Origin of the sequence: Paenibacillus sp. AK121, from assembly GCF_019042715.1 — a bacterium.
In the GTDB taxonomy this organism is placed as follows: Bacteria; Bacillota; Bacilli; order Paenibacillales; family Paenibacillaceae; genus Paenibacillus; species Paenibacillus polymyxa_C.
In genome coordinates this window covers 576,715-634,385 of record NZ_JAHPJM010000001.1, presented here as the reverse complement: position 1 = coordinate 634,385, position 57,671 = coordinate 576,715, and the positions used below count along the sequence as shown (strand labels likewise).

Sequence of the window (57,671 nt, the reverse complement as noted above, 5' to 3'; positions counted from 1 at the left end):
GGTCGGTAATTAGTGAGAATGACGGCGTACTGTCCACGCGTAGCCCGAATGGTGATGATGCGTTGAGGCGTCCCCGATTATTCGGTTGAATATTACGCCACTCGTAGGACCATACTGCGGATAAGAACACGTCAACGTTTATGTCGCGCACATTGTTCGTCCTCCTTTCCTATTGCTAGTATGCACAAAACGTGCTATATTGGTTTAAAATATCAATTCACGTTCTGTGTATTTTCATCCTAATACACGATTCGTGAAGAGTCAAGGAGATTTTTCAAATGAGTTATGAAGAAATCGTCGCTAGAAATGTTAGAAAGCTAATTGAGCAAAACAAAGTGGAGCAGAAAGAATTAGCAAAAGCACTAGGCACTACTCCACAAAGTCTCAACAATTACCTCTCTGGTACGCGTAAATTCCCAATCGGCCTGATCCCGCCGGTAGCCGACTACTTCAAAGTCTCTATAGACTTCTTATATGGCCGAGAGGACTAAAACCCACTCGCTCCCGCAAATTGCTCCGTCTGGGTTGAAGCCTCGATCTCTTGGACGATACCGTAGTTCGGCAGGTAGACGAGCTCAACACGTGCATCTTCTCCACCATTACGTCCCTTGCCTAGCTCGATAACCCCGCGACCTTCTGCAGCAAGGGTATCAATACCGAAAACGTTGGCTGCATCCTCTAATATTGCTTTTGACTTTTTAAGCTCGGCCCTTTTCGGCGGTCGCATTTCCCGCACGCCGTCATTTCCTTTCTCAGACGCATCTTCCTCGGCTTGAGTGACTAAGTGGATAACAGCTCTAGTCTGTCCCGCCAGCCGTTTGAGCTTTACCGAAGTAGCCGCAACGTCACCACCCGCAACTCGGGATGTGTTCGCCTCGAAGTCCATTAGGTAAATAGGATCAACAACGACGACATCCGCATCAATCTCACGTATATCCGCCTCTAGTTGCGCAATTGAACGCGACATAAACCCCTCGCTATCCGACGCACGTAGTACGATGCGCCCTGGAATAATCTCGTTCAACATAGAAATGAACTGTTCTAGTCCTCGCTCGAACCCGTCGTCCAAGCGTCCCATCAACAACGCGCGATTATCAAACCCTACCGTATAGTCTACGCCCTCAATCCGTTGGGTGGAATCACTCACTCGGGCACTAATCGACGAGTAGGCGCGGGCCATCCACTCGTACTCACTCATCTCAAGGCTCCATATGAGAACGACAGCGCCCTGAAAAGCCGACTCGATTGCGTCCTCCATAACCATTACGGATTTACCTCGTCCAGACCGCGCGAACCACGCATAAGTATTGCCGCTGAAATACCCGCCTACCTGCGTGTTTATAGTCGGAAACTTGCTACGCCAGATACGGAACGATTGTCCTGATTTCCGTGATCGAAACTCCGCAAGAAATCTATCACCCGAAGTGGTAATATCAGTCATCGACGGAACACCCGTTCGCACTTCCAGTTTAATCCGTTCGACCCGTTTCGTCAACCATTCCGTCAGTTCTGCAAAGGGAAGAGTTCCGAATTTATCCGTTAGTTCATCATTAATCATTTTCGCGAACTCTCGGTTACCTACGTCTTCCTTCATCTGCCGCGCCAAATAATCGAAGCTATCCGTTATACCCGGTATATACTCAATGTCCGGACAATTCGCAACAAATGTCGCGTAAGACGGTGTTTTACCCTCGTTCTCAGACGAAAATTTAACGATGAAGTCAAACGCACGTTGTTCGCTCGACGTCGGAAAGTCTGTGCGCTTTACGTTGTATTTCGCGATAGCTAGCGAATTTCCCGAGTCAATTAACTTCGATAGAAACTGTTGACTAATTATTGCCATTTACTACACCTCCTGTTTTACAATACATTTACAATCTATGCCAAAGTCGATTTAGGACGATTTTACTAGGTTTCTAGTTCGACAAAACAGTAATATTACGTAAATAATTGGACACTTTTAGGAAATAAGATACAAATTACGTCGCGTTATATCCGCGCTTTTTGTCGAATAATGGCGGGTATGATTATATAAACTCGTTATTACGCCGTTATTCTCACGTTTACGCTTTCTTATAACGTATGGGAGCTTGGTTTTACGAGCTATCCCCATTAATCCCATAATTAACCTCCGCAATAGTATCACGTAAATAAGTTTGTGTAAAGCACAATATATAGTTTTATCAACACTTAAAATTCAATATTTAGCGGAATATCGCTATTCTGATATTTCAGAACAACGTATTTCCGCATTTTTCTACGCAGGACGACGAATCCCCCGTTTACTCCCGCCCACAAACGGAACCACTGCGCACATATCTCGAACACGATCCGCTAACCTTGCGTCAAACACCATATTCAAATCTCTGATCGCGACGTTAGACGTATACACCGTCGGTAATCCGTTCGCCGTGCGGTAATTGACGATGCTGTGCAAATCCGCGCGGAACGCATCGGTTGCCGACCGTACGCCTATATCGTCCAAGACTACGAATGGCGTCACTTTGGCGCGTGATTCCATTGCGTAATACTCGGCGGCATGGCGTTCGGCTGTCTCGGCCGGGACATGACTACGGTTGAACCCGAGGAATAACGTTTGCCAAGCGTTAACATCGAGAAAGTATGCGCACCTTTCCAGCGGCTGCCTGTCCCGCTGGAGTGAACCGATATAATGACGCACGATGTACTCGTGTAGTATTGCGCTCGCCGACGTCGTCTTGCCAGTGCCGGGCGACTCCGAGTAGAGGTATAGCGACTTTATACGCTCCGCTGCATCATCGAATTGCCGCTTGAACGTACTAACGTACGCGTCGATAACCTTATAAGCCTCCGTTTGATCCTCTCTTGCTGGAGAGTTTTGGAGCGTCACGCCTGCGTACTCTTTCGGGACACCTGCCGCTGCAAGTCGCCCGCCTTCTCCGTTGAATCCGTGAATTGCGATCCAGGACGAACATAGATTATTACAGCTTGGCCCGCCAGCTTGCGCACAGTGTGGCGAAAGTATGCATTTGTCTGCGTTAGACATTGCGTTCCTCCTTACATATTTAGTCTAGCAGATTTTTGAAAATATGAAACAAAAATAGACATGGTGTGTAAATTTCTTGACACAGTCGTCAATATGTGTTATAGCCAGTCCGCAAGCTCATCCGCAGCCATCCCGCCATTAACTACAGCCACCTCCGCTTTTTCCTTGCGCTGCCTGTCCGCAAGGATACGGGGAATTACCGTGTTTAAACGGTAGCTAATCGCGAACCCTGCCGTAAGTATCGGATAGTCAGGTGTAGGCTTATATTCACGGAAAATCTGCGTGAAAGCTTCGTGCAAAACGTTTGCTCCGTGCTCCGCCAAAGCACGTTTAATTACGCCCTGCTCAAAACCCCAGTTACGCATCGGTAGGTACGTTTCGACTCCGAAGTGCTCACGGTTCAAATCGGCAAACATTGCGTGAACGGTTCGTACGTTCCATTGATCGTGCGGTAATGTGCGCCAGGCTGTACGGTCGATTTTCGGCCTCTTTACTTTAGTAACCACCATAGCACCTCCTTTGCTATCTTGTATAATTAGGAAAACTAAGCAAGTGGTAGAATACGCGACCTTAGGGGAGAACCCTCTAGGGGAGCGTCTCCATAAATGAACTAATTACACATTTTTCTTCACACCGCTCGTACATTATAACTTGAGGATGCGAGTCAGACACAAACCGCAAAATCAGGGATTTTCCGTTTAACCAACTGGGACAATATGCCAATAGTTAAATTAAGTTTTGTGTACACTATTTAAGTGTTTGTACATACTCAGATTAGATTTGTATACAAAAAGTTAGAAATTTGACCATTAGAGAAGCTGTACACGAAAAGTCACACTAACGATGCAAGGTGTTTATGTTGCTTTGTATACAGACTTAAATTAAATTCCTCATGGAATTATATGGGGATATTTTTCCTAACTCTCTAATGCTTTAGTTTTCTTACATTTTCATTTCGGGTAAATATCAAGTATTTTCACTCCCCCCTCCTTGCTGTAACACGGCGACTTTTTTCGTTTAATCGTTGTTAGATGTTGTCCTTTATTTACACAACTTATAAATGAGTTCATAGACCTACTTGTCTTGAACAGGAAATAGTATTGGTTGAAGATCCTTCACTAACCTTCGGGCATAAACGCGATCCTGAAAAACCGGAAGCCCAACGCATTGCCCTCCGTCCCATCTTGCGAGGTCATTTCGTGCTTTTTGGAACACGTTCATCAATCGATCACGTAATTCCGCGTTCTCCCTTTCTGCCGTGATCGCCCTGCGAATTGCTTCCGGCCAGCCTTCTCGCGCTTCTGCGATAAGATGAGCGTCTGCTATACGGCCACTCTCCGCTACCATCGTAAGAACTCCACCAATCGAAGCGTATACGTACCCTCTCCCTAATCCCGCGTCATGTAGGCCCCACGGTCCAACTGTAGCCGCTTCGCACACCGCCAAGTCTGCGTTTAAATCTCGCATTCGTTACCGCCTCCGTATTATAAATTGATAGGGGAATTACGGTAAAACCTCAAATTCGGCGATTAGGTTAAAATAAAGTTAAATTAAGTTCCTAACTTAATTGAATACAATTAAATGTCATATTTGAATGATTTAATTCATATATGAACATTAAGATTCATATACGACACAAAAAATCAGTTTATTGCAACCACTTCCGCTTTTGAAATTAATTTAATTGGTTTTAAAAATTAGTTTAATTGGTACTGATATCTCCGCCATGCTCCCTTTTTCTTACGATTTCATTTTTCGTATACATCTATTACTTTTCTCCCTATCCGAATACGCTCATTCCCGTTAACCTCTCGCATCAAATCCCGCCTATTCCGCCGTATCTGTCCCACGGATGGAAACACGCCTAGCTCCGTTAAAATCGCAGGCAAATAACGGTTTTCCGTGCGTAGAGTACGACAACACTCCGGAGCGTCAACGCCGCCTATTATCACGGTAAAGTGACGGTAGAAATCGGTCTTCATGCGGACACATCCGAGAGGGCAAATCCCACGAATAATGCGCCTACCGATACGAGTACGCTATTTTCGCTCCCTACAACTACACAGACGAATATCGATAGTATAGATGCCGTTGTTAGCACCCTACCTGCGGTGTGTATTCGAATCACTCAGCGTTCACCCCGCTAACAGCTACACCGAGGGTGGTCAACGTGTAGTTAATTCCCGACGCAAATTCGGTTCCAAGTAGCTCGAAGTACGCCTCCCTAAGAATATCGTGTTTACGTTGCTCCTCCGTCAACTCACGTTCATAACCGTTGACTAAAGCGGCCATCAACGTATCATAAGAAATTGAGATCAACGCTGTGTAGTACGGGTTACCGATCCGCTCGCTACGCAATAGAATGCCACGATTACCCACGCCCTCCCCACGAAGCTCCTCAATCGCATCCGCAGTAGCTACAGGTATTACCGGCTTATTGACGTTTGACATTTATGTCGACCCCTTCCGTGTTTTTATTGTCTCGATACCATTCGAGGATATCGTCGACCGTTTCGAGCTTTCCGTTATTCATGTTTCGTTCAGCCTTTCGTTATAAATATCATAGCAAATAGCGTGCTGGAAATGGGTGGATAATTTGCGGGAAAAATGCGGGACAAATGCTGCCTAAATGATGAATTTGCTTCGATCCATACCAGCACTCCCTACGTAATGTCAAGCGCATGAACGTTCTCAAACACGTAAGCCTCCGAACCGTATTTACGTTGCGCCCACTCACCCGCTTGATTTCGTGACTTGGCGTAAACGACCTCCTTGATCTCGGTCCCTACGTAAACTACGAATGTATTTTGTGCCATCGGTTTGCCCACTCGTATCATTTCCCCGTCTCCTTTGCGTTAAATTAGCGCCTTTACTCGTTATCCTACCGAATACCCTCGCCTAACCGTTACGCGCCTAATTTGACGGTAAAATCAAGCGTTAATCCTGCGTTAATTGCCTCGGTAAGTTCCTGCGTAGTCTGCCGTAGAAGTTCGCCGATTTCCGCAAGGCAGGACGCATCTGATGCCGCGACTGTACGCATCCGGACCGAGTCGAGCAGCGCTGTCAGACCGCCCGATGTAAGCGGGTAGTACCCAGCGTCGTCCCAACGTTCGCGGAGTTCCGGAGCCGGCGCGCCTTCGGCCGCTTTATAGCCGGGCGCCTTCGTAGGGTCGACAATCTTGCGTTGACTAACGATAAACTGCGTACCGTCCGAGCGTAGTGCGTAATTAGCGGTTAGTTGTACGTTCATTTAGCGAAACACCTCCGATTGATTTGTGAGGAAACGTGTACGCGTCGAGTACACACGCCACGAGACCGAAGAAAGATAACGTTATGGATGCGAGTAATACTGCGGTTATTTTCATACGCGATTACCTCCGTTTATAAATGCGTAATGATATAAGCTCGCGATTCACTTCGTTCATCCTCGCCGTCGACTGTCGTCTCCGACTTATTTTCATACGCGTATAGATATTAATAAGGTCTGATACGTCGCTAGGAATGAGGAACGAATGACGACGCGTAATGTTTTATCTAGTTATAAAGATGGTTCTAGTTAATAACTGGTTCTACTTAGTGTGATGTCTAATCCGTGTTAGCTCAGACCCATGTGGGCTTAACGTCACCTGGCTCACTTATCGAAAATACGCAGGCCGCTGATCGGCAATATCTTGTACGTTGTGTTCTCCCATATCTTGCTTTCCGGATGTCGTTTTCGCTCGCGCAGAATTAACGGTTGCCCCTTCCAGCGGTATTCCGCGAGTGCTGCGACACGCCTGCCCGCAGTCTCGCGCTTAATCCCGAGACTATTCGCAATTTGCCATTGCGTGGGGTAGCAGGTACCATCAGCGCCCATATACGACGCAAGTACGATTAGTGTCTGAAGGCGCTCAGGGCCTAAGTCCGCGATCATCCCAGAACGTACTGCCTCAACGTAAAATTTAACAAAGATGCGCGTTTCGGTTGCACCGGATGTGACGGAGTATTCCGTTTGTGATTCGACGCTGACGAGCCGTTGTGTATCGGTCATGCTGCGTCCTCCTGTACGATTGTTTTACGGTTGTTAAACGATGTTTCTGAAGAATCCTGCACGTTGCCTTCGTTTAGGCGTTTGCCTGTTACGCCTAATTCCGCAAGTCGTTGCGTGAGTATTTCTTCGATTCGGTCGAATTCCGTGTGCTTGATACGGATGAGCGGGATACCGTTGGCGCGGCAGTAGTCCGTTTTGATACGGTCACGCCGCCTACGTTCCTTAAGCCCGAGTGCCCCTCCGAAAAACTCAATTGAAGTTGAGTGCTGTACCCCGTCAAACTCAATTAGCGCACCGATGCTCGGTAGCCAGAAATCAAAAGGGAGTGGGTTCTTATCCCTACAGCCCTGATAACGGTACTGCTCAACGTAGTCAACGCCTAAGCTTATGAGTAACTCTTTTACCCTCCTTTCTCCGCGAGATTTGCGACAGGAGGGACATCGGCTTCCGTTGGCTACGCTTCGCACGGTCGCCTGCCAAGGTTCCCCACAACCATCTTCTCCTGCGCAAAGCCACCAGAATTTTTTACTGGACTTAGGCAGTACGTCAGACGGGCTTGTAGCGCCATTAAGCGTAGGGTGCCAAAGAGTAGCAGTAGCCGGGTCAACTTCCGCTAAATTGTAACCCAAAGCGGCTTCTTTGCTCCTTCTTTCTTTTTGGCTTATGAGACCCATACAGGACCCACATATATCGCCCTCCGCTCTGCGACACCCAAGTGCACGCCAGTATCTAACCCATTTAGTGTGCTTACCGCAGATATCACAAACTTTTGTTACGGTCGCCTTACTTTTGGGGTGTAAGTCACTCAAAGCAACTTCTATACGCGCCTTCCTGCTTATACCGCCGTTTTCCGATCTGGGTATGGTGTACCCCCGTGCCTCATAGTAGTCCGCATTTGCCCAATTCGGAGTTTCGATTGCACTACTCTCAAGTATGGACATCTCTCCGTCTCCTTTCCGCTTTGCTTCGTACACCTTATATAAGGACACGAAATTGCGGATTTGGGACATCGACGCAAAAAAAAAATAACGCCCACCTCCGAAGAGATGAGCGTTATGCACATACGTTTTAAATTTTCGTATTTCGTTTTGCCTTCGTACTTTTAACTAACCGATCGACCGGACTGGCCTTCTCGTGTTCCGCTTTTAAATCGCTGTTTACAAGCGCCACGTAGCGTCGTGTCATTTCCATTGTAGCGTGACCTAAAGCCCGCTGCGTAGCGAAGGCGTTCGCCCCGTTACGAAGGAACTCTAACGCGAATACATGCCGTAAATCATACGGTCGAATATGCGTCCCAATCTTTTTGCAGTATATCTCCATTCGGTCGCCCCACGTATGGCGGTTGAGCGGCCGCCCCTCATACGAGCAGAATATCGGAACGTCATCGCCCCATTCAGGCGCACGCACCGATAACAATTTCCGCAGTGCCTTCGTCGTAGTCTCCGATATAGGAAGCGTCCGCGCAACACGACCTTTCGCCACCTTCGCCGGCACGTAAATCTCCCGTAAAGAAGCGTTAAAATCCTGCGGTATTAGCTTCGTACCCTCCGAAGGACGGATGCCTGTATCTAGCGTTAAAAGAATGAGCGTATAGTCGCGTAGACCAACAAATGTGTTCTGGTTAGGCGCGGCCAACAACGCATTAAGTACGTCTACCTCGACCGCGACAGCTCGGTTTTCTGACTTGCGTTTCTTTACACTTGCGAGCGGATTCGTGGATAGCTCGCCTTCTCTTATACAGTAGTTAAAGAATGTGCGTAAGTAAACGAGTCGATTGTTAAACGTAGGCGGCGCGATGTCTTCCGCCAGATGCTCCATTACCGCGTCCCTTAGCGCTTGCTCCGTTTCCCATGCGTTGGGGAACCGTTTGAATAGGAGCTTAACGGTCCGATCGTAGTCGTGCAACGTATACTGACCGACTCCGTCCTCTAGCTTCTTATACGCCAGGAACTCTGTGAGAAGCTGACGCCAGTCCGTCCGGTTGCCCGCCGTAGGTTTTATACTTCGTAATCTTGCCAAAACAAAAACGCCTCCTCCGCATACTAACGGTAAGGCGCTTCGTTGGTCCTGTGTACCTGCGGATTGCTCCGTTACAGCTACACAGGACCTCGCGTTATTTTCGTCCATTTAACGCTGATGTGATCGGGGTAAAACGTTGATATGCCGAGGACCGGGATCGAACCGGTACGGTAGTCACCTACCGCAGGATTTTAAGTCCTGTGCGTCTGCCAATTCCGCCACCCCGGCAAGCATTTAGGAACGCTATTTTACACTTACTTGTTCTTATCTTACAAGTATCTGAGAAGCATGCTTATTGAAATGTTCTCGCTATGTAAATGTCGTTCAACCGGGCACCAACTTATAATACGACAATTTTATCAAAATGTAAAGTGTTTTTTAAAAAAATAATAAAAAATCTCTTTTTGTATAACTTGTGCACATTTGAACTACACTAATAAATGTCTTTCCAAACCACCAGAAGGGGTGTTACGAATGCGTGAAGGTATGATTCCAACTGTTCTTGGGACGGTAGTATCGGCTTCAGGCGCTGTGTTGCTGAGCAGTAAGTACAAACTTGCAGCTACAGGCATTCTCGGTTTCGGACTGGCTCATGTTGTTCTGGGAGCGATTGATTTGATTGAGCATCGCTAGTTGTTTGGAAAGTACCGGGCGGGATTTATCCTTCCCGGTTTATTTTATAAGCGTTTAATATGGAGCATAAGCGTTTATGTAAAGTGTAGAACTGAATCATGCCTAAGAAGGAGCGTGTAATGTGCTATGAAAAAACATAACTCCGAAAAAAAGAGTCTTACTGACGATCAAATCGAATATAAACAATCTCTGGATAAGCGTGAACCAGGATTTGATCGGATTCCTGACCCTGATGCCGATTCACCTGCAGCTACCGATATGATTGATGAAGCCGTGGACCGTGGAATAGATAAGCTACGTAATGACTTTACCAAATAAAGCATGAATTATAGGTCACAGGTTATTAAGTATCACTTGAAGATAAGCATGATCCAGCCAATAATCGAGATCCACAATACAATGCTGATGAAGAGTCCACACAAGAGACCAAAAGAGAAATTACCTTCACTCTTCGGCATAGCACTGCCAAATTTCAATCTAAGCTTCATTTGATTCCAGTTCATAGAACCCCCTCCTTAAGTTCTATTTCGGAATATGAAGCTTATTTTTGTAGACCTATAGTCATGTTTTTGAAAATAAAAAAGGGGTTTTTGTCCTATCACCCTGAGCGCGGCAACAGAATTACAGCTATACCTACCAAACAAATCAATCCACCAATGAAATCGTACAAGTCAGGTGTCTTTTTATCAATCCACCAGCCCCATGCAATGGAAAGAACAATAAAGACACCTCCGTACGCTGCATATACACGCCCAAAAGAGGAGAAAACCTGAAAGGTAGCAATGACTCCATAGACAGCTAAAATCACTCCGCCGCAAAGTCCGACATACCATGTCTTGCCTTCTCGCAGCCATTGCCAGATCAGATATCCACCTCCGATTTCAGCGATGCCTGCCAAAATAAAAAGTAAAGCTGCCTTTAACAACGTATCACGTCCTAAACTTTCTTACTTTTCAGTCATCTCATTATAGTAATCGACCTATAATAATAATTAATGCAATTACGCCAACCAGAATAAGCAGATTACTGACCTGACGCCAAAGGCTTGAAGCTCCCTCAGAGTGAAGCTTCCGCTGATTGGCATCAAAGTTTGCTTTGGTTCCCTCAGCATCTACCGGACTAGAAAATGGTCTGTGTTCTTCATTCATATGAAGGCCTCCTTTGCAATCCACTTTAATCATACCAAACTTTTCCGTCGATTTCGCGTTGCAATTATGCCTATAATTCAATGCAACTTCCGAATGAAGCTTCATATGTATGTAGTGTGCAAACCAACATGTCGATATTTCACTGAATATAAAGTATGATGACGAATTAAGGAAGAGTGGGTATTTAGACGCCTTTCATTGCAGGACGGTAGTTATGGTATAATTTAGTCAACTTGTTCAGGATCGTATCAGGGCGCAACTGGTTACTCCATTTATAATGAAACTTACATCCAAGAATCCACATCCGCTTAAAACCTGCATATTCTGTTTGTAGATCTAGGAGGAGGAAACGGATGTCCCCTATTTTTATAGCTAGTTTAATGATAATGGGTATATTTTTATTTCAGGCAGCCCTTATTCTAGGCATCATACATTGGGTTTCTAAACGTACCAAGCGTCCAGCACAAACCAAAATGTACCTTACAGTGGGTTTGCTTGTCTTTATATCAGGCTTACTTGTGTGGGACAACCGGATACACTTGCAGGAACTCAATGGGTGGACCATGATTAGTCTAGTAGTGATCATGATTAGCGCCTACATACAGCTTAGAAAACAAAAAAGAAAAATACTAACCCCATTACCAGCATCAAAGGAGGAGCGCCATGAAATCTCACTCAACACGCTTTTGGTTACAGAGGGTGCTACTGCTAATGCTTGTTTTACTCTTTAGCGGCTCTCAACAATCGTTCATTGTTGCTGATGCCGCCCCGCCAATTAATGCTCATGCCTCTGCCAAAGCCAGGCAATTACTTGCCTACCTAACTAATGTGCCGGATGATATGCTAATTTCCGGACAGCACGATTACTTAGAGGCACCGGATGAACAAAATAACAAGCTGCAACAAATCAGCGGACAATACGCGGGACTTCACGGCTATGAGTTTGGAGGGTTGGCTAATCAATCCCGTACTGCCTTACGAGAGCAACGTCAGCGTGTTGTGAATAGCGCTATTCAATGGAGTCGGGACGGCGGAATCGTAGCTATCACCTTTCATCAGGCGTTACCGGGCAAACCAAAAACGTGGAAAAACGTACAAGCAAAAATTACTGAAGCTGAATTTAATCGTTACGTCACGCCGGGTACCCCACAATATAAGCAACTCATCGCTGATTTGGACGAGGCGGCTCTGTCCCTTAAGACCTTACGGGATGCGGATGTGCCAGTTTTATGGAGACCTTATCATGAAATGAATGGTAACTGGTTTTGGTGGGGGAACAAACAAAATTACGCTAAGCTGTGGGATTTAATGTATGATCGGTTCGTACATGTCCATCATTTAGATAACCTGTTGTGGGTCTGGAGTCCCAATGCTCCGAACGCTTATAGCACTCCCTATAGTCTGTCTTTTCCAGGCATTAACCGGGTAGATGTGCTTGCAGCCGATATCTATAATAATGATTACAGGTCCTCCTACTACACTGAATTGCTAAAGCTTGCGCAGGGCAAGCCTATGGGAATCGGAGAAAGTGATATTCTGCCGAGTGCGAAGGTGCTACAGAATCAGCCAGCCTGGGCCTATGCCATGACATGGGGAAAGGAACTGTCGGCAACCAATTCGCAGGCAGCCATCAGACATTTTATGAACCAAAATAATATTATCACACGCGATCTTCTCCATGAGTCCCTCCGCTGAAAGAAAAAAGCTTGCACTTTGCTCCTAGAGCGAAGTGCAAGCTTTTTTATACCCAATCCAAATGAAACTCCCTAACTATTTCTAATTACCTCTTCAAGATCAAGATCGGCATATGCCTCTTCACCAAGATGTACAGATACAATGGTGTAGATCCGCTTGGTTAATCTAGACATCAGCCGATCACCTGGTGCCACGGAATATTCTTCCCGAAAATCCCCGATCTTGTGAAAACCGCTGGACATATGGATGTACAAGTTGCCCCTACGCGTTTTACCATGTACCAACATCAAATCTCCTCCTGCTGTGTGACCAACCTATTTTCCCTGTTACATCTATATCGGTCAGAACAAGATAGGATATAAGTCCCTGATCCCCTTCTTTTCTTTCACAAGATCGTGCACGTAAACGAAACGGGTCTGTCAGTGATATGACAGACCCGTCTTTGTAAATCCATTTTTCTAGCTAGAAAGAAACTATTCTTGATAGGATTCTGCAATCGCATTTGCTGCGATGATTGCGTTATACACATCATCAGGACTAACTGGGAACGGCATGTTGACCATTGTATCATTTGCTGCACAAGCATCTTCAGCCACCTGACGCCATTCAGCCTCAACAAATTCCTCTACACCCAGATCACGAAGCGTTAATGGAAGACCTACATCCTTAACCAGCTTAATCACGGTCTCTAGCTCTTCTTTTGGTGCGTTTTCCAGCACCAGCTGAGTTAACAAGCCGAATGTAACTTTCTCACCATGCTGTGCTTTGTGAAGTGAAGGAACGGCCGTCATGCCATTATGAATAGCATGTGCTGCTGCCAATCCGCCTGATTCTGCTCCGACACCGCTCAGATAAATGGTCGCTTCAATCGTATCCTCAACTGCACGAGTATATACTTTACGATCCACTGCACGCTTTGCCTTCACGGCATTTTCCAGCAATGTATCATAGCAAAGGCGAGCAAGTCCCAGACCTGTAGTGGAAGGCTTGTTCAGCACCAGATTGTCCCCATTGGCCTGATAGCAGGCACGAGCTTCAAAATAAGTTGCCAGTGCATCACCAATACCAGCTGCAAAGAAACGTGCAGGCGCCGCTGCCAAAATACCTGTATCTGCAAGTACTACATCTGGATTCGTAGGCAGGAACAAATATTCATCAAAGGAGCCATCCTTCTTGTAAATAACCGCAAGCGCGGTACAAGGAGCATCTGTAGAAGCAATGGTTGGAAAAATAGCGACAGGCAGCTTTTCATAATAGGCTGTTGCCTTGGCGGTATCCAGCGTTTTTCCCCCGCCAATCCCTATAATGATGTTCGAACCATGTTTGCGTACTAATTCACGGTTACGATCAATCTCTTCTTTTGTACATTCATATTGGAATTTCTCGAAGACCACCTGGTTACCAGCTGCTTCAATCGAAGCACCTGCCTCCTTTTGGGCTCTTTCAAGGATAAACTCATCGCAAATAACATAGGCCTTATCGCCATAATCCTTAATGTAGTCATTTAACGACGAGAGCAGATTTTGTCCAGAAATAAATTTCTTGGGTGAAGTAACGGACCTTACAACGTTTGCCATGTAAATTCCTCCTCAGCTTTGACTCATACTCAAATTAATAATGATTTGGGCATGTGACCCTTTAACTATAAACCTCTTTTCACATTATTAAAAGGCTTATTATGGAATATATTATGAACAAATTGTGTATCTATTACATTTAAAGAGACGAGCTCCATTCAGAGTACAAAATGCCCATCATGATGCGATCATAGCTGTTGCCATCACGGAGAACAGCGGAACGAACTCTCCCCTCAAGTTGGAACCCTGCCTTCTCATAGGTACGGATCGCTTGTGTATTGTACTCAATCACATCCAAGCCGACCCGATTTAAATTCAGCTCATAAAACGCATAACGAAGAATGAGACGTATAGCTTCCGCTCCAAAACCCTTGCCACGGTAGTCCGTATTACCTATACCTACTGCCAGCTGCCCGCAGCGATTATTCCACTCAATCCCATGAATAGCAACAAATCCGATCAGGACATCGTCTGCCAATGTTCTTAAGCGAAAATAGACCTCGTTAGAGCTAGGAGATCCTTCTGATTCCATCTGTTTCAACGTGTAGGGGAGTGCCAGATCCGTATCTACATTGCGCAAATACTTCGCATCCTCACCCCATTTGAACATCAGTTCAGCATCTTCTTCCCTAACTGCGGCCAGTTTTATTCGTTCCCCGTAAAATAAATTTTCGATTTTAATGACTCTTCAGCTCCTATTATGAATTGTGTACGATGTTTTCGTCATCTTTGTCAATGTTATCCAACGTCCGCAATATAAGCTCTCCCTAATGAATTCATTGTTTAAATTTTACAAAATAATCATACCTAACACAACCAAATCATTACAAATATCATGGTGGGATATACAAAAAGGCCTTGCAGCTGCAAGGTCTTCGTATTCCTAATATTTAAACAACATAACAACCAGTTGATATCCAGCTCCAATCGTCCAAAATAGCACATAATCGCCGCGCCGGATACGACCCGATTCGATACCTTCATATAGAGCAATGAACGGGCTGCTGGTACCTGTATAACCATAACGATCACCCACATAAATCATTTGGTCATCCTCTAGCTCCAAATGATCCTGGATCTTCAACACATTGGCCAATGAAAACTGCGACAGACAATAAGCCCGTACATCCTGAGGTGTAAGCCCATTCTTTTTTATAATGCGTTCAAGCAGTTCAAATGTTGGAGGCAAGGCCATATTGGCGTCGAACGGAAGCCACTGAATAAATTTGCCGGGTGCGTTCCTTTGGAGGGTCGCCGCTAACCCCCGGTCCGGGTACAATATTTTATCTATATTGATGGGGTCCGTATAATACAGGGAATCTATAAATCCAGTGTCCTCTTCTGTACGCTCCAAAATAGCTGCACATGCAGCATCGCCATAGTTCGCATACGTAATCTCATCCGCGGGATCGGAAATGAGCGAATTATAATCTGAGCCGATAATAAGCGCTGTCCGCACATCGGGATTAGACATCATCGACCGACTGGCTTGATCGACAGCTACTGTCATCCCTGCGCAATTTGCATTGGAATCCATCACTGCCACATCATGTCTGGCCCCAATCGCCTGGTGTACAAACAAGGCATTCATCGGAAACAGCGACTCAGGAACTTGAGTGGAGAACACGATCATATCCACATCACGACCTGTCATACCGGCTTGCTCCAGAGCTTTTTGCGCAGCTGCTATTCCCATGGTTAGACCGTTTTCGTTCGGATCATCAATGATATAACGCTGTTTTCTACCCATATGCTCCATGAAGCGTCGAATATCCTTTCCCCGCTCGTCAAAATGGCGAACATAATATTCGTTATCCAACGAATGGGACGGATGGTGCACTCCCAGTGCTTTTATTCTGATATGGCTCATCAGGTTTCCCCCTTACACATACGTCAGCGCATTATTGTACTACAATATCTACGTTGTTTAATCCTGCTTCACGTGCTACACGACCAAGCTGCATTTTAATAATCGTTTGCTGGAGGCTGATGACAAAAATTATTTTGGCAAATCCAGTTTCTTTATAACGTGCAAAAGAACCCTTCAGTTTCTCTACTTCACCTGGTCCCAAAAGTGCCATTTGGGTGCAATCTACCCTGAGTGTAAAGTTCGATGCCTGAATAGATGAAGTTTTGGCTATATAATCCTTTACAAAGCTGTCATACTCCTCTTGGCTAAAAACTCCATTCACTGCCATATGTACCGTTTTAATGACTTGATCCACTTCGATGGTATAAGGATGTTGACTCATTTTAGAAAGACTCCTTTGATTTCATTTTTTGTCTATTAAGAGTATCGGAATAATAGGTAGAATTTTTAATATGAAACGAGATACATCATCCCTAACATATTACAAGTTTGTGAATACACAAAAAACCGTCACCGCTTCTAGAAGAAGCTACTGACGGCTGAAAAAAATACAAATGCTCATATGGAATTAATTCGTAAATGTATGACGACCAAGCGAAATGACTGCCGGACGGCTTTTACTCCATTTGGCTGTGGCAATGGCTGGGTTGTAATAAAACAAAGACCCATTGGTCGGGTCAGCACCATTAAGTGCCTGTCTGGCTGCTCGATACGCAGTCTTGTTGGGTTTCAAGCGGTATTGACCATCCTGTACAGCGGTGAATTGACCCGGCTGTAAAATAACGTCCGGAATCGAGCTTGGAAACTCGCCGGACTGTACACGGTTTAATACGACAGCGCCGACAGCTACTTGTCCTTCAAACGATTCTCCGCGCGCCTCGGAATAAATGATCCGTGCCAGTTGATCCAACGCGGTTACGCGGACCTTTCCGAACGAATCGAGCTTGGCCTGTGTTGCCGCTCCGGCAATACCGTCAGGCGTCAGACCGTGATCCCTCTGAAAACGAGCCACCGCTTTGCTGGTCAAAGAGCCATAGTATCCCGTAAAACCAGCTTTGAAGTAACCGAGTGAATGAAGCTGCTGTTGAAGCTCCAGCACTCGTTCGCTTTGAATCCCTTTCTTTAAAGCTGACGATTGTGCCTGTGCTTGTCCTGGTGCGACTGATAATACAGTACCTAACATGCATGCGCAGGACAGGATTAAAATAGATAATTTTTTCATATTCCAGACAACCTCCTCTTTCATGTTCTGTCCGGTGCAACCATTCCGGCCTGTACAACTCAGGGACGTTTATCCGATGATGCTTCTTGTGCCATAACTTATGACTAGCTGCGGAAATGACGCGTGGCTACATATGGAATCGGACATTGATGCGTTCACACGTCCGTTGCAGTATACCACAAGCCGCATTTACGTATCATCCGGCTCTGGTCCTAAGAATACCCAAATCAATAAAACACTATCCAGCAAGGGATGACGTGTATGAGAAGCAATAGATCACATTTTGACTACACTTGAATACGTGACTTTTTTCGCTATTTTTCGATTCAATCTACCCAGGACCTGAACCTGACATCTGCTTTTTTAAACCACATTTTTGTGCACATATATATGGGCGAATGCATAGAGTAGCGTACGATCATTCATTTCGAGTAACAGAAAGGCAGGAAAGAACACGTGAATTCATATATGGATTACACCTCTCCCACTGTACAGTTCACCTATGATTTAAGCGACAATATTTTGTTTCAGAAAGATCCTCAGAACTCAATCAACGAGCTGTCGATCCAGCAGCTGAATACATTAGCAAATGTATCGCTACTGGATATCCGTCTCAGCACTGCTAATGTTGTAGAGCCTCACTACCATCAAAATGCCACAGAACTAATATACTGTATCTCTGGAGCAGTGACCGTGTCACTGATTAATCCTTTTACCCGCGAGTTACGACATTTTCCGATTACACCTGGACAGGTGGCTAACGTCCCTCAGGGATGGTGGCACTATCTAGTCGCCACGGTGGACAACACTCACTTGTTGGCGATTTTTAACGCTCCAGTTCCTGAATTCATTTTGGGCTCCGATGTTTTGCGGCTCACGCCAAGTAACATTATGGCTCATACTTACTGTCTGGATGAGAAAAAGGTCCAGGAAGCGCTCGCCCCTATAAAAAAACCTACCATCATCGGTCCTTCCAATGACTGCAAACAGCAGCCACCTCGAAAACCAGGGATTCACGTAAGGCTAACCGATACTTCATCACATCGTCAGGTCGCCCCCCAAAGAGGCTACACCTATACCCATGGATATCCTGGCTTTTCCTTTAATCCCTATCAAGAGTAAGATTAACCCTAGTCAGACCTTAAGTACGACGGAATCCCCCTTCCCTGTATGTTCGCCGTTACCATAAGGCTTTCTCTCTCATAAAATGCCAATGTGTATAAGAGGGGGTGATTGAATGGACGCTTACTACAACTGTTTGAACTGTATGAATAAAAGGGTGCGTATTCTCACCATTGATGGAAAACAGTACGAAGGAACCATTACAGATGTGGATCGTAATAATGTGTACTTAAAAACTGAACGGAATGGACGTGTACAAACGTCTGCCTTTTATCCTTACGGGTACGGTAATCAAATCTTAACTTTAAGCCTGTTCACCCTGTTGGCGATTGCTTTAATTTAGTCCCCAATCCATTGCCCGTTCCTGTCTATAGATGCCAAAGCACCTCATGTGACAGCTGCCCAGCCCGGCACAGTTTGTGCAGGGCCTGTACGCTGTTATTTGGGGTGTTTTATCATACGATCCATTCTCTAAAACACTTAACCCCCCATCGGTTATATCCCAATGGGGGGTTAAGCTAACTCAATTCAATTTAGACCCACAAAGACTTTGTAATGATAACGAGCAGAATGAACAGCACCAGAATAGCTCCTGTCGATGTCCAAACGCCTGGGTAGCCCCCTACTGAACCGCCACCGCAACCTCTTTCACATTCACTCATGGATCATTGCCTCCTTCAATTCAAGGTACAACATAGCTTATGTATTGAGCTTTCCTATGGACCGGGCTTTTTGGCAATGTTATGAATATTCTCGCTGATGGGCATTAGCCTACACCTTTTCTAGGCAGGAGCATAGGATATCACAACTAATCCTGAAGGAGTGAAGCAATTGAATTCAAATCAAATGTTCAATTATAACGTTAACCAACCTTTTCCTCACCATCCTACCTCCCACCATGTCGTGGTACACCCCGTAGATCCGTATGTCGTAGAAACATTAAAATCGATGATCGGCAAGTACGTTGTACTTGAAACAACACGTGGCAGAATTGATGGATGTGTAGTAGATAGTAAGCCTGACCATGTCATCTTGGATGTATACGGTAAAAAATTCTTTGTTCGAATCAGCGAAATCGTATGGATCATGCCTGGCTAACCAAATCAGACATTAAAAATCCTCGCAGATCCTAATTCGGATTCGCGAGGATTAATCATGACATGAACCTGCTAATCAAGCGAGCCTGCCAATGAAGCACGAAGTTCATCTATCGTTCCATTGTACTCATCTAGATCGACTTGGCCGCTAATACCTGGAACACTGCCTGTACTACTGTACTGCCAAGCCCACCAGCTATTCCAAGCTGGAACTGCGGTCGGCTTTTGCGTAGTGCTGTATCGCGCTACCCACAATTTATACATAGAAAACGTAGGATCAAACTTGGAAGCAAAGACGTTTCCCGTGTATACGATCGGCTCACGCCCGGTAAGCTTCTCCATTTCATCCAAAAATGCATGAGCCACTTCACTGATCTGTGCGGAAGTAAGACCTTTGGGATTATTTTCATAATCCATCACAGGGGGCAGATCTAGCCTTCCTCCTGCTGAATCTATAGCCCTAGCAAAATTAGCTGCTTCCTGGCGAGCTCCATCCACGGTAGTTGCGTTCAAAAAGTGGTAAGCGCCAACCAGGATGTTAGCATCTCTGGCCCCCTGAACATTTGCTAAAAATTGATTATCTTGATACTTGGTGCCCTCTGTAGCTTTAATAAAAGCAAATGTCTTGCCTGCCGCCGCCACTTGCTGCCAATCAATATTGCCATTATGGTGCGAGACGTCAATCCCCTGCGCATGTCCGTCAGAAGACATCGTAGGCTCAACAGGTATAGTAGATATAACAGTATCGGTAGATGCTGACTCCTCCGTTGCCTGATCCAACGCTACGATCACTTTACCATCATCTGCATTAATAAGATGAAAGGGTGTGCTGTGATCAAGATCAACTACAATACGTACCGAGGCTGGGTTTGTACTAAACATGGAGTATCTTACCTTGGAAACATCTAGATCTTCTGTGACTGGAAAGCTTCCTTGTCCACCATTGTTAAATGATTGTGAGGCTGGAAATTCCTCACCAAACTTCGAATCAGGTATATCTACAACAATACGATCTGGTTGAGTTAACTTGGTGACTTTGGGGCTTACTTTTCCATCCACCGTTATCGTCAATTGGTGATTGTTGAAGCGAATTTGGTTTACAGCCGTACGCTCACTCTCTATAGCATCGCTTGCAGCTTGAGTAGCAGAGTGATCACGGGTGGTCACGCTATTTCCGCTTGAAGCAGGCGGAGTCGTCAAGAATACGGTTTTAAGTTCGTTGTTCCAGACCACTTCCACTCCTGTCTGTTCAGATACAAAGCGAAGCGGAACATAAGTCGTTCCCCCGTTAAGCAAAGGAGCTACAGCCAACCCCATCGGTTGATCATTGACCGAGGCAATGGGATTGTTGACCTGAAGGCTCAGGTTAAGATTTTCTTTATGTATAGTTATAGTCCCTGTCTTGGACTCCCAATTCACACTATAACCCAATTCTTCTACAATAAGACGGAGTGGAACCAGCACATTGCCCTTTACTTCCTGGATCTGCACCCCCTTGCTGACACTTATATCTTTACCATCCAGCTGAATATGTGAGTTTGAAGACGCAGCGTGACTTTCTCTTGGAAATGCTAATAGAAACAGAAACAAAAAAGCAAATAAACAAATTTTCTTCATATGTACCCTACCAATCTCTAATTTTTCACTATGTAAATTTTACATTCTATGCCCCTCTAAAGCCTCCATTTTGATAGACGCGACTCCTATGTAAAAAGTTACGATTCATTCATTATATATTTCAGCCTTATAATACGAAAGCACTAAAAAACTCTGCCAGCTATACGCAAGCAGAGCTTTTTCCAGTTATTCATACGGTTACAAATGTTAGTCCTACAAGAATGATCGAAGTAACAGATAGTACCAGTAAGGGCAGCATTGCTTTCTCTCGCAAAGTCTTAAAGCTCACATTTAGCCCCATGCCTACCATAGCCATCGTTAACATAAAGGTAGTAAGCTGAGAAAGTTCGTTCATTAGACTAGGTGAAACTACAATATATTTTCCAAAAACATAACTTCCCAAAATACTTGCCGCAATAAAGCCCATGAGGAACCAGGGGAACTCTACTTTAGTACCTGTACGAATCTTTCCGGTTCGTTTCATCCAATACATTAAAATAAAGCTAAGCGGTATGAGTAAGAAGACACGCCCCAATTTGGCTAATAAACCCATGGCAAGAGCATCCTGTCCAGCAGGTGCTGCCGCTAAGGCCACATGTGCAATTTCATGTAAACTGATGCCTGACCAGATTCCATACTGTATATCTGTCAGAGGAAGCCAAGGCCGAAGCACTGTAAACAAAATGGCAAATACCGTGCCAACCAAGGCAATGAGTCCGACACCTATAGCTGTATCCTCATCGTCGGACTTCAATATAGGAGAAACAGCTGCAATAGCTGCTGCACCACAAACTCCGGTTCCAATCCCGAGAAGAAGCGAAAGCGAAGCATCTGCCTTAAATCGTTTGGCGAGCCAAACCGTAAACAAAATGGCAAATACCACAGTGCCTACATCGCGCATAAGCAAACCCAGCCCATGATGAATAACATCATCCATATTTAGCTTCAATCCATATAATACAATAGCTCCGCGCAGTATTTTCTTGGCTGAAAATTCAATTCCTGAGCGTACAGCTTCAGGGTACCCCCACAACTGTCGGTATAGTATAGCGAGAAACATTGCACATGCCAATGGACCTACATAATGAAAGCCCGGCACTTCGTTCAGGACGTATCCTGCCAGTGCAAAGATCATCGTTAGCACAATGCCAAATAAAAACTGAAATAATCGACCCCTGTTCAATAAAAATTTGACGTGTTGAATATGACTCTTCATGCTGATTCCCTCCAATTCTACATGCATACAGCTTAATATGTATTTTGTCATAAGAAAAATAAATCATTATAATAATTATGATAAGTAAATATGCATGATAAATTTGGAGGAATAGACTTTGGATCAATCTTTAATCGTCTTTGTTAGGGTTGCGGAGAAACAAAACTTCACACGAGCTGCTGAGGCACTACATATGACCCAGCCTGCGGTAAGTCAATATATTCAAACACTGGAACGCAGTGTAGGAACCCGGCTCCTGGAGCGAAGTAATAAATATGTGCGCTTAACTAAAGCAGGTGAAATTGTGTATCATCATGCCCAGGAGATTATCCGACTCCATACACGTATGCAGTACTTGGTGGACGAACTAATGCATACGGCAAAGGGTAACCTGTCTATTGGTGCAAGCTACACGTATGGTGAATATGTACTACCCCATGTAATTGCGCAAATGAGAATCCAGTACCCGCTCATTCAGCCCTCTATTACCATCGGCAATACATTGGAAATTGAAAAGCTCGTAATTCATAATCAACTGGATGTGGGCATTATCGAAGGAGAATTTCAGCATGACCATTTACACATTGAATCCTTCGCCGATGATGAAATGGTTATTGTCGTTCCGCAAAATCATCGTTTGGCCGGTACATCTCAAGTGGATATAAATGAGCTGCATGATGACATCTGGATTCTGCGGGAAGAAGGCTCTGGAACCCGGGAGGCGGCTGAAAAGATGTTTGCACAGCTTCGATTTTATCCTTCTCATATGATGAATTTTGGCAGTACACAGATCATCAAAGAGTCTGTAGAAGCAGGCTTGGGGATTTCTTTGCTGTCCCAATGGGTAATTCAAAAGGAACTTGCTTTAGGAACATTAGAAGTATTGGATATTCTCAATCTCCCGTTCATTCGGAAATTCTCCTTTCTGACCCCTTCTGCGGTATTTGAGACGAAAGCAACCACTGCTTTTTTGGAGATTTTGCGAGATTATAATGTAAAAAGGTAACCTGTAAAAGAAAAAAGCACCGATTAAGGTGCTTGCAATATAGTCAGTATTATATTTTTTATGAGGAGAGGTGGTCCTTACCATAGTATAAGAAATGGGAAAAGTCAGCGTAGCTCCCTTGGAATTGTTGCATATCATGAGCAGCAATACCTACAAAATTCCCTGTAAATCCTCCCGACAAAAAGCTGATATCCTGTATTTCAAAAAGTCGCTTCCAGGAAGGCTCATCTCCGACTCCATAATAAAATTGTGCATAGGAGGCATGGACCTCTACAGCCAAATGTACAGGAAGATCATTCTGAAGTGCAATCACTTGCGGAACTAACGTAAATGAATTAGCTTCACAGCGCATCATGCGCAGCACTTTTCCCACTCCCTCTTCATAGCTGACATACGTATACAAATAGTCCTCTTCATTGAGATACAGCAAAAGTCCCGCCATTTGCAAATAGCTTGTTGGCTGATACTCCAGTGCTGTTTCTACCCGAAAATGATGATCCGTTTGCCGAATGGCAAGCACGTGGTGCTTGAATAGACTTTGTATGGATTCTCCAGCATGAATTCGAAGGTAGCCTGGGCGCTGACTTAATGAACACCAGCTATCGTCCGCCAGGATACGCAATGTGTTCCACGATTTATCAATTGTGGGGCCCTCGAAAAAGTCTTCGAAAATATACTCCTGCTGCTCTTGCTTAATCGAAACTGTCCCTTGAGGCGCAGGCACCTCCAATTGAGGTGTATGGCCCCCGGCGGTTAATCGCAGCCAGCCTTCATCATTCCAATAGACTTGTTGCAACGCTGTCTCGCGCCCTAAAATGGCGTATTTCCCCTCCACTGGACGTGTGCATAAATGGGCCATATACCATTCTCCGTCAGGTGTTTGCACAAGACTGCCATGTCCTGCGCATTGTAACGGGAAATTCAGCTGATCACGAGATGTAAGCATCGGATTATGCGGGTCCACTTCATACGGGCCGGATATTTGCTTGGAGCGTGCTACGGTAACTGCATGCCCCGTACCTGTTCCACCTTCCGCTGTAATAAGATAGTAATAACCGTTCTGCCTGTAGATGTGAGGCGCTTCTGTCTTCTTCAATGGAGTGCAATCAAAAATTTTAACAGGCTCGCCAACAAGCCGCTGTTGACTGCTGTCATACTCCTGCATGACGATACCTGAAGACTTATTGCTTTCCAACATGCGGTAATCCCATAAGGCGTTCAATAGCCATTTGCGTCCATCCTCATCATGAAATAAAGACGGATCAAATCCACTACTATTCAGATAAACGGGTTCCGACCACGGCCCGTGAATCGTAGGCGCTGTTATCACAAAATTATGAACGTCCTTGAACGGACGCTTGGTGCTTTTCACATCCGTATAGAGTAGATAAAATAGGTTATCCGCGTAGCTCAATTGCGGTGCCCAAATGCTGCAATTTTTTGGGTTCCCCCTCAAGTCAACCTGATCAGTCAAAATATCCGTGCAGTGCTCCCAATGAGCCAAATCTTTGGACTGGTACACCCGTACTCCAGGCAGCCACTCAAACGATGACACTACAATATAGTAAGTATCCTCGACTCGCGTAATACACGGATCGGGATTAAAGCCTTTTAATATAGGGTTTTGGATCATCATGAGACATCACTTCTCCTTGCTTTCCAAAATGCGACTCCCTCAAAAACCTGTTCCTTGCTCCATGCTTCTGTCCTCGCTTCAAAACAATCCGCCCACGGAACACGCTGCTGACGTAATGAAGCTATTTCATCAGATCCGCCATATTCCTGATAGCATACGGTTTTCTCGTTCGCTACATTGTCCCAATTGTCCCAGCCACGCGGATCGATATGGTCGCCCATTTTACAATTGACAAATACGGTTTTGGCATATTCCCGCCATGGACGACCCAAAAAAACAGGGGTAATATCAGGCTCTGCGGTTAAATAGCAATGATCAAATACATAGCCGTACGTTTGTCCTTGCGGTGTAGAAGCGGCTGTAACGTAGCTTGTATGGTTCTTATGATGACGCAAACTACGAATCTCGCAATCTTCAAAGTAAGCGGTAGCCCCGCCAAAAATGAAGTCTATCGTACCCTCGATGTAACAATGCTGATAGAGCTGGCGATAGTATGCGTGATGTTCTTTCAAAGGAATTCCACCAAACTTTAATCGTTCTTTGGGTGCAGGAGGCAGAGGGCCTGTAAATAACGTGTCCTGGTACCCTTTAAAGGTGCAGTTTCTAAAGATGGTTTGATCACAATGAGCGTATACCGCAACGGCCTGCCCAATGTGTTCTCCCTGTCCGGCCGTGTTGGAAATGATGAGATTTTCCAAGATCAAATGGCTGCCGCCTACAAATAAAGTGGGTGTCGCAAAGGTTCCTATTTCCTCACCTGCTTCATTCCGCTCCCTGGCGTACCGATTCATTCGAATTTCTACCTGTCCGATGCCTATGATATGTAGATTTGAACGGTAAATCCGCACCTCTTCCTCATAGGTACCCGATAAAATAGTTAGCGTTTCCATTTCGTTGGAAGGCGATTGCTCCAATACATTAATCGCCTCCTGAATGGTGTGGAAATCACAAAAGGATTCTTTTCCGACTAGCATGGTTACCCCAATCCTTTCATTTGATTTACAAGTGTTCAGCTAAAAATGACTGCCAAGCCGTTCGCATTTCCAATGTCTCCATATGACCACCGCTCGCAATCACAGGCTGCCAATGCTCAGGGTGACCTGCTTTCTGATAAGCTTCCAACAACCCGTTTGCCAAATGCTCGACTCCTTCTATAGGACACATGCGATCATTTTGACCTGTTATACTCATCCGTGGGCGAGGTACGATCCGCTTTTGAATATCCAACGTGGTGAAATGCTTCAACAAGCCGGGAACATAGGAATAGAACCCATGATGATCCAATCCCCTTTTGGCGATCAGCGTATGGGCATCTACCTGTCCGCAGATATCAACCGTGACCTGTATTCGTTCATCTAAAGCAGCCATCCACCATGCCATAAGTCCACCCATCGACATGCCGATCGATGCGATGCGGGAAGCATCAATGTCCTCACGCTGGCACATATAATCTACCAAACGACGGTTATCATACAGCATCATGCCCCACAGCACCTGGCCCTGCCAGAGCATTTCTTTTACCAGTTCGCTCTCGGTTTTGCCCCCACGTTCATTGAAGCACCACATGTCGATACAGCACACGCAATATCCCATATCTGTCAGAACTGTAGCAAACGAGGGCTGCTGTAGGTAAGGACTGCTATGGAGCAACTCCTTACGTCCATTCGTATAGTTGCCCCCGTGCGAATGGTTAAAAACGACCAATGGGAACGGGCCGTTCCCTTGTAAGGGTGTAGCTACATAAGCGGGCACAGACTCGATTCCGTTCAAGTCCAATAGGAGACACTCCAGTCGATATCCCTCCCGCTCTTCTTGATTCAGCAGAGTTGCCGTTATAGGGCGATCTGCCGGAAGGTCGCCCAGCAATGCTTGCAACTTATCCACGTTTTATTCTCCTTTCATCCCTCCTAGTTCAGCACATTCTGTTCAGAAGGTTGTACCGTTACTTGTTCTATCAGCTTTTCAGGCTGAGCTGTATTCTTCGAATGGCAACGATTGATTTCAACGTTTTCCCCATTTTCAATATAAAAGGCAGGACCTTCATGATTCTCAATCGTAACCTGTTGAAAACGAATATCCTTCACGTTACCCAGATAAAAACCACGGTTATTCATATCTTCAATCCCTGTCATCATGGCCGGACGACCGGGAATCGCATTTTTAGCCATAGAAATATCAATATTGGAAAATGTGATTTCAGCGATATATTGCTCTGCAAGTCCGTACAAGAAGCCAGCCGCCGCATGAACCTGTCTTGCCGTAATATCAGAAAAATGGATTCTTCTAAAGCACGGAGTTTCATCAGTAATCGGATAGGGATTTTTATCCCAAACATATTTGTCTTTGCCCCGAGGTCCGCAGAAATAATACAGGTTTAGAATAAATGGACAAATGACCTCCTCCATCACAATGTTGCTGATGCGAATATCCTCGATGATTCCACCGCGTCCCCGTCTTGATTTCAGACGTATACCCCGATCCGTTTGCTTGAACACGCAATTGCTAATCGTAACATTACGAATATCTCCGCTCATTTCGCTTCCCAGCACGACAGCACCATGACCATGTACCATTGTACAGTTGGTAATCGTAATATTTTCACAAGGAATCCGTTCTTGCGTATCTTCGGTTCCTGCTTTGATCGCAATACAATCATCGCCTACATCTATATTGCAGTTGCTAATACGAACATTGGAACAGGATTCGGGATTAATACCATCCGTATTGGGAGAGTCCGCCGGGTTAAGAATGGACAAATTATCAATCGTAACGTTATAGCAAGCAATGGGGTTTACAGTCCAACTGGGGGAATTTTTTAACATAACATCTTTAATGGTAACCCGCTGACAACGGTCAAAGCTGATTAATTTGGGTCTCGGATACTGTAACTCCTCTGGATGATTCCGATGCTTTTCCCACCACGGCTGACCATTTCCATCCAGCGTTCCGCTGCCTGTAATCGAAATATTCTCAAGGTTCTCTCCATAAATACACGATGCATGTACTTCCCGCTGAACGCCCTCCCATCTGGATTCTACTACAGGGTAATCAGCCAGTTCCGTACTGAAGGAAAGAATAGCGCCAGGGCTTACATGCAGCTCAATGTTGCTTTTCAGAAAAATAGCGCCCGTTAGGTACGTTCCAGCCGGAACAAAAACGGTGCCTCCACCAGCATTACTTGCCGCTTCAATAGCAGCCGCAATCGCCTCTGTTGCCATCTTCGTACCATCCTGAACTGCTCCATAATCTACAATGTTGTACAATTGCATTTCGTTCTCTCCTGTCTTTATTTTTTGTGAATACGAAAATGATTTATAGACTGGGCTGGAAAACACACTGGAAAACGGAGTAGGCGGAATGGTGCTGGACAAGTGTCAGCAATGATAAGCACCCATCCGCCTGCGTAGTGACAATTCATGTACACTAATATTCAACCTATATCTTTATTTTTTCGATTTCTTATACGCTTCTTCATACTCAGTGGTAATTCGTGCTCCGCCTGACTTTTTCCAATTTTCTACAGCTGCCTTAAATCCGGCTTCATCAATTTCACCCATAATAAATTTGAAGGAGGCGTCGGTAATGATTTTCTCCAGCTCTGTCCCTTGTTCATTAGCGGTAGCTGAATCCAGTGGCACTGTCGGGTCTAGAACAGCAAATTTATTATTTTCTCGCACTAATTCGTTAGCCAGTTCCTTTTCCGGATTGGCATCCTTTAAGTTATAAGTCACTTCACTTGGTCTGGAGCTTGAAAACGGCTGAACATCTGCTTGCCACAAATCTGTATTCGTAATTTTGAAGGAACCATCCTTTTCAATTTTATAATGAGTACCTTCAAGACCACCGGTCATATACATGTATACATCTTTGTCAATTAAGTCATCTACAAATTGCAGCAGTCTCTTCAACTCAGCTTCTGTCTTTACTTCAGATTTCGGAAATGCCAGCAAGCCTCCTACCCCGCTTCCCTCAGACCATACGTGGTATTGTCCATCTCCATTCGAAATCTTGTTGACAGGTACCAGCTTTAGCCCTTTTTGTAAGCCTTGAGACAAGGTTCTGAGGTTAGAAATATCGATCATGCCTGTATAAATCCCTGCTTTACCTTGTGCAAATTGTTGTTGCTGGTCCGTTTTAGCGGTTACAGCAAAGTCTTTGGAGAGATACCCGTTTTTGTATAATTTATTGGAATACTTTAAGGTCTCCAAATATTGAGGAGTATCAAATTCCGGCGTAAACTTTCCGTTTTCATCTACTTTCCAGCCATTAGGTGTACCAAAATAGGAACTTAACGTTTTGAAACTGCTGTAGCGCAGATCCGATCTGTCAACAAACCCAGTCGTATCATTTTTTCCATTGCCATCCGGATCATCTTCTGTAAACGCTCTCGCAACTTCATACAACTCATCCAGTGTGGTCGGCACCTTCAGTCCTAAGCGATCGAGCCAATCCTGACGAATGACCAAACCCGCCCGAGCCAGATTCTTCTGGAACGGAACACCATATAGCACCCCTTCAATAGAAGCGGCTTCTCGCACTTCAGGTGGGATCTTTTTCAAATTTTCGTAATCATCCAAGTATTTGCCTACATCCCAGAATAGTCCTGATTTCAATGAACTACGTACTGAGGAATTTGTCATCATCGTCAAAGTCACCATATCTGCCAATTCACCAGAAGCCAGTGCGGTGGTAATTCTCTCTTCCTTGGAAGCATCCGGTACCCAGTTAAACGTAATTTTGGAATTGGTGTATTCTTCGATTTTACTTTTAATCGTTTCTGTAGGCGGAGAGGCTGTATGCAATACGTTTAGCCAAGTAAATTCCAGTTTGGATTTAGGATCATAGGTTTGACTGCCTTGATCTTCAGTTCCCTTGTCACCACAAGCAGCTAGAAAAACACTCATGACCATAAGTGCGGCAAGAAGACCTGACACTCCCTTTTTCATCTTGATTCCTTTTTTCATCGTGTTTGCTCCTTTTTGGTTTGTATATTCATACCATATCTTCCTCTTTCACCAGAACCTCTCGCTCTATTTTGCTGAATACCTGATGCGTCATCCACATCACGAGATAACCGATGATGCTCGCTCCGGCAAAAGTTAGAATTCCTGGGTACAAGCCTAGAATCAATGCATAAAGCACGACAATGGCTACAAAAAGAACAAGTGTATATTGTAAATACGAAAAACCAATCACGATCGACATCTTGATCTTCAGCTTGATGCCTTTCCAATCATAGTGAGCCAGCAACGGAAAAATGTATGCCAAAGAGATAAGATACAAAAAGGCACCCATCAGCGTCACCACACGAATATACCAGGATGAGACGTTGACGATATCCACGTAGAGCACGTAACCCACAAGGCTGTATAGCCCGCCAATGATGGCTGCTTCTTTAAAGCTTTCTTTAAAGTAACGTACAAACGTCGAGAAAATGGCGACTTCCTCATTGCCCCGAATCCACTGCCTAAAAATGCTAAGCATAGCAACGGTTGCAGGCCCAACACCTATAAAACCCAAGCCCAGGATCGTCGCAATCGTCCACAGCAAGTTAAGGTAGACCAGGCGTAGCAGGCGCATGCACCATTTGTTCATGTTTTCTACAAACCGTACCATTTTGCATCCTTCCCGTCGTCATTAGTAAACGCCGTCTTCACCAAATTTCTTAGCGAGTCGATTGGAGAGCATAATCAGAATTAAACCTACTACACCTTTAAAAAGTCCTACTGTCGTACTGAAACTTAATTGTCCATTCTTTAAACCCGCAGTATAAATATAGGTGTCAAAGATTTCAGCAACCTCGCGGTTTAATGAATTCAATAGCAGATACATATGCTCAAAGCCCAAATCCAGCGTGCTACCAATTTTCAAAATTAACAATGTAATAATAACCGGGCGGATCGCTGGCAACGTCACGTGCCATGTCTTTCGCAAACGTCCAGCGCCGTCCATTTCTGCTGCCTCATACAATTGCGTATCCACCACTGTAATTGCAGATAAATAAATGATGGTAGACCAGCCGAGTTCCTTCCAAATCACTTGCCCGATATATACCGTTCGCAGCCACTGCGGAGATGTTAAGAAGCTGATCTTCTCACCGCCCAGCGCGGCAATCATTTCATTCAGTACACCGCCGTCCACTGTCAGGAAAACATAAGAAATCGAAACAATGATAACCCATGACATAAAGTGCGGAATGTAGATAATGGTTTGAATAATGTTTTTGAAAAACATCTTCCTAACCTCATTCAGCATGAGCGCCAATATGATGGGCAACGGAAAAAAGATTACAATATTCAGTGCAAATAAAATCAGCGTATTGCGAAGCAGCATAAAAAACGTAGGCTCAGTAAACAAACGAATAAAATGCTTCATTCCTACCCATGGACTGCCTGTGATTCCCTGAAATGCTTGATAATCCTGAAATGCAATTACCAATCCCCCCATAGGGAAGTACTTGAAGATAATGAAGTACACCAATCCGGGTAAAACCATCAGATAGAGCAGCTTGTGTTTCTGCATTCGTAAAAGGCTTTCCGTCGTTCTTTTGTTCTTCTTCATTTTCATCTTCATGTTTGGTGCGGGGACACTTGAAACTTTCATTAGTTCGACCTCCTTCAAACGTTCCTGTATACGCTTTCAAGAGTACGTTATTTTCGGCATTCCGCATATAATCATCAAATGATAGCGTTTACAAAAGTAGGCCAACAGCCTACTTTATAGCCTCTTCACCTTAGCTAATGATTACTACACAACTTAATGATCATCCTCTTTATTCCACGCTTAGAGAACACCTCAAGATTTGATTATATACGGAATTCTTTCCTCTTGATAAGGTTTACATGTAAACGATTACAAGGAGGTCAACCACATTGGAACAACCATTACTCAAACCAAAATTACGAAAAAAAGAATCACTGGGCAGTCGTATTTTCAACATTGTAAACAGCACACTTTTGATTCTCATTGCCCTCACTTGTCTCTTGCCTTTTTTGAATATCATCGCCAGCTCATTTGCCTCAACTGAGGAAGTAGTGGCCAAGAAGTTTATTTTATTCCCTGTTACTTTTTCTCTGGATGCTTATCGCTATATCCTATCCACTCCAACGATTTTTAGAGGACTTGGGGTTTCGGTCGGAGTAACGATCGTGGGTACAGTTGTAAGTATGATTTTTACCGCTTTTATGGCTTATGGATTATCCCGGAAATATCTGCTTGGCCGCAATACGATTAACTTCATTGTCGTGTTCTCTATGTTGTTTAGCGGGGGGATGATTCCGACATTCCTCGTTGTCAAAAGCATGGGGCTGATCAATTCGTATTGGTCCTTGATTTTGCCCGTAGCCATTAATGCATTTAACCTGATTATCATGCGTAACTTTTTTCAGGCGTTGCCGGATGATTTGGAGGAATCGGCCAAGATGGACGGGTGCAACGATTTTGGTATCTTCTTTAAAATTATGTTGCCATTAGCCCTGCCTTCTATTGCAACTATTTCTTTATTCTACGCTGTTGCCTACTGGAATACGTATATGCACGCTATTCTCTATATCAATGACTCTGCCAAATGGCCAATTCAAGTCTTACTTCGCCAAATTGTTATCGTCTCCAGTGGTATGCAGGCAGAAGGAACCGCGGTAGATGTCATCCCGCCTGCGCAGACGATTAAGATGGCGGTCATTGTTATAGCGACCGTTCCAATGTTAATCGTGTATCCATTTGTGCAAAAGCACTTTGTCAAAGGAGCTTTGCTGGGGGCGGTTAAAGGTTAATTGGCTTGCTTCATCTTTCGATAAGCCCCTGGTGTAACCTGTTCTTTTTTCCGAAAAGAGCGGATGAAGTTTTGCGAATTATGATATTGCAGTCGCTCGGCGATTTCTTTAATCGTCATATCTGTCTCAACGAGCCACTTCTTGCTCATTTGCAGGCGATAGCCCATCAGATATTCGCTAAACGTTGTACCGTATTCTTTTTTGAAAATACTGCTTAAATAATTCGGATTGTAATGCAGTCGATCTCCAATGAGTTCTAATGATAATTCCTGGTCATATTCAGCACGGATAATCGCGGCAATTTTCTCTGAGAGACAGCGGAATTGCTGGTTGGTCTTCTCCTTCATGCTTTTTACCATGGGGAAAATAACCTGTTCTAACAGCATGCGTTCTATCTCCTCCGGGTTACGGATATCCAGCAAACGGTGATACAAGGCATGATTGTCTTGCGTCAGTAGCACTTCAATCCCTAATAGCTGCTCTAATTGGATGAGGTTATTTACAAATCGTACCAATAGCACTTCGAAGTTCATGGAATAATTGTTCTTTGTCATCATTTCTGCCAATAAAGAGTGCACGGTATGATATACCTGCTCTTCATCCCCTATGCGAATGGCATCAAACAGTTTCGATTCCAATTCCGCAGGATAATGAAGCAGTACCGGACCTGAAATGACCATGGAAATATCCTCATAAAAAATAATCGACTCTTTACCTAGATTTAAACGGTGATGTAATGCTTGCTTGCTCATCTCACAAGCTTCTTTGCTTTCTAACAAGTTATCATACGCTGTGCTAATACCGATGCTGATGGATACATTCAAATACTCTTTTACATGCTGAATCAAAAGGGTCGCATGATCCAGCACTTGCTTTCTCATTTCCTGTGCACTCTTACCTGCCAAAATTAAAATGGTAGCCTGAGTGTTATCGTTCAAAATGATCGGAAGCATACGCAGCTGCTCTGGAATCGTTTCTTCTACGATTTTGTTAATAGCCAGCAGTAAAATATCTTTATCCGAAGGTTCTCGATCTCCCAGATTATCCAGTTGAACTAACAAGGTAATATACATTTGATTCTCGATCTGCGGGTAGCCCAGACGTGGCATTTTTCGTGCCAATTCCTCTGCGGAAACACGTTTGCGAAACAGGTTGAGAATCAATTGCGTTTCCAACTGTGGCATTTCGGACTGAATGAGACTTTCCAAGCTTTCCTTCTCAGTTACAATGTTGTCGATGGAATTAATAATCCACTCAATTTCATTTTTAGAAGGTTCATTTTTGAATGCGAAATTAGGATTTTTCGGCAAGCTGCGTTTTATTTGCTGAAATGGCTTGGTAAAGTAAATGGCAATGATGTAGGCCACCACCACTATTAAAAGCGTTAATACAAGGCCCATCATGATAATCCCAAATTTGGTCGTTTGAAACGCGTTTGCAATCTCTTTTTTATCTAATACCGTTAAGTAAGTCCAATTGTTGTAAGCAGATTTAGCATAAATGATTTGCCGTGCTGGCTGATGCTCCGTTTTCTCCAACGTTAGCATGCCTGTGTTGTCTGATTTAGCAGTTACTTCTGAAATGTGCTGAAGCTGCTGAGTAGACAATAAGGGAGTAGCAGGCTCCGTTTCGTACATTAAGTCGCCTTTGTTATTCAAAATAATCACAGGCATATGATCCTCTGTTTGAATGGTACGACTTAACGTCTGCGACGAAATATCAGACAGCGCAATGGCCTGCTTCTTTTTGGAAAACACAGGCAAGGTATTCACAAAACGGATTCCTTTATCTGTTTTAATCCAGAATAGTCCCTTATCCTGGTGGTCTATATAGGTGCTAATCAGCTGTTCTCGTTCCGTTTTCGTCAAATAAGACAGGCTTCCATTGGAGATTCTCCAATTCTGATTTAGGCTGATCAGTGAATACTCGGTTCCTTCTAATCCCATCGTAGCAATATAATTGAGCTGGGTATTCACATTCCGATATGCTACAAAATCTTTTTCTGTAATGGGATTTTTGACAACTTCATTAAAGGAACTGGTCGTGCTATACGTATTAAAAGCGTATTCAATCGTTTGAATTTTCTGCTCCAGGCTATTTCTAATCTGCGCCATGTAGCTTTGCTTGGTATTGGAAACTCTCTCCACAACGGAGCTAATTGTTGTAAAATAGATGTAGCTGCCGAAGCTGGCCACCAATCCTATTCCCAAAACCAGAATCGTAATAAAAATAGTGTAGAACATTCTTCCTTTTTTCATTGCGCTCCCCCTTTGGTTCTTGGTATCACACCAAATTATAGCGCTTTCATAACAAGGTTTAAATCATTTTTTTCACGTGTGCATTATTTTTTACATCCGTATCATTCCAATTTAAGTTGATTTAGTTTGGTTTGCGGCAGATAAAAAGAAATTTGGAGGTCTCTTATGTTACATGTCGTTAGTTCTAAAGAACAGATTGTAAAAGAAGAATTTCCGTTAGACACTTCCTTTCTCTCCCTCTATCCTGTAGCGGTCCGTGAAGCTCGTCCTTTTGTATTGGTGTTACCTGGCGGTGGCTACGAGCATTTGGCTTCACATGAAGGAGAGCCGATCGCCCGATGGTTAAATGATTTAGGTATTCACGCGGGTGTGCTGGAGTATCAGGTCGGCGATTTCGAGGTTACCTCCTTGCTGGAAGATGTAGAACATGCGTTGCAATGGATTCGCCAAACATCGCATGACTGGCAAGTGATCCCTGATCAAGTGGGTCTCATCGGTTTCTCAGCAGGCGGTCACCTGGCCTCCATTGTGTCCACGATTGGAGCGGAAAAACCAAATCTTCTGATGTTGGGATACCCTGTAATATCATTCCATGAGCCTTATACGCATTTGGGAAGCCGTACGCACTTTTTAGGCGAACAGCCGAACTCGGAGCAGCTTCAAGCCTTTTCATCCGATCGGCAAGTGACTGCACAGACACCTCCGACTTTTATGTGGACAACGGCCAATGATGGAGCTGTACCGGTAGAAAATAGCCTGTTGTTCGCTTTCTCATTATCCAGAGAGCGTATTCCGTTTGAACTGCATGTATTTGAAGAAGGGCGGCACGGATTGGGACTGTCTGAGGACAACCGTGAATGCCGACAATGGCTCGACCTGGCGGAAAAATGGCTTCAAAAACATGGATATGCGCAGACAAGACAGCGGATGACAACTCGACTGTTTATCGCAGGAGACTCTACCGCAGCCCAAAAAGGAGCAACCGAAAAACCGATGACAGGCTGGGGCGAACATTTGCAAGCTCATTTGGACTCTACTGTTCATGTGGACAATCGTGCCGTCAATGGGCGAAGCACCAAATCCTTTATAGTAGAAGGGCGATTAGCTGATATTGAAAAAGATATTCAAGCTGGCGATTATCTGTTTATCCAATTTGGACATAACGATGAGAAAAAAGAAGACCCCACGCGCTACACCGATCCTGAGGGAGAGTACCGTCTAAACTTAATTCAATTCATTCAGTCCGCTCGGGAACGTGGCGGAATTCCTGTGCTATTGACCTCTGTAAGCCGCCGCCGTTTTACCGCGGACGGTGAACCTGATCCGCTGGCCGTAGGAGCTTATCCCGATGCCATGCGAAAAGTAGCCGAGGAAACCCAAACACCGTTGCTCGATATTTTCGAAGCATCACAGCAGCTTTATCGTTCCATGGGTGAAAAAGAGTCCCAACTTCTATTTATGCATTTGCCTGAAAAAATGCACCCTAATTACCCAGCCGGGGTAGCAGATAATACCCATTTTTCTGACGAAGGAGCAAGGAAAATTGCCCAACTTGTAGCAGAAGCGATTTGTCAAAGTACGGAGCTATCTGCATTAAAGCAATGCATGATCGATAGAAATCTAAATATCAGTGAGACGGTTGCACACCAACTTGTCAACTGATATCAAGTGCCAGGTATGTTAATACGAAAACGGACTTCGAGCGTATCACGCTGATGTCCGTTTTTTATTTCTTTTTAGCAAAGATAGCCAATCTATAGGGAATAGTTCAAAAATACAGTACACATAATAAATTTCTTTAATTGTTATATTTTAATTATTTTGTATCTAATAGGACTTTAGGATCATTTCATTGTATTGTTTTGACAACATTTGTCGAATGAAGTGAAATCAACAATTTTACATGGTATATTTTAGGAGCTCATATCATACATAAGGAGGATTTTTTAATGAATACTAAGAAAATATTATTATCAACAGCTATGTCTTTGGGACTCCTTGGAAGTATTATCGTTCCTAGTGCGTCCGCATCAGTAGGCCCTTCTCCAGTAATTACACCTATTGTAGAAGTTAATGGAGTATACTACAGAACGGCTACGTTGCCACGTAATTATTCCTATGCGCTGTCAAATTACCCTGGGGATACTTATAAAGTGGCGAGCGGAAATGTCACCGTTTCCGCTTCCGGCGTGGTAACTACCACCACTACAACGAATGCAAGAGTTGAGATTTACGCCGGTAATGGTAAATTGAGAATGGTGTATACCGTTAAGGTAAACTAGGAAAAAGCCTTAAAAAAGCACTGTTCGTTTATTCGAGCAGTGCTTTCTTTGTTGGACCTATATTCCTACTAGCTATAGCGACGTTATCATGAGAGGCTTCAAAATTAATATACTCGGAAATTATTAAAAATGAATGGGCTGAGTCACCCCTCTCTTTGCTACCCAATGTCTTGTTCTCTGACCTTTAAAGATCATATTTGGACCGAATCCAATAAAAACAAGGCCTAGCTTTATCAATAACAGTTTGTACTCTTTGAGACATTAACTAGTTCCTTACATAATAAGATTTTGGCAAACCAAACCACAAAAACAACTACATAAAAAATCCCAGAAGCATAAATTGCAGACTTGAATTGTAGTCCGCATAATAAATTGCGGTATAAATATTAGAAAAAATAGTGAAATTAGTTATTCTTTAAATGTACTTACAGACCATTAGAGAAATTTTATTTTTGTATTTTTTGTTGGGTAGCAAGATTCAATATCTTGAGTTAGCCTGTTTTAAATTTTTATAGAAAAATAGAACTAGTTCTGATAGACTATTGCTACTATATTTTTATACTGGAGATATTGGGTTCGTGAAAAATAAAACTTTTTTCTCTCTTTTGTGTGCTTTTATTATTTCTATAATGGGATTAACAGCATGTGGAGTATCATCAAGTAAAGATCATTCATTACTATCAAAAGAAGAATTTGAACAAATGTATGTAAATGCTGATCAGTTTGAAGATCGCTCTATTAATTTTTATGGACAAATCACCTATGGTCCTAAGGAAAATAGAAATGGAATTTATGTTCAAGTGAATGCTGATCCGAAAAATAATGAAAAAAACACTTTTGTTTACGGCGATAGTTTTTCCAGCTTCTCTAATGTAAAAGAGAATGATTTTATCCACGTAACTGGTACTGTCATAGAAAAATATCGTTATAGAACGACCCACGGCAATTACACCTCAGCTCCTGCCATCGCAGCAAATAAAATAGAAAAATCTATGTTTATTGATCCTACATTGAGCACTATAGAAGTAAATAAGTCAGTAAAACAAAAGGGCTATATCATGACTCTTCAAAAAGTCGAGTTTGCTGAAGAGGAAACTCGGATTTATATGGCAATCGAAAACAGATCTACAAGCACTATAAATTATTATGACTTTTATACTAAATTGGTTCAAGGAAACAAACAATACGAACCAACGTTTGATCGCGTAAGCTATACTTACCCTGAATTACAGTCCGAAATACTACCTGGTGTGAAGACAGAAGGAATCCTTACATTCTCAAAAATAGACTCTTCTAAGGATTTAACCTTAATTGCAAAAGGTTCTTCAGAGGAACTTGAATATAATCCATTCAAGTTTAAGATTTCAAAAAAATAGTCTTTTCGGAGCTCCTTCTAGAGAATTGCATCCCCTAGAATAGATACTGCCCCCTTCGGGTAATGCAATATATTCTACGGGATGCATTCTTGATGGCAATAAAAGATCAAAAAATAAATCGAATTCATAAAAAGTAAAAAAGAGAAGATTCGTTAGCAACTTAGAATTCCCTCCTCAAATTGCGATTTTACTTCCGCCCTCTGTAAACAACAAAAAAACCCTTGCTTAGCAAGGGTTTTTGAGGAAATGGGCCCTGAGGGACTCGAACCCCCGACCAATCGGTTATGAGCCGACCGCTCTAACCAACTGAGCTAAGGGCCCTCAAAAAAACATGTATATTCACGTTACATATTCGTAACAGCAACGTTAATTAATATACAACATTTTCTTGTGTTTCGTCAATAGTTTTTAGAAATTTTCTTTTTAAAAATTATTTTTGTAAACCTATGGAATAAATCGGACACCATAACGACCTTTGCGCGAGCGGTACACCTCCACTGCGCGGGGATCATTGTAGCCGTACATCCATCCGTCATGCTCCAGCCTTTTTGCCAAACATCCTGCCTGAAATTTAGTCGTGTACAGTCTGCCGTAGTAAACCCAATACATCCGAACTCCCTCTTTTCACATGATAGTAGGAGTTAGTGTAACCGGATCGAATTCGATTTACACAGCTTGATTTCTAACAGTCTGGACTGGATCACAATGAGTCTGTGACGCACTACTTATTAGCTCCGTTGTCTCTAATACTCAGTCTTATTTGCCGAAGGAAGCCGGGTCCTGACGCCAGGAACGTAGCAGTTCCATCTCTTCCTCCTGGATGGTTCCTTCACGCAAGGCAACCTCCATCAAGGCAGTGTAATTGGACAAGGTCTGCAGCTTCACTCCTGCTTCTTCAAAAGCTTGAGTGGCTTTGTCCAGCTGATAGCTGAAAATAGCCAGTACAGCTAACGGCTGAGCGCCTGCTTGCTCTACTGCCTGTGCTGCTTTAATGGAGCTTCCCCCGGTAGAGATGAGGTCTTCGATAACCATAACCTTTTGTCCAGCGCTGATGCGGCCTTCGATTTGATTCTCTTTCCCGTGTCCTTTGGCTTTATCTCTGACATAAGCCATCGGCAGATTTAGCTTTTGCGCCACCCAGGCGGCATGAGGAATCCCTGCTGTGGCTGTGCCGGCAATAACCTCGGTTTCAGGGTATTGTTCGCGGATGATAGCCGCAAAAGAGTCTGCGATTAGTTCACGCACCTCCGGGTAGGACATGGTCAAGCGATTGTCACAGTAGATAGGGGATTTAATGCCTGATGTCCATGTAAAAGGCTGCTGTGGACGCAGTGCTACTGCCTGAATGCGTAACAGATGGGATGCAATTTGCTCTGGTATATTGTGTAGTGTAGTCATACTTGTATCATCTCCTCAATAATATGTTTCGCTGCGGCGCGTGGGTCTGATGCTGCCGTGATCGGCCGTCCAACGACAATGTAGCTGCTGCCCTGGGCAATGGCTTGTCCAGGTGTTAGCACACGCGACTGATCACCTGTAGCGCTGCCAGCCGGGCGTATGCCAGGGGTTATGGTTTTAAAGTCAGATCCGCATACCGCACGAATCGCAGGCACTTCCAATGGGGATGCGACCACACCGTCCAATCCAGCCTCACGCGTCAATTGTGCATAACGAACAACAGCATCCTGTACTGTGCCAGGAATGCCTAACTCCGTATTCATGGTCGTCTGATCCGTGCTGGTCAGCTGTGTGACTGCAATAATTAGCGGCATGGCAAGTGAGCTGTCTGCGGAAATCGCTGCTTCGGCCCCGGCTCTGGCTGCCGACATCATACTGCGGCCTCCAGCAGCGTGTACGTTAAACATATCCACCCCTAGACGGGTAATGCTCTCTGCCCCTCCCCGTACCGTGTTAGGGATATCATGCATTTTCAAATCCAGAAATACGGAGTATCCTCTTGATTTTAATTGTTTTACAAAAGCTGGCCCTGCGCTATAAAACAGCTGCATACCCACTTTTATATAACAAGGAATTCCCTCCAGCTGCCGAATTAACTGCTCTGCCTGTTGTGCATCCGGGTAATCTAGCGCAACCATCAGCCGTCCTGCCATCTGCTGAAATGCTTCGTTCACCGTTCTACCGCCCCTTCTCACATCAATTCGGGTATATTTGCCCGTGATAAAGGACATCCGTCAGCAAAAGCTGATGAATGTCCTTCCCATTACCACTTATTTTTCTCATCTATTCATAACTTGTTAGTTGCTCAGAACTGGCATCGATTCGGATGTGAAGTTAATCGTCTCTAGCATTTTTAACAGAGCGCGCACTGTATCCAGCGAGGTCATGCAGACAATACCGTTCTCAACTGCTTCACGGCGGATGCGGAATCCGTCACGCTCTGGTGTTTTGCCTTTGGTCAGCGTGTTGAAGACGAAGTTGGCTTCACCTGTGCGGATCATATCCAAAATATTCGGATTGCCCTCACTTAGCTTGTTAACAGTGTTCACTGGAATGTTGGCCTGTTCCAAGGCTGCTGCCGTTCCACCTGTAGCAATAATTTTGTAGCCTAATCTGTAAAAGCCCTGCATCAGCTCGACAGCTTCTTCTTTATCCTTATCCGCCACTGTGATGATGATCGCCCCAGTAGATGGAATTTTCATACCTGCACCTACGAGTCCTTTGTATAATGCTTTGGCGTACTGGATATCGCGTCCCATAACTTCACCTGTAGATTTCATTTCAGGCCCCAGTGTCGGCTCTACACGACGCAGCTTGGCAAAGGAGAATACAGGAACCTTAACCGAGACATAATTACTTTCAGGCCATAGTCCATCTGTATAGCCTGCATCTTTGAGCTTACCGCCCAAAATGGCCTGTGTCGCCAGGTTCGCCATCGGAATATTCGTTACTTTACTCAAGAAAGGAACTGTCCGTGAGGAACGAGGGTTAACCTCGATGACATAGACTTCATCTTGATGAATGACGAACTGAATGTTTACCAGACCAATCGTTTTCAATTCCTTGGCGATGCTGATCGTAATGTCCACGACTTTTTTCTTCAGCTCGTCAGACAAGTGTTGTGGCGGATATACTGCGATCGAGTCGCCTGAGTGAACCCCTGCCCGTTCGACATGTTCCATAATCCCTGGTACCAGGACCGTTTCACCGTCACAGATGGCGTCAACCTCAACTTCTTTGCCCAACATATAACGGTCGATGAGCACAGGATGTTCCGGATTGATTTTAACCGCTTCTTCCATGTACCGCAGCAATTCCGTATCTGAGTACACAATTTCCATAGCACGCCCGCCCAGGACGTAGGATGGACGTACCAGAACCGGATACCCCAATGCTTGGGCAGTTCCTACCGCTTCATCTACCGACGTGACCGTGTTGCCTTTAGGCTGGGCGATAGCAAGGCGAGACAGCAGCTGTTCGAACTTTTTCCGGTCTTCTGCTTCATCGATACTTTCCAGACTCGTACCCAGAATATTAACGCCTGCCGCACTAAGTGGAGCTGCAAGGTTAATCGCCGTTTGACCGCCGAACTGGACGATGACACCAATCGGTTTTTCCTGCTCAATGACATTCATTACATCTTCGAAGAAAAGTGGTTCAAAGTAGAGACGGTCCGACGTGTTGAAGTCTGTAGAGACGGTCTCCGGATTGTTATTAATAATTACCGCTTCGTAACCTGCTTTTTGAATAGCCCATACCGCGTGTACGGTGGAGTAGTCAAATTCAATCCCTTGACCGATCCGAATAGGTCCTGAACCGAGTACGATAACTTTCTCTTTGTTGGATGGAATCACTTCGTTTTCCATCTCATAAGAGGAGTAGTAGTACGGAGTTGTGGCTTCAAACTCGGCTGCGCACGTATCTACCATTTTGTAGACGGGACGCAGGTTTTGATTTAGACGGAATTCACGAACCTCAAGCTCGGTTGTCATACTCTTCTGTTGACCCATACTGCGAATCTCGGCAATGGAGCAGTCGGTAAAACCTTTTCGTTTGGCCTGATAAAGTGTTTCCGAGGACAGCTCAGACTCTCCAGCGATAATGGATTCGAACTTAACAATTCCTTCTACCTTATCGAGGAACCACCAATCAATTTTGGTTACATCCTGAATGTCTTGTTGTTTCCAGCCACGACGGAACGCCTCGGCTACCAGGAACAAGCGCTCATCATCTGCTTTAGCCAGACGCTCTTTGAGTACCTCATCAGATAGTTGATCGGCGCCCTTTAGATGCAGGCGATGTACCCCAATTTCCAGAGAACGAACCGCTTTATGGATAGACTCTTCAAATGTACGTCCGATGGCCATGACTTCACCGGTTGCTTTCATTTGTGTGCCAAGCTTGCGGTTGGCAGAAATGAACTTGTCAAATGGCCAGCGTGGTATTTTACTCACGATGTAATCCAATGTCGGCTCAAAGCAAGCATACGTTTGTCCCGTTACTGGATTCACAATTTCATCCAGTGTGTAGCCTAGTGCAATTTTGGCCGCCATTTTGGCAATCGGATATCCTGTCGCCTTGGAAGCCAGTGCCGAGGAACGACTCACCCGTGGGTTGACCTCAATCACGTAGTATTGATAGCTGTGCGGATCCAGCGCAAACTGTACATTACAGCCGCCTTCGATATTGAGAGCGCGAATAATTTTCAGAGAAGCCGAGCGCAACATTTGGTACTCACGATCTGACAGTGTCTGGCTCGGTGCTACGACGATACTGTCGCCAGTGTGCACGCCGACCGGATCGAAGTTCTCCATATTACAGACAACGATGCAGTTGTCATTGCCGTCACGCATGACTTCATATTCGACTTCCTTCATACCTGCGATACTTTTTTCCACTAAGCATTGTCCGATTGGACTGTAACGCAAGCCAGAGCTGACTGTTTCACGTAATTCTTCTTCTGTGGCGCAAATCCCACCGCCTGTACCTCCCAGCGTATAAGCCGGACGAACGATAATGGGGTAACCGATTTCGTTAGCAAATTCCAATGACTCTTCCAGTGTTGTTACAATTACGCTCTCCGGTACTGGCTGTTCCAACTCACGCATCAAGTCGCGGAACAAGTCCCGATCTTCAGCTTTTTCAATTGAATTCAGTTGAGTTCCCAGCAGTTTAACATTTTCGCGTTCCAACACTCCAGCGCGAGCCAGTTCCACTGCCATATTTAAACCTGTCTGTCCTCCCAGCGTAGGAAGGAGACCATCCGGACGCTCCTGGCGGATAATCTGTGTTACAAAATCAAGTGTAATCGGCTCGATGTATACTTTATCTGCCATATTGGTGTCTGTCATGATGGTTGCCGGGTTACTGTTGATCAGTACTACCTCGACGCCTTCTTCTTTGAGCGCTTGACAAGCTTGTGTACCAGCGTAATCGAATTCTGCTGCCTGACCAATGACGATAGGACCGGAACCGATCACGAGTATTTTTTTAAGTTCTGTATTTTTCGGCATATTAGCGCTCTCCTCTCACTGCGGCGGCGATAGTAGCCTGACGCGGTTGCTTTGGTTGATTTCTTTTGTGTTCACGGATCATTTCCAGGAAGCGGTCAAACAGGTAGCCATTATCGTAAGGACCAGGCGCAGCCTCTGGATGGTATTGCACCGAAAACGCTGGATACTTAGTATGTTTAAGACCCTCAATCGTTTTATCGTTGTTGTTAATATGCGTCACTTCAAGTTCTGTTCCTTGGATCGATTCCTCATTCACTGTGTAGCCATGATTTTGTGATGTGATGAAGCAGCGTCCGCTCTCCAGTTCTTTCACCGGGTGGTTACCACCGCGATGTCCGAATTTCAGCTTTTCCGTATCTGCTCCCGAAGCCAAGGCGAACAACTGGTGTCCCAAGCAAATTCCGAAAATCGGGTATTCCCCTAGCAATTCAGCCACCGTACGTACAGCATGCGGTACGTCTTTTGGATCTCCAGGACCGTTGGACAGCTGAATACCGTCCGGATCCAAGCGGCGAATTTCCTCGGCCGTCGTATCATGTGGAACGACAACCACATCACAGTCTCGTTTATTCAGTTCGCGCAGGATGCCGCTTTTAGCACCATAGTCAATCAATACAATCCGTTCTCCGTTGCCAGGGCTGCTGTACGGATGAGGAGTAGAAGTCAAAGGAACCTGATTACGCAGTTCTTCTATGGTCATGTCGGACATCATTTCTTTTAGTTCTTCCAACGGCTGGGAACCAGTCGTCAAAATGCCCTTCATTGTGCCGTGATGGCGAATAATCCGGGTGAGCATGCGGGTGTCGATGTCGCTAATACCAATGATGCCATATTCCTTCAGCAAATCGCCCACGCTGTATTGAGCACGCCAGTTACTTGGCGCCGGCTCGTAATGTCGAACAGCAAAGCCGTGTACATAAGGCCGTACTGATTCAAAATCATCACGAGTAATTCCGTAATTTCCAATTAGCGGGTAAGTCATGGTTACGATTTGTCCGCAATAAGAGGGATCCGTCAGCACCTCTTGATAGCCTGTAATCCCTGTGTTGAAAACGACTTCGCCTGTTTTTTCACCTTCCGCACCAAATGATGTGCCTGTAAACAGCGTGCCGTCCTGAAGTAACAATCTTGCCTGCATCCCGTCTCACTCCTCTATTTTGTTTCCTGCTATAAGGTTCTATTTTTTTAATTAGTTGTGTATTATTTTGCTTCGTCAGCAGACCATACCAGTTTGCCGTCTACCCAAGTTTTCACCGGCCAGCCTTTGAGCTTCCAGTCTGTAAAAGGAGTGTTGCGTCCTTTGCTGGCAAACGTTTGTGGATCAACTGTCTGCTCCTGCTCCAGATCAATCATGGTCAGGTCAGCGGGTGCTCCCTCTTCCAGACGTCCCGTATCAAGGCGGAAGACACGTGCTGGGTCAGCCGTCATACGGCGCACCAGAAAGTCCAGCGTCCATTGCCCGGTAGCTACGAATTTGGTGTACAGCAGCGGAAAGGCTGTTTCAAATCCAACGATTCCAAATGGCGCCAGCTCCATCCCTTTTGCCTTCTCTTCCTCGCTGTGTGCTGCATGGTCCGTTACGATGATATCAATCGTTCCGTCCTCCAGCCCCTCGATGCATGCCTGTACATCACGCGGGGAGCGTAGTGGAGGATTCATTTTCCAGTTGGCATCCAGCCCAGGAATGTCCTCATCGGACAATACCAAGTGATGCGGGCATACCTCTGCAGTAACCTTGATGCCAAAAGATTTGGCATGGCGAATCAATCGCACCGATTGCTCTGTGCTGACATGGCATACATGATAATGTGCCCCGGTTGCTTCGGATAGCAGAATATCACGTCCAACATGGATAGCCTCAGATTCGTTGGGTATGCCTTTGAGCCCGTGACGCTTGGCAAATTCACCGTCTGTCACTGCTGCTCCTACAACCAGCGTGTTATCTTCACAGTGTGCAATGACCGGCATATCCAGCGCTTTGGCTCGTGACATGGCATCCTTCATCATTTGTGCACTTTGCACTCCGACTCCGTCATCAGTAAAGCCGATGGCACCTGCTTCTTTGAGCGCTTCAAAATCTGTCAGCTCACGTCCCAGTTCGTTTTTCGTGATGGCTGCGTAAGGAAGTACTTTGGCGAGCCCAGCTTCCTGCCCCTTTTTCAGTACCAACTGAACCGTGTCTACATTGTCTGTCACCGGACGTGTGTTTGGCATGCAGGCAATCGTCGTAAATCCACCTTTCACCGCAGCGCGGCTGCCTGTTTCAATTGTTTCTTTATATTCAAAGCCAGGTTCTCTCAGATGCACATGCATGTCGATTAGACCGGGGATGACCAGCTTTCCCTGGGCGTCGATTTTTTCGACTTCGAGCTCTTGTCCAGATGCCCCTTCTTCCATAATGAGGCTAACTCCGGCTTCCGCATTTGCGATAGCCAAAATTTTTCCGTCAGCGATTAGGATGGATTTTAATTCCGTCTCGCCCTGCTCGTTCAATACGCTTGCATTCATAATTAATTGTTTCATCTGAAATATTCCTCCGCTCAGGTTTTTTGCAACTTTTTCCTACGATCCTGCTGACAGCTGCTACAGCTTCATTGCCCGTTCCATAACCGCCATGCGGATCGGAACCCCGTTGGCCATTTGCGGAAAAATTCGTGATTGCTCGCTTTCCACAACTGCACTGTCGATCTCCACATTCCGATTCACTGGAGCCGGGTGCATGATAATTGTTCCGGACTTAAGGCTCGCTGCTCTTTCTTCTGTCAGACCGTACTGCTCTCGGTACTCATCCGCTGAGCGCAACATTCCTTCAGCATGCCGTTCAAGCTGGACTCGCAGCATCATGACCACGTCTGCCTGCAAAGCTTCTTGCATCGGCACATAAGGCGCGTACGTTGCAAGCTCAGGTGCCTGCATATTGTCCGGTGCACAGAAGCTAACCTTGGCTCCGAATTTTTGCAAGGCCCACAGATTCGAGCGAGCTACACGGCTGTGCAAAATGTCTCCTATGATGGATACTCTCAAGCCTTTAAGCTCACCGAAAGTTTTGCGCATGGTGTAGAGGTCCAGTAAAGCCTGCGTTGGATGCTCATTGTTGCCGTCTCCCGCATTAACCAGCGGAACACTGACCTTCTCAGCAAGCTCTTGCAGCACTCCGGCTGGCTTTAACCGGATGACTCCAGCATCAATGCCCATGGATTCGAGCGTACGTACAGTATCGTAAATGGACTCCCCTTTTTCCACACTGGAAGCCGCAGCGGAAAAGTTCAAAACCTGAGCGCCGAGCCGCTTCTCCGCCATTTCAAAAGAAAAGCGTGTGCGTGTACTATTTTCAAAAAACATGTTGGCCGCGAAGCGTGACTGTAGGACTGGAATCAGCTTTTGCGGCTGTGTTTCCCAATAATGAGCACGATCCAGAATCGACTCAATTTCATTTCGGCTAAGTTCTTTTAATCCGAGCAGGCTACGTTCTCTAAGTTGACTGGCTGTTGTGATCATACCTATTCCCCCCGGTTCTGAATGATCGTCACTTCGTCCTTACCGTCCGTCTCCTGAAGTGCAACTACGATTTCCTCAGATTTGGAGGTCGGGATGTTCTTGCCGATGTAATCCGGACGAATCGGAAGCTCACGGTGTCCGCGATCTGCTAGCACAGCCAGCTGGATCATTTGCGGTCGTCCGCAGTCCATCAATGCATCCATCGCCGCTCGAATGGTGCGGCCTGTGTACAGCACATCGTCAAAGAGAATGACTTTCTTATCATGAACCGATACGTCAGCAGGATTCATCAAAAGCTCTTTTCCATTTCCTTTAGCCTCGGCAACGCTGCTCCGGTCATCCCGGTAGGCTGTAACATCCAGCTCTCCCCATGGAATCGGTGCGCCTTCAATCTCAGCAATTTTTTCAGCCAAGCGCTGCGCCAGATGAACTCCGCGTGTTCGAATACCTACTAGCACGCAATCGTCGATACCCTTGTTTTTCTCCAAAATTTCATGTGCAATCCGCGTTAATGCCCGACGAATCGCAATTTCATCCATCAGTACATGTGTTTCATTACTCATGCTTCCAGCCTCCTCAGGTGATGTTCCCTTCAGACCTGGTCCCGTGTCGGATACAAAAAAGACTCCTTGCCCAAGTTTGGCAAGGAGTCTCGTATGAACAGTCTCCCACTGTTCTCCGATCTGTCGGACACACTGAAGACATACCGCCGCAGCGGATGCACTGATCAGTGATCCATTCACGTTACCTTGCCAGCCTCACGGGACTGATTTAAAGGTGCTATTCAGGATTTCCTTTGTCCTGCTTCTTATAGTGCGAGATGGCTAACCATCTCTTGGACAAAGTTCATCGCAACTACAAGAAGTATGACAGATTGAAAATCTCGTGTCAACACCCGTTCAACCGGAACCACCGGAAGCACTTTAATAAATATACATCATATCTGTATAATTATCCATAGTTGTTTTTACCCATTCCTTGTCTCACAATAAAAAAACCGCCATTTAGGCGGTCTAAATTAATGATTTATTCAAGTTTTTGAATAGAAAAGCAGTTCATCGCTGTTTTAGCGACTACGCAAGGACGTTAATACGTCCTCCATATCAGGAGGGATCGGTCTGCTAAATTCCAAGTATTCTCCTGTGGTTGGATGCTTAAATCCCAATACCGCTGCATGCAGGGCTTGGCCCTCCATACGAACCCCTTTACTGCGTCCATACATAGGGTCGCCAACCAATGGATGCCCAATGAATTTCATGTGAACACGAATTTGATGTGTGCGCCCTGTCTCCAATTGAAGTTCAAGCAAGGTATAATCCCCCAACCGTTCAATAACGAGAAAATGGGTAACTGCATGCTTGCTGTTGCGTTCCGTCACCGTGAACATTTTACGATCACCTGAATCACGACCGATCGGAGCATCTACGGTTCCCTGATCGTGGCTCAAATGACCGTGGACCAATGCAATATATTTCCGAGTCACGCTATGATCCTTAAGCTGTGCTGCAAGTGATGCGTGGGCCTGATCATTTTTAGCCGCCATCAGCAGTCCTGATGTATCCTTATCAATACGGTGAACAATACCGGGACGTAATTCCCCGTTAATGCCGGAAAGGTCATGGCAGTGGTACATCAGTGCGTTGACCAGTGTTCCCGAGGAGTGTCCTGGTGCAGGATGCACCACTAGACCACGTTGCTTGTTAATGACAATAACGTCCGAATCCTCGTATACAACATCTAGCGGAATATTTTCCGGCATAATATCTACACTTTCTGGCTCAGGTAGCGATAATACAATATGATCTCCTTCAGCCAGCTTGTAGTTCGCTTTGACCGCCGTACCGTTCACCAGTACGCGACCATTCCCGATCCACAGCTGAATTTGAGAACGAGATACTTCCTTCATTTCTTCGGCGATGTATTTGTCTATACGTGTTTTGACATTCCCTGAATCTGCCGTCCATTCCAGAGATTCACCCTCCAGTTCGTCCTCATAAGACAGACCTATGGCTTCGCCATTTTCATTCACTTCGTTCATGCTATGACTTCCCTTCAACGCTATCATTGCCATTCCCTTTTTCCCGACGCGATTCCAGCAATGTATCCAAAATAATCAGTGCAACACCGATGACAATTGCCGAATCTGCCACATTAAAAATCGGGAATGTGTAGCTTCCAAAATTGAACTGTGCAAAATCAACCACTTCTCCAGAAATAGCCCGATCCAAAAAATTACCAACCGCTCCCCCAAGCACCAAACTTAGCGCAACAGGAAGTAGTTTTTGCCCAGCTCTGACTGTTTTTCTTAGGTACCATACGATACCGATCACTACTACAATTGTGATCACGATAAAAAGCCAGCGTTGCCCTTCCAAAATCCCAAAAGCGGCTCCGCGATTACGATGGGAGGTAATTAAAAAGAAATTGCCGATGACTGGTATTTGCTCGTACAATTCCATCCGCGTAGCCACCAAATATTTGACTCCCTGATCAATCAAAAAAATAATTAGCGCAATACCAAAATAAATCACAGTCCTTCGTCACTCCGATCCGCTTATATCCGTTGTCGAACCCATTTATTGTAGCATAAGCCTTCTCAGATCGTCCACGAGTCCTGCAGGCTTTCGAGCACAGTCCTTGAATGGAATGAACTCGATCACATTTGATTAGAATTTCCTATGTAAAAGAGGTCTTCCCGGTGCACACTACAAGGAGCATACCTGACACAACGCATGCACGTAAATCTAGAACAAGGAGAGGATTGCATGTCCCCATTGACGGAGCAACAATTACAAGGCTTGCGTAACGAACTGCTGGAACGCAAAAAGGAAATTGAGCATCGGTTGCAAAGCAACGACCATTATGGACTCGGCGATTCTCAACGTGATCAAACCGGTGAGCTTTCTCCCATTGATAACCATCCAGGCGATCTGGCTACCGAAACCTATGAGCGAGCTAAAGATATTTCCTTGCTGGAGCATGACGAGTTTCAATTGGAACGTATCAAATCAGCCTTGATGGCTATGGACAAGGGAACCTATGGCATTTGCGCCGCCAGCGGTAAGCCCATTCCCTATGAACGTCTGCTCGCTGTTCCCTATACCATTTATTGCAAAGAATTCAGTCCTGAAACAGAAGTATCCAACAACCGTCCGGTGGAGGAAGAATTTCTCGCTCCCGCGTTCGGTAGAACAAGCCTGGATGAGCGTGAAGAACAAAACGGCTTTGACGGTGAAGATGCTTGGCAGATCGTTGAAAATTGGGGGACCTCTAACACTCCGGCCATGGCGGAAAGTGGAGAAATCCATCGCTATGATGATATGGAAATCGAAGCCGGCGATGATAATATGGGCTTCGTAGAGCCATATGAAAGCTTTGTCGCTACTGACATTTATGGCAGAAGTGTATCCATTGTCCGTAGTTCTATTTATCAGCGTTATATAGAAGATGGCGAGGGTGAAGGTCTGCTGGAGCCAGATTTGCACGAGGACGAATCGTAAGCTTTAAAGTGAAACGCCTAGTAGGTAGTAAGCTCTAATTGTCGCTGTACGATCCGTACAATATCAGCGATATAATCACCGATAATCGGCAAATTCAACGCTCCGAGCACTTGAAGCACATAAATAATGGTAGCAGCAAAAAAAGTAAACCCTAGCGCAATGCCGATCCCTCGGGAAACACCTGATATTAGGTTTAGCCAAAGCAATCGCCAAGGCTTATTCAGCAGCAAAGCATAATCTGCAATACGTGTTCGTTCCATCTGCTCTGACACAGCTTGCACCAGCTTTTCCACACGACTTAGTTTCTCTGCCTGTTCACCTGCTATTCCCTTTTCTGAGGCTATGGCGGCCCCTTCTCCGTTCATCCCTCGGAGACTCCTTCCCTGTCTGCGCCTTGACCGTGCTGTCATATGCACAATCCCCCTTTTCCCATAGCTGCCCCGAAAGCAGCAAACGAGCCGAAGCACGTAACGGAGGAAACCCGTTTCCGATGCTTAGGCTCGTTTTTATATGCTGCCTGTTATTGTATTATGGGACAGGGGGCTTGTAATTATTCCCCAATATGAACGCCGATGGTTTTGCCGTTCACTTCTACATGTTCTGCTGGTTCAGCTTGACCAAATGTCACCGTGGTTACCAATACGTTCTCACGCAACACAGAGTCGAAGCTTTCGATCGCCTGACGCAAGTCGCTGTCTACATCCAACGTCAATGCTACATACTTTTCAATCGGCAGATCCAGCTTTTTGCGGTAGTCTTGTACCGCGCGAACCACTTCACGTACCCAGCCCTCTTGCTCAAGCTCCGGTGTAATATCTGTGTTCAGCGCTACCGTTAAGCCATAGCCAGAAGCAGAAGCGAAGCCTTCTTTTGCTTTTTTCTCCACCAGCAATTCTTCGGCTGTAACTTGCAACTCTTCGCCTTCTGGAGAAGCCACGTTCAGCACTCCTTTTTCAACAACAGAACGAGTATCCTCAGCAGACATTCCTTTGAAAAGGTTTTGTAGGAATCCGACATTTTTGCCGTATTTCTTGCCTGCTACTTTCAAATTCAGCTTCAATGTAAAATCAACAAATCCGCTATCATCCGTCTCAACATGAATATGCTTCACATTGATCTCGTCTTTGATGATTTCTTCATAGCCGCTCAGGTCAAAATCCTGATCCATAGACAGAATCAATTCAGACAACGGTTGACGTGTTTTCAAACCCGTTTCGTTACGGACATTACGTGCTAATTCAACGACGCGACGTGCTGTTTCCATATCTCGTTCCAGTTCCAGATCAATTAAGGATTCATTGGCAGACGGATAGTCATCCAGATGAACACTTTCTCCATTGCTCAGGTTGAGATAAATATCCTCAGCAAGCAGCGGTGTGAACGGTGCAAGCAGCTTCGCCGTCGTTAACAACACCTCAGTCAATGTTCGATACGCATCCAGCTTATCTTCTGTAAGCCCGTTACCCCAGAAACGATCACGTGAACGACGGATATACCAGTTACTCAGCTCATCCACAAACGACTCTATCGCTTTGGAGGAGTTCAGGAAGTCATTTACAGACAATGCTTTATCCACAACCAAGATTAGGCTGTTTAGACGGGATAAAATCCAGCGATCCAACTTGTGTGCCGATGGCTTGAATGGATGCTGTACCGGATCAAATCCGTCAATATCCGCATACAGAGTCAGAAAAGCGTGTGTATTGACAAGCGTATCTACCAGTTTCGATTTAGCCTCGCCTACAATGCCTTTGGAAAAACGTTTGCTATTCCATGGTGCACTATCGGACAGTAATGCCCAGCGGAAAGCATCTGTTCCGTACTCATCAATCACTTCCCACGGATCAATAACATTACCCTTTGATTTGGACATTTTCTGCCCCTGCTCATCCAGTACATGGCCTGTTGCCATGACAGCTTTGTAAGGAGCTTTGCCAGTCAACATCGTCGAAACCGCAAGCAAGCTATAGAACCAGCCACGAGTCTGGTCAATCCCTTCACAGATCATATCTGCCGGAAATTGCTGCTCAAACGTTTCATTATTCTCAAAAGGATAGTGATGCTGTGCAAACGGCATAGAGCCGCTATCGAACCATACATCGATGACTTCCGGTGTGCGAGTCATTTCGTATTTACCGCATTGGCTACGAACCTTGATATCATCTACATAAGGTTTGTGTAGCTCGATATCCGCTGGTACATCCCCAATTGCACGTTCTCTCAATTCAGCAATACTATGAGGTGCGAACTGTTCTCCAGTTTCCTCACAAACCCAGATATTGAGCGGTGTACCCCAATAGCGATCGCGACTGATGTTCCAATCCACCAGTTCCTCCAAAAACTTACCGAAGCGTCCTTCGCGTACATGGCCCGGGTACCATTCAACTTCGCTGTTGTTGGCAATCAGTTGATCCTTGATCGCAGTTGTTTTGATAAACCAGCTGTCCATTGCATAGTACAATAATGGAGTATCGCAGCGCCAGCAGAACGGATAGCTATGCTCGTATTTTTCCTTGCTGTACAGCAACCCTTTTTCGGACAGCATTTTCACAATATCTACATCGCAATCTTTCACAAAACGGCCTGCAAAATCAGTGATTTCAGCTACATAGTTACCTTGGAGATCCACTACGTTGATAAACCCAACGCCATTTTCACGACATACGCGATAGTCATCCTCACCATGTGCCGGGGCCATATGAACGATACCTGTACCGCTGGAATCTGTTACGAACTTGGCACCCAGAATTTGGTTACCTTTCTCCACCTGAAAATAAGTAAATGGCGGGGTATAGGTTTGGCCTACCAGTTCTGAACCCGATAGCGTGCCAATCACTTCATGATCACCTTTAATTACGGTCTCAACAAGATTTTTTGCAACGATGTATACCCCATCTTCCTGCTTCACACGTGCGTATTCCAGCTCAGGGTTGACGGCGAGCGCCACGTGACTCGGCAAGGTCCAAGGTGTTGTCGTCCAGGCCAATACATATTCACCACTGCTATGCAGCTTGAATTTGGCCGTGGCACTCAGATCCTTTACATCTTTGTAGCCCTGTGCTACTTCATGGGAACTTAGTGTGGTCTGACAATCCGGGCAGTACGGACTCACACGATGACCACGATACAGCAGATCTTTCTCATGAATCGTCGCCAAAATGTTCCATACACTCTCGATGTAGTTATTGTCCAAGGTAATGTATGGGTGATCGAGGTCTGTCCAGTATCCGATCGCTTCGGTTAAATCGCGCCACTGCTGCTCGTATTCAAACACACTCTCTTTACATTTTTTAATAAATTTCTCAACACCGTATTCTTCAATTTCAGGCTTGTGAGAGATCCCCAGTTGCTTTTGCACACCCAGTTCTACCGGCAGGCCATGCGTATCCCAACCCGCCTTACGTACAACACGATATCCCTTCATGGTCTGATAGCGGCCGACGAAATCCTTAATTACGCGACCCAGCACATGACCGATGTGTGGTTTGCCGTTAGCTGTTGGTGGGCCCTCATAAAACACAAAATTAGGCTTTCCTTCACGATTGGTAATGGATTTACGGAACGTGTCCTCCTGTTTCCATTTGCTCAGGATGCGTAGGTCACGTGACCGTGCTTTTTCTTTAACATCCACTCTGTTCATAACGTCATACTTCCTCTCTGCTCATCATTAATTGTTCTAGCGCACTTAAAAAAAGCAACAAAAAAAAGCCCCATCCCTGTAAAAGGGACGAGACTGTGCTCGCGTTACCACCCTGATTCCGTAATTAGACCAGTCTAAAGAAGACGATCTTGTCACGACTCTCTGAGCCCTACTCAACTTCAGCAGGGCGCCATTATAACGCATGGCAAACGGTGATTGCTTACACACGCCATAAATTTAAGCGCTTCAGCTCACTTCTCCGGGAGGATCTTCAGTCATGTTCTGAACGTTGGCTTGCACCGGAAGGCCAACTCTCTGAGGGACAAATCATGACGTACTCGTTCCCATCAACGAATTAAACATGTTAAATTCATCGAAATATTAAACCAGCAACATCGTTGCCTTGAATAACAACCATCAACCAATAGACGGATAATCGTTGAATTCAGTATAGTATTTACAGTTATAGCCTGTTTAAAGAAAAAAGTCAACCCTAACAAGACCTAATGAAAAGCTTGTCAGAAATCAAAATCAGTAAATTTCTTTCATTTCACGCTCGCGTTCCAGCACTTCGCGTTCCCGGTTTTCAAGTGCTTCCCAGCCATCTTGGCTTAACAAGTCAAGCTGTGCTTCCACCAATGTACGAAACCGTGCTCGGTAAATTGAAGCCTGTTTCTTCAGTTCTTCAACCTCCAACGCGATTTTGCGGGATTTGGACAATGCTTCGTTCACAATACGATCCGCATTTTTTTCCGCTTCCTTCACGATCAGTTGAGATTCTTTCTTGGCGTTGTTGCGAACTTCATCAGCTGCTTCCTGCGCGACAATAATTGTCTTACTCAGTGTATCCTCAATCGTCGCAAAATGATCGAGCTTCTCCTGTACGTTCAGCAACTGGGTGCTCAGTTCTTTATTTTCACGAATAACGCCCTCGTAATCCTTGATCACCTGATCCAAAAATTCATTAACCTGGTCCTCATCATAACCGCGAAGCCGGCGGGCAAATTCCTTATTATGTATATCCAATGGCGTTAATGGCATGCCGTCCACCTCCTATAAGATTGACAAAAAATTCATTTTCCGCGTCACGACGCTCATTATCATCTATCGGTCATCATACCCCGTTTTGTGAATACTGTACAGAGCAAAATCGTTCCAGTACTTCGCTATAGGTTAATTCTTTCGACAGAAAGCTCAAGAATCCTGCCTACAGCTATACAAACTTACCAATTTTGACACGGAATCTACCCTTTTTTGTCATCCCGTCTGTTTCAAGCACTTTGAAACGCCCAAATCCCTGCATGGAAATAACGTCCCCAACCTTAAGTGAAGTAGATGGATTCTCCTCCACCTTCCAGTTTACCCGACATCGTCCTGCTCGAATCGGTGTTAATATTTTACTGCGGCTCAATTTGTAGACGTCACTGGCAATCCCGTCCAGACGCAAAGAAGCGACCGTCAGATCCATCGCCTCTAATGCAACTTCCTTCGTTCGGAGACTTGCTACTGTCAACAATTCTGTCCAAACATGAACACGATGTACCTGCTGCAAATGCATGGTTATAAAATCTCCGATCTCTGATGCCACCAACACATGACACCCATCATCCAGCACGTGAATGTCCCCGATTTTTCCACGCTTGATTCCAAGCCCCAAAATGGCACCTAGATAATCGCCGTGCTCAAGGGTATTGATTTTATGATCATCAGAAGAGATGGAAAGGACTTGAATTCCCATTTCCTCATCGTCCAAATACGAATAATCGGGCGCAATCAGCGCCCGCTTTCGTTCCGAAGCCATGTATCCGCCATCTACCCTAATCGTGACCTTGTCTTCCTTCGAAGCAAGTGTCTCCAATATGTACTGTTGTCGCGGATCCAAAAAATCAGTCAGCTTCTGCTCATGATAAGCTCCCGCATGACTGATCCATTCGGAAGCACGATCCACATAATCCCGTTCATCCGGGTGAAAATGCTCATAAATCTCAGTTCGCATAAATCCTCCTAGACGAAATTGCCAATTAAAGAAATCAAACCGTACGATGCAAAACGCAAAGCAATCAGCGCTACGATAGGTGAAATATCAATCATCCCGAAGATTGGCGGTATAAACCTGCGAAAAGGAGACAAATACGGCTCCACAAACCTGGCAAGTAAATCACCGATCACACTCTCTCTGGCATTAGGAAGCCATGACAGCAGGACATATGCAATGATCATGTACGAATAAATCTGAAATAACCAGTAAATTACCTCGATCAAGAAAAGCTCACCTCATTCTGTTAAGTTCTTGTTCAGTGTCAGCCAGTATCTCCGTAATGGAGCCTTGAATTTCAACCGTATCCGGTGTGCACAGAAAAATATTGTTACCGACCTTCGAAATGCCGCCACTCAGTGCATACACAGTACCACTCAAAAAATCAATGATACGTAACGCCTGATCCTTGCGAATTCGTTGCAAGTTAACCACGACGGTGCGATGTGAACGGATATGGTCGGCGATTTCCTGCGCTTCATCGTAAGAACGCGGCTCATACAGAACAACTTTCACATTTTTCTGTGAATGGATGCTGACAACATTCGTGCCCTTCTGGTTCTTACGTTTATCAAAGCTTGGGGTTTCAATTTCTTGATCTTCCGGCGTATTCATAACCTCTCGCTCTATAACTTCCTCTTCTTCCTGAAGCCCCAGAAAGTTCATGAACTTATTCATTACGCCCACTGAAAATCCTCCTCTCGTCCGACCAGTACGGAACCAAGCCGCAACCAGGTCGCTCCTTCTTCAACCGCCACTTCAAAATCATTGGACATCCCCATAGACAAGTGAACGATAGGTTCTCTAGTCAAGGCTTGTCCATTTAACCGATCACGCAGTTCACGCAATCCTCGAAACACAGGTCGAGTATGTTCTGGATCTTCCTCATGAGGAGCCATGGTCATCAAGCCGATTACGTCCACATG

Annotated in this window: 62 protein-coding genes, 2 tRNA genes and 1 other annotated feature (2 of these 65 only partly in view); of the genes, 14 read left to right on the top strand and 50 right to left on the bottom strand. The window is 45.1% G+C overall.

What is annotated here, in order from left to right:
• Positions 1-151, bottom strand: partial view of a toprim domain-containing protein gene (locus KSP24_RS25550; RefSeq protein WP_216974396.1) — the 5' end (the start) only. The gene continues 839 nt to the left of window position 1, outside the view; 151 of the gene's 990 nt are visible here — the first part of the coding sequence; it begins with the start codon at positions 149-151; its stop codon lies beyond the left edge, outside the window.
• Positions 152-278: 127 nt separating this feature from the next.
• On the opposite strand from KSP24_RS25550, the gene KSP24_RS02855 reads away from it, so the two are divergent.
• On the top strand, positions 279-491 hold the full coding sequence (locus KSP24_RS02855) for a helix-turn-helix domain-containing protein (protein WP_216974395.1): 213 nt from the start codon (positions 279-281) through the stop codon (positions 489-491).
• Here the strand turns inward: KSP24_RS02855 and KSP24_RS02850 are convergent.
• The 11 genes from KSP24_RS02850 to KSP24_RS02800 form a co-directional block, all read right to left on the bottom strand.
• Positions 488-1,843 carry a DnaB-like helicase C-terminal domain-containing protein gene (locus tag KSP24_RS02850; protein WP_216974394.1) on the bottom strand — a complete coding sequence of 452 codons (1,356 nt, stop codon included), beginning with the start codon at positions 1,841-1,843 and terminating at the stop codon, positions 488-490. The two genes, KSP24_RS02855 and KSP24_RS02850, sit on opposite strands and share 4 nt — an antisense overlap.
• 414 nt (positions 1,844-2,257) lie before the next feature.
• Entirely contained in the window at positions 2,258-2,521 is a 264-nt protein-coding gene (locus KSP24_RS25545) for a P-loop NTPase family protein (RefSeq protein WP_367949274.1), read from the bottom strand.
• Between the two features lie 602 nt (positions 2,522-3,123).
• A complete protein-coding gene (locus KSP24_RS02840; protein ID WP_254207548.1) occupies positions 3,124-3,531 on the bottom strand; it encodes a hypothetical protein in 408 nt (135 codons plus the stop codon).
• Between the two features lie 568 nt (positions 3,532-4,099).
• Positions 4,100-4,492 carry a hypothetical protein gene (locus KSP24_RS02835; RefSeq protein ID WP_216974391.1) on the bottom strand — a complete coding sequence of 131 codons (393 nt, stop codon included), beginning with the start codon at positions 4,490-4,492 and terminating at the stop codon, positions 4,100-4,102.
• Positions 4,493-5,149: 657 nt separating this feature from the next.
• Entirely contained in the window at positions 5,150-5,476 is a 327-nt protein-coding gene (locus KSP24_RS02830; RefSeq protein WP_216974390.1) for a DUF1642 domain-containing protein, read from the bottom strand.
• Between the two features lie 212 nt (positions 5,477-5,688).
• Entirely contained in the window at positions 5,689-5,862 is a 174-nt protein-coding gene (locus KSP24_RS02825; RefSeq protein ID WP_216974389.1) for a hypothetical protein, read from the bottom strand.
• Between the two features lie 68 nt (positions 5,863-5,930).
• Positions 5,931-6,275: a hypothetical protein gene (locus tag KSP24_RS02820; RefSeq protein ID WP_216974388.1), complete on the bottom strand. Its 345-nt coding sequence runs from the start codon at positions 6,273-6,275 to the stop codon at positions 5,931-5,933.
• Between the two features lie 381 nt (positions 6,276-6,656).
• Positions 6,657-7,055 (bottom strand): helix-turn-helix domain-containing protein, encoded by a 399-nt coding sequence (locus KSP24_RS02815; protein WP_174820880.1) that lies wholly within the window; start codon positions 7,053-7,055, stop codon positions 6,657-6,659.
• The gene (locus KSP24_RS02810) at positions 7,052-7,996 is read right to left on the bottom strand and encodes a zinc-ribbon domain-containing protein (RefSeq protein WP_216974387.1); all 945 of its coding nucleotides are present in this window, start codon (positions 7,994-7,996) and stop codon (positions 7,052-7,054) included. Before KSP24_RS02810 ends, KSP24_RS02815 begins: the two co-directional genes overlap by 4 nt.
• A 127-nt stretch (positions 7,997-8,123) precedes the next feature.
• Entirely contained in the window at positions 8,124-9,074 is a 951-nt protein-coding gene (locus KSP24_RS02805) for a tyrosine-type recombinase/integrase (RefSeq protein ID WP_216974386.1), read from the bottom strand.
• A 142-nt stretch (positions 9,075-9,216) separates the two neighbouring features.
• Positions 9,217-9,302: transfer RNA gene (locus KSP24_RS02800), tRNA-Leu, on the bottom strand.
• A gap of 246 nt (positions 9,303-9,548) precedes the next feature.
• Between KSP24_RS02800 and KSP24_RS02795 the strand changes: the two genes are divergently transcribed.
• Both KSP24_RS02795 and KSP24_RS02790 read left to right on the top strand, forming a co-directional pair.
• Positions 9,549-9,707, top strand: coding sequence for a hypothetical protein (locus KSP24_RS02795; protein WP_013371953.1), 159 nt, complete (start codon positions 9,549-9,551; stop codon positions 9,705-9,707).
• A gap of 126 nt (positions 9,708-9,833) precedes the next feature.
• The gene (locus KSP24_RS02790; protein WP_216974385.1) at positions 9,834-10,025 is read left to right on the top strand and encodes a hypothetical protein; all 192 of its coding nucleotides are present in this window, start codon (positions 9,834-9,836) and stop codon (positions 10,023-10,025) included.
• A 32-nt stretch (positions 10,026-10,057) separates the two neighbouring features.
• On the opposite strand, the gene KSP24_RS02785 is transcribed toward KSP24_RS02790, so the two are convergent.
• From KSP24_RS02785 to KSP24_RS02775, 3 genes are all read right to left on the bottom strand, one after another.
• Positions 10,058-10,210, bottom strand: a complete 153-nt coding sequence (locus tag KSP24_RS02785) for a hypothetical protein (protein ID WP_019688000.1) — start codon at positions 10,208-10,210, stop codon at positions 10,058-10,060.
• Between the two features lie 95 nt (positions 10,211-10,305).
• Positions 10,306-10,632, bottom strand: a complete 327-nt coding sequence (locus tag KSP24_RS02780) for a YnfA family protein (protein ID WP_013371956.1) — start codon at positions 10,630-10,632, stop codon at positions 10,306-10,308.
• Positions 10,633-10,672: 40 nt separating this feature from the next.
• Positions 10,673-10,855 (bottom strand): hypothetical protein, encoded by a 183-nt coding sequence (locus KSP24_RS02775; protein ID WP_013371957.1) that lies wholly within the window; start codon positions 10,853-10,855, stop codon positions 10,673-10,675.
• Positions 10,856-11,208: 353 nt separating this feature from the next.
• On the opposite strand from KSP24_RS02775, the gene KSP24_RS02770 reads away from it, so the two are divergent.
• On the top strand, positions 11,209-11,586 hold the full coding sequence (locus KSP24_RS02770; RefSeq protein WP_254207547.1) for a hypothetical protein: 378 nt from the start codon (positions 11,209-11,211) through the stop codon (positions 11,584-11,586).
• Positions 11,519-12,550, top strand: coding sequence for a glycosyl hydrolase (locus KSP24_RS02765; RefSeq protein WP_058829852.1), 1,032 nt, complete (start codon positions 11,519-11,521; stop codon positions 12,548-12,550). The genes KSP24_RS02770 and KSP24_RS02765 overlap by 68 nt, the downstream gene beginning before the upstream one ends.
• Before the next feature lie 71 nt (positions 12,551-12,621).
• Here the strand turns inward: KSP24_RS02765 and KSP24_RS02760 are convergent, their stop codons facing one another.
• The 6 genes from KSP24_RS02760 to KSP24_RS02735 all read right to left on the bottom strand — a co-directional run bounded on the left by KSP24_RS02760 (position 12,622) and on the right by KSP24_RS02735 (position 17,219).
• Complete coding sequence (locus KSP24_RS02760) at positions 12,622-12,837, bottom strand: hypothetical protein (protein WP_013371960.1); 216 nt, start codon at positions 12,835-12,837, stop codon at positions 12,622-12,624.
• A gap of 186 nt (positions 12,838-13,023) precedes the next feature.
• The gene (locus KSP24_RS02755; protein WP_025676490.1) at positions 13,024-14,127 is read right to left on the bottom strand and encodes a glycerol dehydrogenase; all 1,104 of its coding nucleotides are present in this window, start codon (positions 14,125-14,127) and stop codon (positions 13,024-13,026) included.
• A gap of 139 nt (positions 14,128-14,266) precedes the next feature.
• A complete protein-coding gene (locus KSP24_RS02750) occupies positions 14,267-14,809 on the bottom strand; it encodes a GNAT family N-acetyltransferase (RefSeq protein ID WP_040103355.1) in 543 nt (180 codons plus the stop codon).
• Positions 14,810-15,010: 201 nt separating this feature from the next.
• Entirely contained in the window at positions 15,011-15,997 is a 987-nt protein-coding gene (locus KSP24_RS02745) for a ketoacyl-ACP synthase III (protein ID WP_216974384.1), read from the bottom strand.
• Positions 15,998-16,028: 31 nt separating this feature from the next.
• Entirely contained in the window at positions 16,029-16,379 is a 351-nt protein-coding gene (locus tag KSP24_RS02740) for a hypothetical protein (RefSeq protein ID WP_013371964.1), read from the bottom strand.
• A 186-nt stretch (positions 16,380-16,565) separates the two neighbouring features.
• Positions 16,566-17,219 (bottom strand): cell wall hydrolase, encoded by a 654-nt coding sequence (locus KSP24_RS02735; RefSeq protein WP_058712189.1) that lies wholly within the window; start codon positions 17,217-17,219, stop codon positions 16,566-16,568.
• A gap of 456 nt (positions 17,220-17,675) precedes the next feature.
• Between KSP24_RS02735 and KSP24_RS02730 the strand changes: the two genes are divergently transcribed.
• Complete coding sequence (locus tag KSP24_RS02730) at positions 17,676-18,341, top strand: cupin domain-containing protein (protein WP_025676486.1); 666 nt, start codon at positions 17,676-17,678, stop codon at positions 18,339-18,341.
• A 115-nt stretch (positions 18,342-18,456) separates the two neighbouring features.
• Positions 18,457-18,684: an LSm family protein gene (locus KSP24_RS02725; RefSeq protein WP_013371968.1), complete on the top strand. Its 228-nt coding sequence runs from the start codon at positions 18,457-18,459 to the stop codon at positions 18,682-18,684.
• Positions 18,685-18,874: 190 nt separating this feature from the next.
• Here the strand turns inward: KSP24_RS02725 and KSP24_RS25440 are convergent, their stop codons facing one another.
• Positions 18,875-19,003 carry a hypothetical protein gene (locus tag KSP24_RS25440; protein WP_013371969.1) on the bottom strand — a complete coding sequence of 43 codons (129 nt, stop codon included), beginning with the start codon at positions 19,001-19,003 and terminating at the stop codon, positions 18,875-18,877.
• A 169-nt stretch (positions 19,004-19,172) separates the two neighbouring features.
• Between KSP24_RS25440 and KSP24_RS02720 the strand changes: the two genes are divergently transcribed.
• Entirely contained in the window at positions 19,173-19,439 is a 267-nt protein-coding gene (locus KSP24_RS02720) for a DUF2642 domain-containing protein (RefSeq protein ID WP_025676485.1), read from the top strand.
• A 71-nt stretch (positions 19,440-19,510) separates the two neighbouring features.
• Here the strand turns inward: KSP24_RS02720 and KSP24_RS02715 are convergent, their stop codons facing one another.
• On the bottom strand, positions 19,511-21,055 hold the full coding sequence (locus tag KSP24_RS02715) for a GH25 family lysozyme (RefSeq protein WP_025676484.1): 1,545 nt from the start codon (positions 21,053-21,055) through the stop codon (positions 19,511-19,513).
• Between the two features lie 190 nt (positions 21,056-21,245).
• Positions 21,246-22,271: a YeiH family protein gene (locus KSP24_RS02710; protein ID WP_216974383.1), complete on the bottom strand. Its 1,026-nt coding sequence runs from the start codon at positions 22,269-22,271 to the stop codon at positions 21,246-21,248.
• A 118-nt stretch (positions 22,272-22,389) separates the two neighbouring features.
• On the opposite strand from KSP24_RS02710, the gene KSP24_RS02705 reads away from it, so the two are divergent.
• Positions 22,390-23,277: a LysR family transcriptional regulator gene (locus tag KSP24_RS02705; RefSeq protein WP_013371973.1), complete on the top strand. Its 888-nt coding sequence runs from the start codon at positions 22,390-22,392 to the stop codon at positions 23,275-23,277.
• A 58-nt stretch (positions 23,278-23,335) separates the two neighbouring features.
• On the opposite strand, the gene KSP24_RS02700 is transcribed toward KSP24_RS02705, so the two are convergent.
• From KSP24_RS02700 to KSP24_RS02670, 7 genes are all read right to left on the bottom strand, one after another.
• Positions 23,336-24,913, bottom strand: coding sequence for a glycoside hydrolase family 43 protein (locus KSP24_RS02700; RefSeq protein WP_216974382.1), 1,578 nt, complete (start codon positions 24,911-24,913; stop codon positions 23,336-23,338).
• On the bottom strand, positions 24,910-25,887 hold the full coding sequence (locus KSP24_RS02695) for a pectinesterase family protein (protein ID WP_058829858.1): 978 nt from the start codon (positions 25,885-25,887) through the stop codon (positions 24,910-24,912). Before KSP24_RS02695 ends, KSP24_RS02700 begins: the two co-directional genes overlap by 4 nt.
• A gap of 25 nt (positions 25,888-25,912) precedes the next feature.
• The gene (locus tag KSP24_RS02690; RefSeq protein WP_216974381.1) at positions 25,913-26,797 is read right to left on the bottom strand and encodes a dienelactone hydrolase family protein; all 885 of its coding nucleotides are present in this window, start codon (positions 26,795-26,797) and stop codon (positions 25,913-25,915) included.
• A 23-nt stretch (positions 26,798-26,820) separates the two neighbouring features.
• Positions 26,821-28,182, bottom strand: coding sequence for a glycoside hydrolase family 28 protein (locus KSP24_RS02685; RefSeq protein ID WP_013371977.1), 1,362 nt, complete (start codon positions 28,180-28,182; stop codon positions 26,821-26,823).
• A 174-nt stretch (positions 28,183-28,356) separates the two neighbouring features.
• Positions 28,357-29,877 carry an extracellular solute-binding protein gene (locus tag KSP24_RS02680; protein ID WP_040103344.1) on the bottom strand — a complete coding sequence of 507 codons (1,521 nt, stop codon included), beginning with the start codon at positions 29,875-29,877 and terminating at the stop codon, positions 28,357-28,359.
• Between the two features lie 28 nt (positions 29,878-29,905).
• Positions 29,906-30,529 (bottom strand): YesL family protein, encoded by a 624-nt coding sequence (locus KSP24_RS02675; protein WP_013371979.1) that lies wholly within the window; start codon positions 30,527-30,529, stop codon positions 29,906-29,908.
• 21 nt (positions 30,530-30,550) lie between these two features.
• The gene (locus KSP24_RS02670; RefSeq protein WP_013371980.1) at positions 30,551-31,516 is read right to left on the bottom strand and encodes an ABC transporter permease; all 966 of its coding nucleotides are present in this window, start codon (positions 31,514-31,516) and stop codon (positions 30,551-30,553) included.
• 269 nt (positions 31,517-31,785) lie between these two features.
• Here KSP24_RS02670 and KSP24_RS02665 point away from each other — a divergent pair, with 269 nt between their 5' ends.
• Complete coding sequence (locus KSP24_RS02665) at positions 31,786-32,685, top strand: carbohydrate ABC transporter permease (RefSeq protein WP_013371981.1); 900 nt, start codon at positions 31,786-31,788, stop codon at positions 32,683-32,685.
• Here the strand turns inward: KSP24_RS02665 and KSP24_RS02660 are convergent.
• A complete protein-coding gene (locus tag KSP24_RS02660; RefSeq protein WP_216974380.1) occupies positions 32,682-34,943 on the bottom strand; it encodes a helix-turn-helix transcriptional regulator in 2,262 nt (753 codons plus the stop codon). The genes KSP24_RS02665 and KSP24_RS02660 overlap by 4 nt on opposite strands.
• A gap of 165 nt (positions 34,944-35,108) precedes the next feature.
• Between KSP24_RS02660 and KSP24_RS02655 the strand changes: the two genes are divergently transcribed.
• The 3 genes from KSP24_RS02655 to KSP24_RS02645 all read left to right on the top strand — a co-directional run bounded on the left by KSP24_RS02655 (position 35,109) and on the right by KSP24_RS02645 (position 38,601).
• The gene (locus KSP24_RS02655; RefSeq protein ID WP_090738754.1) at positions 35,109-36,605 is read left to right on the top strand and encodes a GDSL-type esterase/lipase family protein; all 1,497 of its coding nucleotides are present in this window, start codon (positions 35,109-35,111) and stop codon (positions 36,603-36,605) included.
• A 287-nt stretch (positions 36,606-36,892) separates the two neighbouring features.
• Positions 36,893-37,225 carry a hypothetical protein gene (locus KSP24_RS02650; RefSeq protein ID WP_216974379.1) on the top strand — a complete coding sequence of 111 codons (333 nt, stop codon included), beginning with the start codon at positions 36,893-36,895 and terminating at the stop codon, positions 37,223-37,225.
• 578 nt (positions 37,226-37,803) lie between these two features.
• A complete protein-coding gene (locus KSP24_RS02645; RefSeq protein ID WP_013371985.1) occupies positions 37,804-38,601 on the top strand; it encodes a DUF4352 domain-containing protein in 798 nt (265 codons plus the stop codon).
• A gap of 247 nt (positions 38,602-38,848) precedes the next feature.
• Here the strand turns inward: KSP24_RS02645 and KSP24_RS02640 are convergent.
• The 11 genes from KSP24_RS02640 to lspA form a co-directional block, all read right to left on the bottom strand.
• Positions 38,849-38,922 (bottom strand) — tRNA-Ile (locus tag KSP24_RS02640).
• A gap of 123 nt (positions 38,923-39,045) precedes the next feature.
• A complete protein-coding gene (locus KSP24_RS02635) occupies positions 39,046-39,210 on the bottom strand; it encodes a hypothetical protein (protein ID WP_010345444.1) in 165 nt (54 codons plus the stop codon).
• A 147-nt stretch (positions 39,211-39,357) separates the two neighbouring features.
• Positions 39,358-39,999, bottom strand: coding sequence for an orotate phosphoribosyltransferase (gene pyrE / locus KSP24_RS02630; RefSeq protein WP_013372061.1), 642 nt, complete (start codon positions 39,997-39,999; stop codon positions 39,358-39,360).
• Complete coding sequence (gene pyrF / locus KSP24_RS02625) at positions 39,996-40,790, bottom strand: orotidine-5'-phosphate decarboxylase (protein ID WP_302054327.1); 795 nt, start codon at positions 40,788-40,790, stop codon at positions 39,996-39,998. Before pyrF ends, pyrE begins: the two co-directional genes overlap by 4 nt.
• 66 nt (positions 40,791-40,856) lie before the next feature.
• On the bottom strand, positions 40,857-44,072 hold the full coding sequence (carB, locus tag KSP24_RS02620; protein WP_216974378.1) for a carbamoyl-phosphate synthase large subunit: 3,216 nt from the start codon (positions 44,070-44,072) through the stop codon (positions 40,857-40,859).
• A 1-nt stretch (position 44,073) separates the two neighbouring features.
• Positions 44,074-45,210 (bottom strand): glutamine-hydrolyzing carbamoyl-phosphate synthase small subunit, encoded by a 1,137-nt coding sequence (carA, locus tag KSP24_RS02615; RefSeq protein ID WP_126666833.1) that lies wholly within the window; start codon positions 45,208-45,210, stop codon positions 44,074-44,076.
• Between the two features lie 62 nt (positions 45,211-45,272).
• The gene (locus tag KSP24_RS02610) at positions 45,273-46,595 is read right to left on the bottom strand and encodes a dihydroorotase (protein ID WP_126666834.1); all 1,323 of its coding nucleotides are present in this window, start codon (positions 46,593-46,595) and stop codon (positions 45,273-45,275) included.
• A 60-nt stretch (positions 46,596-46,655) separates the two neighbouring features.
• Entirely contained in the window at positions 46,656-47,570 is a 915-nt protein-coding gene (locus KSP24_RS02605) for an aspartate carbamoyltransferase catalytic subunit (RefSeq protein WP_013372066.1), read from the bottom strand.
• A gap of 2 nt (positions 47,571-47,572) precedes the next feature.
• Positions 47,573-48,133, bottom strand: coding sequence for a bifunctional pyr operon transcriptional regulator/uracil phosphoribosyltransferase PyrR (pyrR, locus tag KSP24_RS02600; RefSeq protein ID WP_013372067.1), 561 nt, complete (start codon positions 48,131-48,133; stop codon positions 47,573-47,575).
• A gap of 503 nt (positions 48,134-48,636) precedes the next feature.
• Positions 48,637-49,608, bottom strand: coding sequence for an RluA family pseudouridine synthase (locus KSP24_RS02595; protein WP_216974377.1), 972 nt, complete (start codon positions 49,606-49,608; stop codon positions 48,637-48,639).
• 1 nt (position 49,609) lies between these two features.
• The gene (lspA, locus tag KSP24_RS02590) at positions 49,610-50,101 is read right to left on the bottom strand and encodes a signal peptidase II (RefSeq protein WP_013372070.1); all 492 of its coding nucleotides are present in this window, start codon (positions 50,099-50,101) and stop codon (positions 49,610-49,612) included.
• A 234-nt stretch (positions 50,102-50,335) separates the two neighbouring features.
• Between lspA and KSP24_RS02585 the strand changes: the two genes are divergently transcribed.
• The gene (locus KSP24_RS02585; protein WP_064962140.1) at positions 50,336-51,070 is read left to right on the top strand and encodes a TraR/DksA C4-type zinc finger protein; all 735 of its coding nucleotides are present in this window, start codon (positions 50,336-50,338) and stop codon (positions 51,068-51,070) included.
• 17 nt (positions 51,071-51,087) lie between these two features.
• On the opposite strand, the gene KSP24_RS02580 is transcribed toward KSP24_RS02585, so the two are convergent.
• The 7 genes from KSP24_RS02580 to KSP24_RS02550 all read right to left on the bottom strand — a co-directional run.
• On the bottom strand, positions 51,088-51,480 hold the full coding sequence (locus tag KSP24_RS02580) for a DUF5665 domain-containing protein (RefSeq protein ID WP_419538197.1): 393 nt from the start codon (positions 51,478-51,480) through the stop codon (positions 51,088-51,090).
• A gap of 140 nt (positions 51,481-51,620) precedes the next feature.
• Entirely contained in the window at positions 51,621-54,710 is a 3,090-nt protein-coding gene (gene ileS / locus KSP24_RS02575) for an isoleucine--tRNA ligase (RefSeq protein WP_064962139.1), read from the bottom strand.
• Positions 54,711-54,790: 80 nt separating this feature from the next.
• Positions 54,791-55,070, bottom strand: a binding site (T-box leader).
• Between the two features lie 171 nt (positions 55,071-55,241).
• The gene (locus tag KSP24_RS02570) at positions 55,242-55,751 is read right to left on the bottom strand and encodes a DivIVA domain-containing protein (protein ID WP_013311075.1); all 510 of its coding nucleotides are present in this window, start codon (positions 55,749-55,751) and stop codon (positions 55,242-55,244) included.
• Positions 55,752-55,923: 172 nt separating this feature from the next.
• The gene (locus tag KSP24_RS02565; RefSeq protein ID WP_216974376.1) at positions 55,924-56,706 is read right to left on the bottom strand and encodes a YlmH family RNA-binding protein; all 783 of its coding nucleotides are present in this window, start codon (positions 56,704-56,706) and stop codon (positions 55,924-55,926) included.
• 8 nt (positions 56,707-56,714) lie between these two features.
• On the bottom strand, positions 56,715-56,972 hold the full coding sequence (locus tag KSP24_RS02560; RefSeq protein WP_013372075.1) for a YggT family protein: 258 nt from the start codon (positions 56,970-56,972) through the stop codon (positions 56,715-56,717).
• A 7-nt stretch (positions 56,973-56,979) separates the two neighbouring features.
• The gene (locus KSP24_RS02555; RefSeq protein WP_013372076.1) at positions 56,980-57,432 is read right to left on the bottom strand and encodes a cell division protein SepF; all 453 of its coding nucleotides are present in this window, start codon (positions 57,430-57,432) and stop codon (positions 56,980-56,982) included.
• Positions 57,423-57,671, bottom strand: partial view of a YggS family pyridoxal phosphate-dependent enzyme gene (locus KSP24_RS02550; RefSeq protein WP_058829867.1) — the 3' portion only. 453 nt of this gene lie beyond the right edge of the window; 249 of the gene's 702 nt are visible here — the last part of the coding sequence; the start codon falls outside the window, past its right edge; its stop codon occupies positions 57,423-57,425. The genes KSP24_RS02555 and KSP24_RS02550 overlap by 10 nt, the downstream gene beginning before the upstream one ends.

Bases quoted from the DNA above. Each gene is read 5' to 3' on its own strand.
- KSP24_RS02855 (WP_216974395.1), top strand. From the start codon at position 279: ATGAGTTATGAAGAAATCGTCGCTAGAAATGTTAGAAAGCTAATTGAG.
- KSP24_RS02850 (WP_216974394.1), bottom strand. From the start codon at position 1,843: ATGGCAATAATTAGTCAACAGTTTCTATCGAAGTTAATTGACTCGGGA.
- KSP24_RS25545 (WP_367949274.1), bottom strand. From the start codon at position 2,521: ATGGAATCACGCGCCAAAGTGACGCCATTCGTAGTCTTGGACGATATA.
- KSP24_RS02835 (WP_216974391.1), bottom strand. From the start codon at position 4,492: ATGCGAGATTTAAACGCAGACTTGGCGGTGTGCGAAGCGGCTACAGTT.
- KSP24_RS02830 (WP_216974390.1), bottom strand. From the start codon at position 5,476: ATGTCAAACGTCAATAAGCCGGTAATACCTGTAGCTACTGCGGATGCG.
- KSP24_RS02825 (WP_216974389.1), bottom strand. From the start codon at position 5,862: ATGATACGAGTGGGCAAACCGATGGCACAAAATACATTCGTAGTTTAC.
- KSP24_RS02820 (WP_216974388.1), bottom strand. From the start codon at position 6,275: ATGAACGTACAACTAACCGCTAATTACGCACTACGCTCGGACGGTACG.
- KSP24_RS02815 (WP_174820880.1), bottom strand. From the start codon at position 7,055: ATGACCGATACACAACGGCTCGTCAGCGTCGAATCACAAACGGAATAC.
- KSP24_RS02810 (WP_216974387.1), bottom strand. From the start codon at position 7,996: ATGTCCATACTTGAGAGTAGTGCAATCGAAACTCCGAATTGGGCAAAT.
- KSP24_RS02795 (WP_013371953.1), top strand. From the start codon at position 9,549: ATGCGTGAAGGTATGATTCCAACTGTTCTTGGGACGGTAGTATCGGCT.
- KSP24_RS02790 (WP_216974385.1), top strand. From the start codon at position 9,834: ATGAAAAAACATAACTCCGAAAAAAAGAGTCTTACTGACGATCAAATC.
- KSP24_RS02785 (WP_019688000.1), bottom strand. From the start codon at position 10,210: ATGAACTGGAATCAAATGAAGCTTAGATTGAAATTTGGCAGTGCTATG.
- KSP24_RS02775 (WP_013371957.1), bottom strand. From the start codon at position 10,855: ATGAATGAAGAACACAGACCATTTTCTAGTCCGGTAGATGCTGAGGGA.
- KSP24_RS02770 (WP_254207547.1), top strand. From the start codon at position 11,209: ATGTCCCCTATTTTTATAGCTAGTTTAATGATAATGGGTATATTTTTA.
- KSP24_RS02765 (WP_058829852.1), top strand. From the start codon at position 11,519: ATGAAATCTCACTCAACACGCTTTTGGTTACAGAGGGTGCTACTGCTA.
- KSP24_RS02760 (WP_013371960.1), bottom strand. From the start codon at position 12,837: ATGTTGGTACATGGTAAAACGCGTAGGGGCAACTTGTACATCCATATG.
- KSP24_RS02755 (WP_025676490.1), bottom strand. From the start codon at position 14,127: ATGGCAAACGTTGTAAGGTCCGTTACTTCACCCAAGAAATTTATTTCT.
- KSP24_RS02745 (WP_216974384.1), bottom strand. From the start codon at position 15,997: ATGAGCCATATCAGAATAAAAGCACTGGGAGTGCACCATCCGTCCCAT.
- KSP24_RS02740 (WP_013371964.1), bottom strand. From the start codon at position 16,379: ATGAGTCAACATCCTTATACCATCGAAGTGGATCAAGTCATTAAAACG.
- KSP24_RS02735 (WP_058712189.1), bottom strand. From the start codon at position 17,219: ATGAAAAAATTATCTATTTTAATCCTGTCCTGCGCATGCATGTTAGGT.
- KSP24_RS02725 (WP_013371968.1), top strand. From the start codon at position 18,457: ATGGACGCTTACTACAACTGTTTGAACTGTATGAATAAAAGGGTGCGT.
- KSP24_RS25440 (WP_013371969.1), bottom strand. From the start codon at position 19,003: ATGAGTGAATGTGAAAGAGGTTGCGGTGGCGGTTCAGTAGGGGGCTAC.
- KSP24_RS02715 (WP_025676484.1), bottom strand. From the start codon at position 21,055: ATGAAGAAAATTTGTTTATTTGCTTTTTTGTTTCTGTTTCTATTAGCA.
- KSP24_RS02710 (WP_216974383.1), bottom strand. From the start codon at position 22,271: ATGAAGAGTCATATTCAACACGTCAAATTTTTATTGAACAGGGGTCGA.
- KSP24_RS02700 (WP_216974382.1), bottom strand. From the start codon at position 24,913: ATGATGATCCAAAACCCTATATTAAAAGGCTTTAATCCCGATCCGTGT.
- KSP24_RS02695 (WP_058829858.1), bottom strand. From the start codon at position 25,887: ATGCTAGTCGGAAAAGAATCCTTTTGTGATTTCCACACCATTCAGGAG.
- KSP24_RS02685 (WP_013371977.1), bottom strand. From the start codon at position 28,182: ATGCAATTGTACAACATTGTAGATTATGGAGCAGTTCAGGATGGTACG.
- KSP24_RS02680 (WP_040103344.1), bottom strand. From the start codon at position 29,877: ATGAAAAAAGGAATCAAGATGAAAAAGGGAGTGTCAGGTCTTCTTGCC.
- KSP24_RS02675 (WP_013371979.1), bottom strand. From the start codon at position 30,529: ATGGTACGGTTTGTAGAAAACATGAACAAATGGTGCATGCGCCTGCTA.
- KSP24_RS02670 (WP_013371980.1), bottom strand. From the start codon at position 31,516: ATGAAAGTTTCAAGTGTCCCCGCACCAAACATGAAGATGAAAATGAAG.
- KSP24_RS02660 (WP_216974380.1), bottom strand. From the start codon at position 34,943: ATGAAAAAAGGAAGAATGTTCTACACTATTTTTATTACGATTCTGGTT.
- KSP24_RS02655 (WP_090738754.1), top strand. From the start codon at position 35,109: ATGTTACATGTCGTTAGTTCTAAAGAACAGATTGTAAAAGAAGAATTT.
- KSP24_RS02650 (WP_216974379.1), top strand. From the start codon at position 36,893: ATGAATACTAAGAAAATATTATTATCAACAGCTATGTCTTTGGGACTC.
- KSP24_RS02635 (WP_010345444.1), bottom strand. From the start codon at position 39,210: ATGTATTGGGTTTACTACGGCAGACTGTACACGACTAAATTTCAGGCA.
- pyrE (WP_013372061.1), bottom strand. From the start codon at position 39,999: ATGACTACACTACACAATATACCAGAGCAAATTGCATCCCATCTGTTA.
- pyrF (WP_302054327.1), bottom strand. From the start codon at position 40,790: ATGTCCTTTATCACGGGCAAATATACCCGAATTGATGTGAGAAGGGGC.
- carB (WP_216974378.1), bottom strand. From the start codon at position 44,072: ATGCCGAAAAATACAGAACTTAAAAAAATACTCGTGATCGGTTCCGGT.
- carA (WP_126666833.1), bottom strand. From the start codon at position 45,210: ATGCAGGCAAGATTGTTACTTCAGGACGGCACGCTGTTTACAGGCACA.
- KSP24_RS02610 (WP_126666834.1), bottom strand. From the start codon at position 46,595: ATGAAACAATTAATTATGAATGCAAGCGTATTGAACGAGCAGGGCGAG.
- KSP24_RS02605 (WP_013372066.1), bottom strand. From the start codon at position 47,570: ATGATCACAACAGCCAGTCAACTTAGAGAACGTAGCCTGCTCGGATTA.
- pyrR (WP_013372067.1), bottom strand. From the start codon at position 48,133: ATGAGTAATGAAACACATGTACTGATGGATGAAATTGCGATTCGTCGG.
- KSP24_RS02595 (WP_216974377.1), bottom strand. From the start codon at position 49,608: ATGAACGAAGTGAATGAAAATGGCGAAGCCATAGGTCTGTCTTATGAG.
- KSP24_RS02585 (WP_064962140.1), top strand. From the start codon at position 50,336: ATGTCCCCATTGACGGAGCAACAATTACAAGGCTTGCGTAACGAACTG.
- KSP24_RS02580 (WP_419538197.1), bottom strand. From the start codon at position 51,480: ATGACAGCACGGTCAAGGCGCAGACAGGGAAGGAGTCTCCGAGGGATG.
- ileS (WP_064962139.1), bottom strand. From the start codon at position 54,710: ATGAACAGAGTGGATGTTAAAGAAAAAGCACGGTCACGTGACCTACGC.
- KSP24_RS02570 (WP_013311075.1), bottom strand. From the start codon at position 55,751: ATGCCATTAACGCCATTGGATATACATAATAAGGAATTTGCCCGCCGG.
- KSP24_RS02565 (WP_216974376.1), bottom strand. From the start codon at position 56,706: ATGCGAACTGAGATTTATGAGCATTTTCACCCGGATGAACGGGATTAT.